Source organism: Streptomyces sp. NBC_00250 (genome assembly GCF_036192275.1).
In the GTDB taxonomy this organism is placed as follows: Bacteria; Actinomycetota; Actinomycetes; order Streptomycetales; family Streptomycetaceae; genus Streptomyces.
This window is the reverse complement of the sequence record NZ_CP108088.1, coordinates 1,768,445-1,823,734: the sequence shown is the minus strand read 5'-3', so window position 1 is coordinate 1,823,734 and position 55,290 is coordinate 1,768,445. Positions and strand designations below refer to the sequence as shown.

Below are 55,290 nucleotides of genomic sequence, written 5' to 3'. Positions count from 1 at the left end.
TCGGCGAGGGCATCGAGCCCGCCTCCGTCGAGCAGGCCGCCGCGCAGGCCGGCTACCCGGCCAAGGTCCTCTCGCTGATGGACGAACTGACCCTGACCCTCCCGCGCAAGATCCGCAACGAGACGAAGCGGGCGATCGAGGAGGCCGGCGGCACCTGGGTCAGCCACCCGGGCGAGGCCGTCATCGACCGCATGGTCGACGAGTTCGGGCGGCCCGGTCGCAGCGGCGGCGTGGGCTTCTACGAGTACGGCGAGGACGGCAGGCGCGGGAAGCTCTGGCCCGGCCTGCGCGAGCACTTCGCCAAGCCCGGACACGAGATCCCCTTCCGCGACATGCAGGAGCGGATGCTCTTCGCCGAGGCCCTGGACACCGTCCGGCTCGTGGAGGAGGGCGTCCTGACCTCGGTCGCCGACGCCAACATCGGCTCCATCATGGGCATCGGCTTCCCGGCCTGGACCGGCGGCGTGCTCCAGTACATCAACGGTTACGAGGGCGGTGTCGCCGGATTCACGGCACGCGCGCGTGAGCTGGCCGCGACGTACGGCGAGCGGTTCACCCCGCCGGCGCTCCTGGTGGAGAAGGCAGAGCGGGGCGAGGTCTTCACCGACGCCTGAGCGGTGCCGCTCGGGGAAGGGGCCGGCGTCCGTGCGGTGCGGGGGCCGGCTCCGGGGGTCGGCCGTCCGGGCGGTGCCGAGGGCCGGTCCCCGGCCGGCCCTCTCACCGAGTCCTGAACGCCGTCCTCAGCTCCTCGCTCAGTGAGCGCTGGAAGGCCGTGAGGAGGGCCTGGACCACCATCGGCTGCATGTGCGCCGAGAGCGACTTCATCGCGCTCAGGTGGTCCGGGTCCTCCCCGCTCTCCCGGTACGGGCTCCACACCTCGTCCCGGAACAGCCGGGACAGCTCCTGGGCGGCAGCGCGCGCGTGCTCCAGGAGAACGGTGCGGGAGGCGAGGATCGTCTCGTGCTCGATGGGTACGTCGAGCAGCTCGACGCCGAGCCGCAGCAGGGAGCCGTCGAGCCGGAAGGTGTCGTCCTCGGCGGTCCGGTCGAGCACCCCCATCGCGGCCAGCCGGTCCACGTCCCGCTCGGTCAGCGCCCGCCCGGCCCGCCGCTCCAGCTCGCGCCGGGTGATGGACTCGGCGGACTCCGGCGCCCAGGAGGCGACCAGGGCCCGGTGGATCGCCAGGTCCTGCGCGCTGAGGTCGGGCGGCAGCTGCTCCAGGTACCGCTCGATCGCGGCCAGCGTCATCCCCTGCCGCTGGAGCTCCTCGATGAGCGCCAGCCGGGACAGATGGCCCTGCCCGTAGTGCCCGACCCGCCGCGCCCCGATGACGGGCGGCGGAAGGAGCCCGCGGGTCCCGTAGAACCGCACGGTCCGCACCGTGACCCCGGCCCGCGCGGCCAGCTCGTCGACGGTGTAGCTGGGCCCGCCCTCCTCGTCGCTCCCGACGCCCATCCGAGGTGCCTCGCTTCCGCTGCCGTCGACCGGCCGGTCCCGGTCACTTGAACAGTATTGCTGTCTCACCAGCGCTGTAGAAGAGCGCGCGCACTGTCAGTGGTGCCCCGTAGCGTGATCGTCATGAACGCCATCACGAGCGGCATCACGTATGTGCAGGGGGACGCGACCGCGCCACGGGGCGAGGGCGTCAGGATCATCGCCCACGTCTGCAACGACATCGGTGCCTGGGGCAGGGGCTTCGTGCTGGCGATCTCACGCCGCTGGCCCGCGCCCGAGGCCGCCTTCCGGCAGTGGCACCGCGAGCGCGAGCGGAACGACCACGGGCTCGGCGCGGCCCAGTTCGTGCGGGTCGAGCCCGAACTGTGGGTGGCCAATCTGGTCGGCCAGCGGGGGATACGCACCGTGCGCGACACGGCCGTACCCGTGCGGTACGAGGCGATCGACGCCGCGCTGGGACTGCTCGCCGACAGGGCGACCGGGCTGGGGGCCTCCGTGCACATGCCGCGCATCGGCTGCGGGCTCGCGGGAGGCTCCTGGGAGCGGGTCGAGCCCCTCGTCGTGCGGCGTCTGGTGGACCGGGGGATACCGGTCACGGTGTACGACTTCGACGCGTAAGGGGCGCGGGGGCGGGGCGTCGCGGGGGCCGGCGGGGGCGGCGGCTAGAGTCTGCGGCTGTTCGAACTGGGGAACGGGAACAGGGGAGTCAGATGTACACGCAACTCAGGGAGACGGCGCAAGAGTTGGCCGGAGTCCTGTGGCGGGAGCACACCGTGTACCGGGAGCGGGGCGGCGGTGTGGTGATCCGGGGCGAGCACGTGGGCCGCTGGATAAGCCTCGGCCCGACCGGGGGTAAGGATCAGGCGCTGCTGCGTGCCGGGAGGCTCCTCGACGGGGGCACGACGGCCCCGGCCCGTACCGAGGTGGTCGTCGACCTGACGGCCGGGACGGCGGAGCTGGCGGCGGTCTGCCGGAGCCTGCTCGCCGACGTCGCCGCGGTCGCCGAGCCCGCTCCGGCAGGGGCGAGGAAGCGGGGCGGACCGGAGAGGAAGGCGAAGCCGGGCCGGCCGGAGCGTGCCGCCCGCCCCGCCCGGCCCCGTAAGGAGCGGCACACGAGCTTCGGGTCCTTCGTCGTGCTGCTCTGTGTCGCAGGGGTGCTCGGGGCCTGGCTCTACAGCCTCTTCGGCGGCGGATACGGGTACTGACGCCCCGCCTCCGCCGCCCGCCGGTCAGCTCAGAAGCCCGTGACCGGGTAGTGGTCGGAAAGGTTGGTGTACGTGTAGCTCGTGCCCCAGCTGGAGACCGTCCACGGGGCGCTCTTCTCCAGGACCACGTGGTTGGTCCAGTTCGCGGGCCGGGCGTTCCCCGAGCGGTAGAGGACGTAGTCGAGGTCCTCGCGCGGGTCGTCCGGGTAGCGCTCGGAGGCGATCGAGTTCAGGTCGGTGTCGAAGGAGTACGGGTGGCCGGTGCGGGCGTCGGCCCCGGTCAGGCCCGCGTCGGCGAGCATCGTTCCGTACTCGGGAGTGTGCGAGTCGACGTTCATGTCGCCGGCGACGATCACCTGCTCGTTCGACGGGATGCTCTTGGCGTCGAGGAAGGCGTCGATCGCCTTGAACTGCCGGCTGCGCATCTGCGCCGCCTCCCCCGCCGAGCACCCCGGGTCGGTGGACTGGGCGTGGGTGCCGACGACGTGGACCTTGCTGCCGTTGACGTCGAGCACGACGTACGCGAAGCCCTTGTTCGACCACCAGTCGGCGCCGCAGGCGTCCTTGTAGACGTGCTGCTCCTTGCGGATGATCGGCCACTTGCTGAGGATCGTCACCCCGCCGTCCTCGGGGGTGGTCGCGGAGTAGGAGCCGCCGGTGGCGTCCCAGCCGCTCTTGCTGCGGCCCACGATCGGGGTCTGGTACGGGTACTGGCCGGCGGAGTTCGTCTTGAGGGCGTCCGAGGCGCCGTTGTCGAAGGCCTCCTGGAGGACGACGACGTCCTGCCCCTGGTACCAGGGGGCCGCGGGGATCGCCTTGGCCCGGTGGTCCTGGCCCCAGTTCGGGTAGAGCGTCTTCGAGAACAGGAACGCGTTGTACGTGAGCACCTTCAGCCGCGGGGCCTCGGCGGCCGCCCCGGCGGAGGCGGCGGTCGCGCCCGGAGCGGTCGCGGCCAGGGTGGCGGCCGCGAGGGCCAGGGAAAGGGCGGCGCCGGGGGCGCGGCGGAGCGCGGCGAACGACACGGGAACTCCCTTGAGGGTGTGGGGGGTTGTGCTGGCGCGGCACATACAATCAGCCGTGGTTACCTTCCGGTAGCCTTTGGGTGCCGGGAATCTGGCCGGACTCGCACGAAAGTGACAACTCTCGCCAGGGAGCCCGAAATGTCGCTTTTTCTAGCAGGTAGAATGCGCGCATGACCCTCGCTTCGAACTCGACTGTCTTCAACATGGACCTCGGTCCGCTCAACCCTGTCTGGGCGGAGCTCATCCTCGGCCTGGTGCTGTTCGCCCTCACCTTCCTCATCATGGCGAAGGGCATCCTGCCGAAGATCCGGCGCACCCTCGACGAGCGCGAGGACGCCATCGACGGCGGCACCGGACGCGCCGACGACCTGCGCGCCGAGGCCACCCAGATCCGTGAGCAGTACGAGGCCGAGCTGGCCGAGGCCCGCCACGAGGCCGCCCGTATCCGCGCCAAGGCCGTCGAGGAGGGCTCGGTGGCCATCGCCGCCGCCCGCGCCGAGGGCAACGCCGAGCGCGAGTCGATCATCGCCGCCGGTTCCGTGAAGATCGCCGCCGAGCGTGCCGCCGCCGAGCGCGAGCTCAACGCCGATGTCGACGCCTGGGCCCACGCCCTCGCCGCCCGTATCGTCGGCGAGCCGGTCGGCGCCGACCGCGGCTGACCCGTACTCCCCGGAAGGGGCCGTCACCAGGGGCCGAAACGCCCGGGTGACGGCCCCTTCGTCGTGGGTGCAGCCTGGAGTGTGAGGAGAGAGCCCCATGGAGCATGTGACGTCAGGCGATCAGGTCCCCGTCGGCGGCGATCCGCTGCCACCGCCCGTCGGCGGCGTGCTGTGGAGCGTGGCCGGCGACATCCGGGCGCTCCTGATGCTCCCCGCCGCTCTCACGATGCAGGTCGCCCACCCCGCGATCGGCGCCGGAGTCGACGCCCACTCCGTCTTCCGCACCGACCCCTGGGGCCGGGGCGAACGCTCCCTGCGCTCGGTCCAGCTGTGGATCTACGGCGGTGAGGACGCCGCGCGGGAGGGGCGCCGCCTCCGCCGGCTGCACCGCGACATCCAGGGCACCGACGCGCACGGGCGCCGCTACCACGCCCTCACCCCCGCCTACTACTCCTGGGTGCACGCGACCGGCTTCCCCGTCTACGCCCACGGCCTCCGCCTCCTCGCCCGCCCCCTCACCGAGGCGCAGGAACGGCAGCTGTACGCCGAGTGGCTCCAGGTCGGCAGGATCCTCGGCATCCACGACCGGGACATGCCGCAGACGATCGAGGAGTTCTGGCCGTACTACCGGAAGGTCCTCGCGGACGAGCTGGAGGCGACCGTCGTCGTGCGGGAGCTGCTCGACCCCGACCAGCCCGTGCCCGCCCCCGACCGCGGTCCGCTGCCCGTCCGGCTCGTCCTCCGGCTGCTCTGGCCGGTCCTGCGCCGCCCGTTCCTGCGGCTGCGTGCCTTCCTCACCGTCGGCATGATGCCGCCGGACGCCCGGGAGGCCATTGGACTCGAATGGACGGACGCGCAGGACCGCGCGCTGCGCCGGTTCGCCCGGGTGGTCAGGGCCGTGGTCCCCGTCCTGCCGGAGCGGCTGCGCTATCTGCCACTGGCCCGGAAGGCACGCGAGGCCGCCCGCCGCGCTGCGCGCTGACGGACGGCCCCGGTGAAGGGCGGCTCCCCTGACCGTACGGTTCCGGTGGCCGTACGGCCCCGGTCACCGCTCGGCTGATCAGTGCCTGCCGTGGTGCTCCGTCTCGTGGACGGTGTTCGTCGCCGCGATCTTCTTCCAGGACTTCGGCTGGACCGGCTTCGGCTGCGCGGCCTTCGGAGCGGCCGAGCGCGCGGACGAGGTACCGGACGCGGGCGCCGCCGCCGGCGCGGACAGGCCGACCGCCGCCGCCGTCGACGCGGAGGGCTTCGACGGCTGGTACAGCCAGGTGTCGAAGAGCTCGGCCAGCGGCTTGCCGGAGACCTTCTCGGCGTACCGCACGAAGTCGGCGACCCGCGCGTTGCCGTACGCGAACTGCTGCGGCCAGCCCTTCAGGATCGCGAAGAAGTCCTCGTCGCCGATCTCGTTGCGCAGCGCCTGGAGAGCCAGCGCGCCCCGGTCGTAGACGGCGATGTGGAACTGGTTCTCGGCGCCCGGGTCACCCGGCTTCACCGTCCAGAACGGGTCCTCGGCCGTCCGGGTGGCGTACACGTAGTCCGCCAGCTCCTGGGCCGTGCCCTCGCCCTCCTTCTCCGACCACAGCCACTGGCTGTAGCGGGCGAAGCCCTCGTTGACCCAGATGTCCTTCCAGTCGCGGACGGACACGCTGTCGCCGTACCACTGGTGTGCCAGCTCGTGCACGACCACCGACACGTTCGCGCCGTTGGCGAACTGCCGCGGGCTGTAGAACGGTCGGGTCTGCGTCTCCAGGGCGAAGCCGCTGGTCACGTTCGGCACGTACCCGCCGAGGGAGTTGAACGGGTACGGCCCGAAGACCCCCTCCAGCCACTCCGCGACCTCGGTCGTGCGCTCGATCGAGGCGCGCGCGGCGCCGTCGTTGTCGCCGAGGTCCTTGCTGTACGCGTTGAGGACGGGCAGCCCGTTCGCCGTCTTGTCCGTCGTGATGTCGAACTTGCCGACGGCGAGCGTGGCCAGATACGTCGCCTGCGGCTTGTTGGAACGCCAGTTGAAGCGGGTCCAGCCGAGGCGCGAGGACTGCGACTGCAGCACGCCGTTGCTGATGGCCTGGGTGCCGTCCGGCACCGAGACGGAGACGTCGAAGGTGGCCTTGTCCAGCGGGTGGTCGTTGGACGGGAACCACCAGACGGCCGAGTCCGGCTCCTGCGCGGCGACACCGCCGTCAGGGGTGCGGGCCCAGGCCGACCAGCCGTCGATCTTCACCTCGGAGGGCTTGCCCGCGTAACGGACGACGATCGAGATCGCCTTGTCCTTCTCCAGCGGTGCGGCCGGGGTGACCTCCAGCTCGTGGGCGCCCGAAGCGGTGAACTTCGCGAGGCGGCCGTTGACCCGGACCTCGCTGACCGTCAGGCCGAGATCGAGGTTGAACCGGGAGAGGTTCTGCTTGGCGGTGGCGACGATCGTCGCCGTGCCCTCCAGCAGGTCCGTGGCGGGCTGGTACTTCAGCCGCAGGTCGTAGTGGGAGACGTCGTATCCGCCGTTGCCACTGGTGGGGTAGTAGGAGTCGCCGATGCCCGGGGCCCCAGGAGTGAAGTCGGCCGCCGATGCCGGGATCGCCAGCAGCAGGGAGGCCGCGAGGGCGCTCGGAACGATGATTCTGCGGTGCACAGGTGCTCCCCAAGTCATAAGAAACGTAAGACGCGCGGGTGGTCGTCGGTCCTTAGCCTGGACACTATTCAGAGCCCCGACGCACCGTCACGTCCAGAGGACCCGCTGTCACACGATCGCCATTTGGCCGACATGAACCCATCAGTCTCAGGCGTGACCTGAATCCGCCCTGGTCCTGGGCCCGCCCGGACCTACGGGGTGGGTGAAGGCGCGGCGCACGGACGAAGGACCATCAAGGAGTCCTCCAAGGTCGCCACCATGGCGAAGGGGAACCGGTCGAGCTCCAGACAGAGTTCGACGTCATCGGCATGGACGCCTCGGCGCACACCCGATGTCAGCTCGAAGGCGGCCCGGGACTCACCGGCGCGGCGGAGGAAGTCGGCCGGATCCGTTCCTTCTCCGGCCGCCCTCCGGGCGATGTACTGGGCGCACGCCAGGTCCTCATCGGCCCGACCGTCCTCGCCGGTGACCACGAACGTGACACGGTCGCACGCGCGTGCCCGCAAGAGCCGGGCCGTCGCCTCCGCCACCACGAAACCGGCGCACAGCACGAGCGACGCCTCCTTCACCGCGAGCGCGCCGACCGTCCCCGCCGTGGTCTTCTGCACGACGGTCCGTCCCCCGAGATCGAGGGACCGCAGCAGGCCGGGCGAGTTGACGGCGTCGAAGCCGGGCGCGGACGGGCCGTCCTTGAGCGCCACCCAGTCCGGGTGGCCGGCCTTGAGCGCCAGCGCCTCGTCCAGCGACTCGGCGAGAACGATCTTCTCCGCCCCCTGGGCGAAGGCCCAGGCGGCCACCGTGTACGCACGCATGACGTCGACCACGACCGCCACGGACGGGGCTTCGACCAGTTCGGAAATACCAAGGAATCGAGCGTCCATCGGGTCATGATCACGCATGCCCCACCCGAAGCACCCTGACAGTGACGCGCCTCACTCGGAGTGCCCGCACCCTGTCTCCGCGGCCACACAGGACACCTGCGGCACTCTTTCGCACGGGAGTTGACCGGGGTACGTTCCCGCCCATGCCGATGCGAATGCGGAGAACCCGCGGAGCCCGACTGCCGTACGGAACACTCGTCGCCGCGGCCACGGCCGCGCTGCTCGCGACCCTGGTCACACCCGCCGGCGCGCAGCCGGAACCCGCCGCGCCCGCTGCGCGCGAGTCACGTGAGTCCCGGCCCGTTCACTCGTACGCCGACGCGATCCGCGAGTCCGTCTGGGTCGACACCGGACTCGACGGCGACGGCGACGGGCGCGCGGACCGGGTCGCCGTCGACATCGTCCGCCCCCGGGAGACCGCGGCGGCAGGCCGGAAGATCCCGGTCATCATGGACGCCAGCCCCTACTACGCCTGCTGCGGACGCGGCAACGAGGGGCAGAAGAAGACCTACGACGCCGACGGAAACCCCGTCCAGTTCCCGCTCTTCTACGACAACTTCTTCGTCCCGCGCGGCTACGCCTTCGTCGCGGTCGACCTCGCCGGCACCAACCGCTCGGACGGCTGCGACGACGTCGGCGGCCGCTCCGACGTCCAGTCGGCCAAGGCCGTCGTCGACTGGCTGAACGGCCGCGCCCGCGGCTACACCACCCGTACGGGGGACTCCCGGGCCCGCGCCACCACCTGGAGCACCGGGAACGTCGGCATGATCGGCAAGAGCTGGGACGGCACCATCGCCAACGGCGTCGCCGCCACCGGCGTCGAAGGGCTGAAGACGATCGTTCCGATCGGCGCCATCTCCTCCTGGTACGACTACTTCCACTCCCAGGGAGCCCCGCTCTACAACGCCAACCCGAGCTGGCTCTCCGAGTACGTCAACAGCCCCGAGGCGCAGGCCCGCTGCGGCGCCGTCCAGGACCGGATCACCGCCGGCACCCCGTACAGCGGCGACCGGACCACCGCCTGGACCGAGCGCGACCACGTACGCAACGCGGGCAAGGTGAAGGCGAGCGTCTTCGTCGTCCACGGACAGCAGGACCTCAACGTGCGCGCCGGCCAGTTCGGCCAGTGGTGGGACGCGCTCGCCGCCCACGGCGTCGAACGGAAGATCTGGCTCTCCCAGACCGGCCACGTCGACCCCTTCGACTTCCGGCGCGCCGACTGGGTCCGCACCCTGCACCGCTGGTTCGACCACTACCTCCTCGGCTACGACAACGGCATCGACCGCGAACCGGTCGCCGACATCGAGCGCGCTCCGGACCGCTGGACCACCGACCGGCAGTGGCCGCCCCGCGCCACCGCGACCACCACCCTGCGCCCCGCCCCCGGTACGGCAGCCGGGCCCGGCGTCCTCGGCCGCGCACCCGCCGCCCCCGGCTCCACCGCGACCTTCACCGACGACCCGGGCCTCGGCGAGCTCGACTGGGCGGCCCGGATCGACGCCGCGACCCCCGAGAAGGCCGGCTTCGTCACCCGTCGCCTCTCCCGCGACCTGCGGATCTCCGGCTCCTCCAAGGTGACGGTCACCGCCACCCCGACCACCGCCACCGCACACCTCACCGCCGTCCTCGTGGACCTCGGACCCGACACGATCCGCGACTACGGGGCCCCCGGCGAGGGCATCACCACCCGCACCGACCGCAGCTGCTGGGGAGCGAGCACGCCCGGCGACAGCGCCTGCTTCAAGGAGACCGAGGCCCGCACCGCGGATGTCGGGTACACGGTCGTCAGCCGAGGCTGGGCCGACCTCGGCACCTGGGCCGACCCGGGCAAGGAGCGCCCACTGACCCCCGGCAGGGCGTACACCATGACCCTGGACCTCGCCGCCACCGACCATGTCGTGCCGGCCGGCCACCGTCTCGCCCTGATCGTCGGGGGCACCGACAAGGACCTGCTCGACCCTCCGTCGACCACGCCGACCCTGACGCTGGACCTCACCCGCACCTGGGCGAAGCTGCCGCTGGTCGGTGGCGCCGGGGCCTTCGGCCGGGCGACCTCCGGTCCGTACCCGGCCGTTCCGCCGGCCACCGCGCTCGTCCCCTCGTCGATCGCCGCCGCACCGCCGGTGGCCGTCACCGGTCCGCGACTGCCGGGATTCGGAGCCGCCCGATGAACCCTCTTACGACGCAACGGAGTTCACGCCGCACCCTCGCCCTCGTGGCGGGCGCCGCCGCCCTCGCGCTGCCGCTCGTCACCGTCCCGGCCAAGGCGGCGGACAGCGCGCCCGCGAAGCCGATCCCGCGCACCGGATTCGAGACGAGCCGGGGTGCCCGATGGACCACCGAGGCCGAGGAGGGTGACTTCCTCGCGGCCGTCGACCGGGCGAGCGCCCGGCTGTCGCTCCGGGTGATCGGCACCACCGCACAGGGGCGCCCGGTCCGGCTCGCCACCCTCGGTACGGGCCGTACCACCGTGCTGCTCGTCTGCAGCCAGCACGGCGACGAGCCCGCGGGCCGCGAGGCCTGTCTGAGCACGGTGCGCGACCTCGCCCACGCCCAGGACCGGGAGACCTCGCGCTTCCTCGCCCGGACGACCCTCCTCGTCGTCCCCACGGCCAACCCCGACGGGCGGGAGGCCGACACCCGGGGCAACGCCGACGGCATCGACGTCAACCGCGACCACATCGCCCTGCGCACCGCCGAGGCGAGGGCGGTCGCCGCCGTCATCCGCGACCGGCGGCCCGAACTCGTCTACGACCTCCACGAGTACGGTGCCACCCCCCGGTACTACGACAAGGACCTGCTCGCCCTCTGGCCGCGCAGCCTCGACGCCGACCCGCACGTCCACGACGAGTCCAGGACCCTCTCCGAGGAGTACGTCAGGCCCGCCGCCGGGCTCGCCGGCTACAGCAGCGGCATCTACGGCATCTGGACCGACCCCCTCACCGGCAAGCCGCTCAAGCAGGTCGCGGGCGACGGCCAGGAGCGGATCCTGCGGAACACGGCCGGCATCAAGCACTCCGTGGGCCTCCTCGTCGAGACCCGGGTGGACGCGCTCGACGAGGCCGAACAGAACGACCCGGCACGCAACCACCGGCGTCGGGTCGCCACCCAACACACGGCTCTGGAGGGCGCCTTCGCCTACCTGGAGGAGCGCCGCGGGCCGCTCACCGCGGCCACCACCGCCGCCCGGCGCGCCGGATACGCCGACCGGGGCCCGGTCTTCCTCGGCGGCGCCGACAACGACCCGCCGGAGCCCGCGGAGGTCCTCGCCGACCCGCCGTGCGGCTACCGCCTGGACGCCGCTCAGTACGCCGAGGTCGGCGACGAACTCGCCCTGCACGGCGTGGCCGTCCGGCGGGAGGGCGCGGGAGCGTTCGTACCGCTGGGCCAGTCGCGGCGCGCGCTCGTTCCGCTGCTTCTGGACGAGCGTGCCGCCTATCACCTCGTCAGTGGGAGTCCTGTGGAGGAGTGTTGACGATCACGTGCCGCAGCGCAGGGATGGCGTGATTCCGACATTTGCCGAGGTAAAGTTACCGACTGGTACTGACCATGCCTCGAACAGGTCCCCACGGCCTGGAAGTTGGAGAATCACCATGCGTTACATGAAGACCGCGCGTCGTGCCCTGACGGCGGCGCTCGCCACGACCCTGCTCGCCGGCGGCGTGCTGCTCGGTCAGACGGTGACCGCCGAGCCCGCGGCCGCGGCCAGGATGACCTGCAACATCACCCAGCTGAAGAACGACGCCCGCAACGAGCGCGACCGCGCCGCCCAGCTCAAGCGCCTCGGCGCCCACACGGAGGCCCGCAAGGCCCTCGCTCGCGCCGACGCCCTGGAGAAGCGCGCCCGCCAGTGCCACGACGCCGACAACAACAGCAAGCCGCCGCTCTGGAAGTAGGAGCACCCGCCGGGAAATTGATCCGGTGTGCAAACGCGGGGCGGGTGCTGTCCGAAAGGGCAGCACCCGCCCCGCGCGCGGTTCGAAGGGACAGCGCCCGCCCCGCGGCCGCGCCCGCCCCACGCCGTCCCCCCGCCCGGTCGGGTGTGACCGGCCGGGGCGGCCGGTCCCCCTTCCGCCTCAGGCCCCCTCCACCAGCTCCGCCGCCCGCTCCGCACACCCCCAGGACACCGTCACCCCCGCGCCCCCGTGCCCGTAGTGGTGCACCAGGCGCCCGCCGCCCGGCAGCGGCACCGCCTCGATCCGCACCCCGCCGACCCTCGCCGGACGCAGGCCCACCCGGTGGCCGAGCACCCGCGCCCCCGCGATCTCCGGCCGTACCCGCGCGCACCGCGCCACGATCGCCGCCGCCGTCGCCGCATCGGGCTCAAGACGCTCGTCGCCCTCCTCGGCCGTCCCGCCCAGGATCAGCCGCCCCGGCTGCGGGAAGAAGTACGTCGTCTCGCTCGACCCGGCATCCGCCGAGGTGAACCACTCCTCGATCCCCGGGTTCTCCACCAGCACCAACTGCCCCCGCACCGGCTGCAGTCCGGGATCCGGTACGAGTTCCCGCGCCGCCGAACCGGTGCAGTCGACGACCACCCGCGCCCCGGCCGCCGCCTCCTCGAAGCCGGTGACCGCACGCCGCTCGACGACCCCGCCGGCCGCCTCGAACCGGCCCCGCAGCCACGCCAGATGGACCGGCATGTCGATCAGCGGCAACCGCGCCGCCAGACCCACGTCGTACGGCCCCGGCACCTCATCGGGTGCCAGCTGCCGCAGGCCCGGCACCTCCCGCGCCCAGGGGCCGAGGCGGTCCAGAACGGTGTCCGCGTGGACGCCGGCCACCCACCGCACCCCCGTCCGCTCCGGATCGGCGGCCATCTCCCCGTACACCCGCAGCGAGACCAGTGCCCAGGCCCCGGCCTCGGCCTCCGGTTCGATCCGGTACGGCCACCACAGCGCCCCCGCCACCGCCGAGGTCGTCGCCGTCGTCTCGTCCCGCGACCAGACCCGGACCCGAAGGCCGCGTTCCGCCAGCGTCACCGCGGTCGTCAGTCCGACGACCCCGCCACCCACCACGATCACGTCGCTGTCCATGCCCGGGACCGTACCGGGACCGGGACATTTCCGGGACGGACCGGCCACGAGAGCGCGGAAGACTCGATGGCATGCGCGGCGCCTACACGACCCTCGACCTCGCCCCCGCCACCCGTGCGGACGGCGTCCTCCCCGGGAGCCCCACCGGCCCCCGGCACGACCTCGTCGACCTCGTGGTCGACGGCAGGCCCCTGCTCCGGCTGCTCGACGAGGTCGACGGCGCCGACACGGTGTCGCCCCTGGCGTCCGACGTCCCGCCCGTCCTCCGCGCCGACCACGTCGAGCGGCTCCTCGGCCGTGACCCCCGGCCCGCCCACGGACGCCGGGTGATCTACTCCTGCCCCGACTGCGAGGACCTCGGCTGCGGAGTCGTCACGGCCGTCGTCGAGCACCACGGCGAGGACGTCGTCTGGCGCGACTTCGCCTGGCAGACCGGCCCCACCGCGGACGCGGCCCGCGACGGCTATCCCGGCGTCGGCCCGTACCGCTTCCACGGCGCGGCCTACCGGTCCGTACTGCTGCGGCTCCTCGAATCCTCGGCGTGTCGTTCCGTCGCCTAGGATTCGTTCCCTGATGACTGCAACCCTCGTCGCCAAGGACCTCGCCGCCGGCCACGGCGAACGCACCCTCTTCGCCGGCCTCGACCTCGTCGTCGCCCCCGGCGACGTGATCGGCCTCGTCGGTGTCAACGGCGCCGGCAAGTCGACCCTGCTGCGGCTGCTCGCCGGCCTCGACACCCCGGAGGAGGGCGAGCTCCGGCTCTCCCCGCCCACCGCCGCCGTCGGCCACCTCCCGCAGGAGCCGGAGCGGCGCGCGGGGGAGACCGTGCGGGAGTTCCTCGCCCGGCGCACCGGTGTCGCCGCCGCCCAGATCGCGATGGACGAGGCCACCCAGGGCCTCGTCGACGGCACGCCCGGCGCGGACGACGCGTACGCGATCACCCTGGAGCGCTGGCTGAACCTCGGCGGCGCCGACCTCGACGAGCGCGCCGAGGAGGTCGCCGACTCCCTCGGCCTCACCGTCGGCCTCGACCAGCCGATGACCTCGCTCTCCGGCGGTCAGGCCGCCCGCGCCGGGCTGGCCTCGCTCCTGCTCTCCCGCTACGACGTCTTCCTGCTCGACGAGCCCACCAACGACCTCGACCTCGAAGGTCTCGAACGCCTCGAAGCCTTCGTGAAGGGGTTGCGCGCCGGGACGGTCGTCATCAGCCACGACCGCGAGTTCCTCACCCGCACCGTCACCAAGGTCCTCGAACTCGATCTCGCCCAGCAGCAGATCACGCTGTACGGCGGCGGTTACGAGGCGTACCTGGAGGAGCGGGACAGGGCCAGGCGGCACGCCCGCGAGGACTTCGAGGAGTACGCCGGCAAGAAGGCGGCCCTCGAAGCGCGCGGCCACATGCAGCGGTCCTGGATGGACAAGGGCGTGAAGAACGCCCGCCGCAAGGCCACCGACGGCGACAAGCTGGGGCGCAACGCGCGCAGCGAGGCCAGTGAGAAGCAGGCCGCGAAGGCCCGTCAGACCCAGCGCATGATCGAGCGCCTCGACGTCGTCGACGAGCCCCGCAAGGAGTGGGAGCTGCGGATGGAGATCGCGGCCGCGCCGCGCTCCGGCTCCGTCGTCGCCACCCTGCGCGAGGCCGAGGTCCGCCGGGGCGACTTCTCCTTCGGCCCCGTCACCCTGCAGATCGACTGGGCCGACCGGGTCGCCGTCACCGGGGCCAACGGCGCCGGGAAGTCGACCCTGCTCGCCGCCCTGCTCGGCCGGCTGCCGCTGGACTCCGGCGACGCGGTCCTGGGCTCGGGGGTCGTCGTCGGCGAGGTGGACCAGGCCCGGAAGCTCTTCCACGGTACGGAGTCGCTCCTGGAGGCGTTCTGCGCGGCCGTGCCCGAGACGGAGCCCGCCGAGGTCCGTACCCTGCTCGCCAAGTTCGGTCTCAAGGCCGTCCATGTGATGCGGCCCGCCACCACGCTCTCCCCGGGCGAGCGGACCCGCGCCGCCCTCGCCCTGCTCCAGGGCCGGGGCGTGAACCTGCTCGTGCTCGACGAGCCGACCAACCATCTGGACCTGCCGGCCATCGAGCAGCTGGAGTCCGCGCTCGACTCGTACACCGGCACGCTGCTGCTGGTCACCCACGACCGGCGGATGCTCGACGCGGTCCGCACCACGCGGCGTGTCGAGGTCGCCGACGGCAAGGTCACGGAACTCGGATGACGGTCCCGTGCGACCGGGGGCCGCGATGAGCGTCTCCTTCGGCTGGGGGCCCGTCGAGGCGCGGGTCCTCGCCCCCTCGGCCGCCTGTGTGGTCGTGGTGGACGTGCTGTCCTTCACCACCGCGGTGGGCGTCGCCGTCGAGGCCGGCGCGGCCGTGTACCCGTACCGGTGGCGGGACGCGACGGCCGCGGCGTACGCGAAGAGCGTCGGGGCGAGCCTCGCCGTGGGGCGCCGGGAAGCGACCCCCGAGCATCCGTGGACGCTGTCCGCGGCCGCCCTGCGCGCCGCGCCCGTGCCACCGAGGCTGGTCCTGCCCTCGCCGAACGGCTCCACCATCGCGGCCGAGGCGGGGGACGCGACCGTCGTCGCCGCCTCCCTGCGCAACCACTCGGCCGTCGTCCGCTGGCTCACGGACCGGCGGTACGGCTCCGCCGAACGCCCGCTCGCGGTCATCGCGTCCGGCGAGCGGTGGCCCGACGGTTCGCTGCGCCCGGCGCTCGAAGACCTGCTCGGCGCGGGCGCGGTCCTCGCCGGGCTGCGGGCCGCGGGCCCGCACGACCTCACCCCCGAGGCGACCGCGGCCGCCACGCTGTGGTCGGCCACGGAGGACCCGGTCGCCGCCTTGCACGGCTGCGACTCGGGCCGTGAACTGTACGAGTACGGCTTTCCGCAGGACGTGGCCGTGGCCGCCGAGACCGACAGCTCGACGACCGTCCCCGTTCTCGTGGACGGCGCATTTCAGGAGGCACCATGACCGACGACGTCATCACCCGGCTCATCGCGATGCTGGACGACCTCGACGCGGACGTCGACGCGACGATCGACCTCGCCGACGAGATCGCGGCGAGCGGAGACCGGGCGCTGCTGCCGCGCCTGACGGCCGAGCTCGACCGGGCGATCGCCGAGCGGAACGCGTACGCGCGTGAGCTGCTCGGCGGGGTCGTCGCGGGTGTCGGTGGCGCCGAGACCCTCCCGGTCCTGGTGCGGGCCTCCGCCGTCGACCTCGGTGACGACCAGGACGGACTGGCGACCGAGATCGTCGACCTGGTCCAGGCGGACCCGAAGACGGCCCGCGGCTTTCTCCAGCCCCTCACGGAGGACGCCGACCTGTCCGTCGCCAACCGCGCCGACTGGGCGATGCGCTTCCTGCCGTAGCGGCGCCCGCACGCGAAGAGGCCACAGCCCGGCGGGCTGTGGCCTCGTTCTCGTTCACGCGGGAGCCGGCGGTCTACCAGAAGTTGCTGCAGTCGATCTGCTCGGTACCGGAGTCCTTGATGCACACGCGGTAGTAGGCGGTGGGGCTGCCCAGCATGTTGGACCAGTCCGAACCCGGGTCCGGGAACGTGACCGAGAGGCTGCGCTGGAACCCGGTGCCGTAGCCCGACCACTTCTCGATGTAGCCGTACTTGGGCCACCAGGCGTTGGGGCCGGACGGGTCGGTGACGCGGACCCAGGCGGCCTGGCACGCGGGGGACCAGCGCAGCTCGGCCTTGAGGCTGCCGTCGGCGGTGGCGGTCTGCTTGGTGACGGCGTCGCCGTCGCAGCCCATGGAGACGGGACCCTTGTTGTCGCAGCCGGTGCCGGAGCAGCCGGCGGCGTACGAAGTGCCGGCGAGCGGGATGAGGGCCATGGTCATCGCGGCGGCCGTGACCGTCGCCGCCTTCGCGATCATGCGCTTCATGGACGTGCAACCTCCAGGAGCAAGGAAGATTTCAAGCCCCCCGTGGAGGCCGAAGCTGATCATGGTGGCTTGTTCTGAGCGCGTCAACGGGTAAATCGGGCGACCTTCCCGGTGTCCTTGACGCCCGTACGTGAAGAGGCCACAGCCCGGTGGGCTGTGGCCTCGTTCATGCGGACGCGGGGGTCAGGGTCTACCAGAAGGGGGTGCAGTCCACCTCGTTCGTGGCAGCGGGGTCGCTGATGCAGGCGCGGTAGTAGGCGGTGGGGCTGCCCAGCATGTTGGTCCAGTCCGCGCCCGAGCTGGGGAACGTCACCTGGAGGCTGCGCTGGAACCCGGTGCCGCGGCCCGACCACTTCTCGATGACGCCGTACCGGTCCCACCACGACTCACCGTTGGTCGTGACCCGGGCCCAGGCCGCCTGGCAGGTGGGGGACCAACGCAGCTCGACCCTGAGGTTGGAGTTGGTGCGGGACGTGGCGCTGCCCTTGGTGACCGCGTCGGCGTCGCAGCCCGTGGAGACGGGACCCTTGTTGTCACAGCCGGCGCCGTAGCAGCTGGCGGCGTACGAGGTGCCGGCGAGCGGGATGAGGGCCATGGTCATCGCGGCGGCCGAGACCGTCGCCGCCTTCGTGATCAGGTGCTTCATGGACGTGCAACCTCCAGGAACAGGAAGATAGTTGCGCCCCCCCGTGGAGGCCGAAGCTGATCATGGTCGCCTGTTCTGTGCCCGTCAATGAATTAATTCGGGCCACCTCGGGCCGTGACCGGAGGGCGCGAAACCGCCCTCGCGGCCTCCTTGGAGAGGTCGCGAGGGCGGCTTCGGCGATCCGGTCGGAATGCTCCTCCGACCTGCGCGTTCTATCGGCGCTTGCGGTCTCCCTCGCCCAGCAGGCCGGCCTTGCGCAGGGCGTCCGCCATGGCGCTGTTGCCGGGTGCGGGCGCCGCCGAACGATCTCGGCCACCTCGCTCCCCGCGGTCGTTCCGGTTCCCGCCCTCGGCCCTGCGGCCACCGCCCTGCCGCTGCTGCGGCGGCCGGCCGGAGCGCTCGCCCCGATCCCCCCGCTCGCCCCGCTCGCGCTTGGGCGCCCCGCCCTGGCCGCCCGGGCCCGGCTCGTCGTCGAGCCGCAGCGTCAGCGCGATCCGCTTGCGCGGGATGTCCACGTCGAGGACCTTCACCTTGACCACGTCGCCGGGCTTCACCACATCGCGCGGGTCCTTGACGAAGGTCTTCGACAGCGCCGAGACGTGCACCAGGCCGTCCTGGTGCACACCGATGTCCACGAACGCCCCGAAGGCGGCCACGTTGGTGACGACCCCCTCCAGGATCATGCCGGACGCCAGGTCGCCGATCTTCTCGACGCCCTCCTTGAAGGTGGCGGTCTTGAACGCCGGACGCGGGTCACGGCCCGGCTTTTCCAGCTCGCGCAGGATGTCCGTCACCGTCGGCAGACCGAAGGTCTCGTCGACGAAGTCGTCCGCCCGCAGCGAGCGCAGGGCCCCCGTGTCGCCGATGAGCGCCGCGACCTCGCCGCCCGTCGCCTTCACCATCCGGCGCACCACCGGGTACGCCTCCGGGTGCACCGACGAGGAGTCGAGCGGGTCGTCGCCGCCCCGGATGCGAAGGAAGCCCGCGCACTGTTCGTACGCCTTCGGGCCGAGGCGGGCCACGTCCTTCAGCGCCCGGCGGGAGCGGAAGGGGCCGTTGGCGTCCCGGTGCGCGACGATGTTCTCCGCGAGGCCGGAGCTGATGCCCGAGACCCGCGAAAGCAGCGGGGTGGAGGCGGTGTTGACGTCGACGCCGACGCCGTTCACGCAGTCCTCGACGACCGCGTCGAGCGAGCGCGAGAGCTTCACCTCGGCCAGGTCGTGCTGGTACTGGCCGACGCCGATGGACTTCGGGTCGATCTTCACCAGCTCCGCGAGCGGGTCCTGGAGCCGCCGGGCGATGGAGACCGCGCCGCGCAACGACACGTCGAGGCCCGGGAGTTCCTGCGAGGCGAAGGCGGAAGCCGAGTAGACCGAGGCGCCCGCCTCCGAGACCATCACCTTGGTCAGCTTCAACTCGGGGTGCTTGGCCAGGAGTTCGGCCGCCAGCTTGTCGGTCTCACGAGAGGCCGTGCCGTTGCCGATCGCGACCAGCTCGACCGCGTGCTCCTTGGCGAGGCGCGCGAGCTTCTGCAGCGCCTGGTCCCACTTGTTGGCCGGGACGTGCGGGTAGATCGTGTCGGTGGCCACGACCTTGCCGGTCGCGTCGACCACGGCGACCTTCACACCCGTACGGAAGCCGGGGTCGAGGCCGAGCGTCGCCCGGGTACCCGCCGGCGCGGCGAGCAGCAGATCGCGCAGGTTCGCCGCGAAGACCCGGACCGCCTCGTCCTCGGCGGCCGTCCGCAGCCGCAGCCGCAGGTCGATCCCCAAGTGGACGAGGATGCGGGTCCGCCAGGCCCAGCGGACCGTGTCCTGAAGCCACTTGTCACCGGGGCGCCCCCGGTCGGCGACCCCGAAGCGTCCCGCGACGATCCCCTCGTACGAGGAGGGCCCGGGGGTCTCGGAGGGCTCCTCCGGCTCCAGGTCCAGGCTGAGCACGTCCTCCTTCTCGCCGCGCAGCATGGCGAGCACCCGGTGCGAGGGCAGAGCAGTGAAGGGCTCGGTGAAGTCGAAGTAGTCGGCGAACTTCGACCCCGCCTCCTCCTGGCCGTCCCGCACCTTCGCCACCAGCCGGCCGCGGCCCCACATGCGCTCGCGCAGCTCGCCGATCAGGTCGGCGTCCTCGGAGAACTTCTCGGCGAGGATCGCCCGCGCCCCCTCCAGGGCCGCGGCGGCGTCCCCGACGCCCTTGTCCGCGTCCACGAAGGCCGCGGCGGCGGCCGCCGGCTCCACCGACGGATCGGCGAGCAGCCCCTCCGCCAGCGGCTCCAGACCGGCCTCACGGGCGATCTGGGCCTTCGTCCGGCGCTTCGGCTTGAAGGGCAGGTAGATGTCCTCCAGGCGTGCCTTGGTGTCGGCGGCCCGGATCCGGGCCTCCAGCTCCTCCGTCAGCTTGCCCTGCTCGCGTACCGAGTCGAGGATCGCCGACCGGCGGTCCTCCAGCTCGCGCAGATAGCGCAGCCGCTCCTCCAGGGTGCGGAGCTGCGCGTCGTCGAGCATCTCCGTCGCTTCCTTGCGGTAGCGCGCGATGAACGGCACGGTCGAACCGCCGTCGAGCAGCTCGACGGCTGCCTTCACCTGTCGCTCGCGTACGCCGAGTTCCTCGGCGATCCTTGCTTCGATGGACGTCGTCACGGTGTCCCGACTCGCCTTCTCGTGCCTCAAGCTTGCGAGTGCATTGTGCCGGGTCGGTCACCCGTACGCGGTAACCGACCCGTCCCGCGCGCGTCCCCGGCGCGCACGGGCCCGCCCCGGACGTGCGCGGCGGACCTCCCCGCGCCCTTGGTCAGTACTTGCCGACGAGGTCCGCGGGGAAGGCGCCCGCACCGGCCGCCGTGACCAGGAAGCCGCGCCCCAGCTCGGTGAGCCGCTCGACCCCGGCCGCGCCGAGGTGCTCGTACGGGGCCTCGTCGAGCCGGTCGGTGTGCTCCTCCAGTTCGGCACGCAGGGCCGTACCCGCCTCGGTCAGCTCGCCCTCGGCGTCGAGCAGCCCGCGACCGCGCAGCCGCTCCGCCGCGGCGTCCCAGTCGGCGCGCCGCCAGCCCCGGGAGCCGAGCGCCCAGCGCGGGGCCATGCCCTTGCCGGTGGCGGTGTGGGACACGAGGGCCTCGACGGGGTCGAGCCCGGCGGACAGCAGGGCAGCGAGGTGCCCGTCGCCCCGGTGCTCGCGCAGCAGGGTGGCGGCATGCCAGTAGGCGAGGTGGGGCTCCTCGGGCACCGGCAGGTCCGCGTTGGCCGAGTACAGCGGCCGGGCGTGCCGGGTGCAGGCCTCGGTGGCACGCAGGGCGAGCCCCGCCGCCTCCGCCATCTCCGGCGAGGCGACGGTCTCCTCGCCGAGCAGCCGGCGCAGGGTCGCGTCGACCGTGCGCAGCCGGGCGTCCAGGACGTCGGTGGGGGAGGCGGTCTCCCAGACCGCCGGGAGGTGCCGGGCGAGCAGCTCGTGGTTGTAGTTGTAGAAGGTCGCGGCGACCGTGCCCGCGCCGGCGGCGCCGAGGGCGGCGCTGCGCGCGGCGAGCCGCATCGCGGTCTGGTCGGTGAACCCGAGGGCGCCGAACTCGCGGTCCAGGTCGGGCGAGAAGTACAGCGTGGAGTGCATCGGGTTGAGGGCGTTGTGGCAGCGGCGTCCCGCGCGCGGCGGCAGAGCAGTCGTCGTCATGACCCGAACGTTACCGACTGGTCGGTACGACGGGAACAGTCGGAGCCGCTTCGTCCGCGGGTGCGCGGACCCATGGCAGGAAAGGTGGGATCGGCGTCATTGCGGCCGTCCCGGGCTCCTCCCAGGATGGAGGCATGACGCAGCGACCCGTTCTCGTCGTCCTCTTCGACGGCGTGCAGAGCCTCGACGTCACCGGCCCCTACGAGGTGTTCGCCGGTGCCGGCCGCGCCGCCGGCCATCCGGACACCTATGCGATCCGCACCGCCTCCCTGGACGGCGGACCCGTCCGCACCCACAGCGGACTGCGTCTGCTCCCCGACACCACCCTCGACGAGGCGGTCGCCGACGGCGCCCCGCACACCCTCGTCGTCCCCGGCGGCGAGGGCACCCGGGAGCCCGATCCGGCCTTGATCGACTGGCTGCGCACCCACGCCCCGGCCGCCGGGCGTCTGGTCTCCGTCTGCACGGGAGCCCTGCTCCTCGCCGAGGCGGGCCTGCTCGACGGGCACCGGGCGACCACCCACTGGGTGGCCTGCGACCACATGGCCCGCTGCTACCCCGAGGTCGAGGTGGACCCGGACCCCATCTTCGTCCGGGACGGACGGCTCTCCACCTCCGCGGGGGTCACCGCCGGCATCGACCTCGCCCTCGCCCTGGTCGAGGAGGACCTCGGCCGGGACGTCGCCCTCACCGTCGCCCGTCACCTGGTCGTCTTTCTGCGCCGCCCCGGCAACCAGGCCCAGTTCAGCGTCCAGCTCGCCGCCCAGACCGCCCGCCGGGAGCCGCTGCGCGACCTCCAGCAGTGGATCGCCGAGCACCCCGACGGCGACCTCTCGGTGGAGGCCCTCGCCGCCCGCGCCCGGCTCTCGCCCCGCCACTTCGCCCGTGCCTTCCAGGCCGAGACGGGCGCCACCCCCGGGCGCTACGTCGACCGGGTACGCCTCGAACACGCCCGCCGTCTCCTGGAGGAGACCTCCCGCGGGGTCGAGGAGGTCGCCCGCGCCTCGGGCTACGGCACCCCCGAGGCGATGCGCCGCGCCTTCACCAAGGCCCTCGGCACCCCGCCCGCCGACTACCGCCGCCGCTTCCACTCACCCGTCAACTGAAAGGCAGCAGCATGCAGATCGCCGTCCTGCTCTACCAGGGCTTCACCACGCTCGACGCCGTCGGCCCGTACGAGCTCCTCGCCCGCATCCCCGGGGCCGAGACCGTCTTCGTGGCGAAGGAGACCGGACCCGTCCGCAACGACCAGGGCAGCCTCGCCCTCGTCGCCGACAAGACCCTCGCCGACGTCCCGCGCCCTGACATCGTGCTCGTCCCCGGCGGACCCGACTCCCGCGCGGCCATGGGCGACCCGGAGATCCAGGCCTGGCTCCGTACCGCCGACGAGACCAGCACCTGGACGACCTCCGTCTGCACCGGCTCCCTGCTCCTGGCCGCCGCCGGCGTCCTCGACGGCCGCCGCGCCACCACCCACTGGCTCGCCTTCGAGGAGCTCAGGGCGCTGGGCGTCGAGCCCACCGGCGAGCGGGTCGTCTTCGACGGCAAGTACGTCACCGCCGCCGGCGTCTCCTCCGGCATCGACATGGCGCTGCACCTGATCGGCCGGATCGCCGGGGACGAGACGGCCCAGACCATCCAGCTCCTCACCGAGTACGACCCTCAGCCGCCGTACGACGCGGGTTCGCCGGAGAAGGCCCCGGCCGAGATCGTCGCGCGGTGGCGGGGCGTGAAGGCGGAGGACCTCCCCCAGGGTCGCTGAGCGACGGCCGTCCGGGCCTCGGCTCCCGTACGTGGATCCGGGCCTCGGCTTCTGTACGTGGATCCGGGCCTCGGCTTCTGTACGTGGATCCGGGCCTCGGGTTCCGTACGTGGATCCCGGCCTCGATTCCCGTACGTGGATCCGGACCTCAGCTCCCGTACGTGAAACGGGGCGCCCGGCGCTCCAGGAAGGCGGCGACACCCTCCGCGGTGTCGCCGCTGCCGCGTGCCTGCTCCGCCCAGTGGTCGTCCCGGTCCAGCCGCCCGTCGGCGAACTCCTTGGCCGCCGACTGGGTCAGCAGCGAGCGCGAGGCGAGGACCCGGGCGAACTCGGCGACCCGCTTGTCCAGCTCGCCCACCGGGTGCAGCTCGTCCACGAACCCGGTCCGCAGAGCCCGCTCGGCGTCGATCAACTCACCGGAGAACAGGAGGTACTTGGCGGTCGAAGGGCCCACCAGGGCGGCGAGCCGCCGGGTCGAGGAGGACGGGTAGACGATGCCGAGCTTCGACGGGGTGATCCCGAAGCGGGCGCCCTCCTCGGCGAACCGCAGATCGCAGGCGGCGGCGAGCTGACTGCCGCCCCCGACGCAGAAGCCCCGGACGGCCGCCAGGGTCGGCCGGGGGAAGGCGGCGAGCGCCTCCTCGGCCCGTACCGCCAGCGTCTGCTGCTCGTCCCCGGGCCCCCGGAGCGCCGAGATGTCGGCCCCGGCGCAGAAGGTGTCGCCCTCGCCCGTCAGGACAAGGACCCGGACGGCGGGGTCGGCGGCGAGCCGGTCCAGTACGTCCGGCAGCGCGCGCCACATGCCGGCGCTCATCGCGTTGCGCTTGGCGGGGTTGGCGATGACGACGGTGGCGATCCCGTCCGTGACGCTGTCCTTCAGCTGCGGCTCCATGGGCCGGATGCTATCCGCCGTACCCGAACGTACGATCAGGAAGGGGTCTGCGCCGAGGAGGCACGGCATGGCCGAGGACGCCCACGAGACGCACGGGGAGCCGGATCCGGTCCGGGACATGGCGCGCGAGGGGAAGCGGCTCAACCGGAGCTTCAGCTGGCTGGCCGTGCTCGGCGTCCTGCTCGTCCTCGGAGGGCTCGTCGGCCTGGTCTACACGGGCCTCGCCACCCTGACCTCGATGCTGCTCTTCGGCTGGCTGCTGCTGATCGGCGGGGTCGTGGGGCTGCTCCAGGCGATCCAGTCGCGGGGCACCGACTACTTCTGGCTCGCCGTGGTGGTGGCCGCCCTGAACATCGCCGCGGTGTGGTCGTGATCCGTCACCCCCACGGTTCGGCGGAGGCGCTGACGATGTTCGCCGCCCTGCTGTTCCTGACCGGCGGTCTCTTCCGGCTGGTCGGCAGCGTGGTGGTGCGGGGGCCACAGTTCGGCTGGACGCTGCTCCAGGGGGCCTTCGGCCTGTTGCTCGGTCTGCTCGTCCTGTTCGACTGGCCGGACAGCAGCCGGTACGTTCTCGGGGTCTTCTTCTCGTCGCGCTGCTCTTCGACGGCCTCGGTCTGATCGCGATCGGAGTGGGCGGGCGACGGATCGTCAGTATGGTGACGCCGGCACCGGTGGCCGGCCCGCCCCCGGAGCCGTCAGAAAGCGCACCCGATCAGTCGAACAACTGACATCGGCATACTCACCCGATCGGAAAGCGGCCGATAAGTGTCGACTTCTGGTCAGTAGGCCGGTCCACCCGCGCGCATTGCCAAGACTCGATCCGTGGCGAGAATCGAGCACGAGGGTGGGAACCGTACCGTGGAGAACCACGGGGGTGGCCCCGCCCGGCAACCGTCCTACGAAGGAGTCTGGCGCTTCACCGCTGCCGCGGTCGACGTCTCCGTCCCGCAGGCCCGGCACGCCGTACGCGACCTGCTGGTCCGCCAGGGCGTCCCCCTCCATGAGGAGATCATGGACGGCCTGCTGCTGATCGTCTCCGAGCTGGTGACCAACGCCGTGCGGCACGCGGCGCTGCTGTCCCCGGAGATAGCGGTGGAGGTGGCCATCGGGCCCGAGTGGATCCGGGTGTCCGTCGAGGACAACCACCCGTACCGCCCCAAGGCCCTGGAGGCGGACTACGGGCAGACCGGCGGCCGCGGGCTGCTCCTGGTCCGCGAGATCGCGCAGGAGGCCGGCGGCGCGTGCGACGTCGAACACACCGCGAGCGGCGGCAAGATCATCTGGGCGGCGCTGCCCCTGGCCCCGATGGCACCGGGGCCGGGAGCCGCCCTTCACCAGCCGGTGGTCACCAGCCCCCGGACGGACCCGTCAGTTCCCTGACGGCCGGACGCGCCGCGTCGAGCACCGTCATGAACCAGGCGGAGAAGGGCGCGGCGGCATGGCGCTCGGCCAGCTCGGCGGCGGTGACGAAGACGGTGTCCTCGATCTCCTCCGGGTCCGGCCGGGGCTCGGCCTGCACCAGGCCGACGAACAGGTGGTTGAACTCCTGCTCCACCAGGCCGGAGGCCGGGTCCGGGTGGTTGTAGCGGACGGTGCCCGCCTCCGCGAGGAGCGTGGGCGAGACGCCGAGCTCCTCGAAGGTCCGCCGGGCGGCGGCGGCGAACGGCGCCTCGCCCGGGTAGGGGTGGCCGCAGCAGGTGTTCGACCAGACACCGGGGGAGTGGTACTTGCCGAGCGCACGGCGCTGGAGCAGCAGCCGGCCCGACTCGTCGAAGAGGAAGACGGAGAAGGCGCGGTGCAGCAGGCCGGGCGCCTGGTGGGCGGCGAGCTTCTCCGCCGTACCGATGGTCGTCCCGTCCTCGTCGACCAGTTCGAGCATGATCGGCGCCGGGGCTCCGGACGGCTGGACACCGTTCGACATGATCTCCGGCGAGATCTGAGCCGCGGTGGCTGGTGTGGTCGGCATACCCATCCTTCGCTTCGGTCCTCGCCCCGGTGGGGCCACCTCAGTCTGCCGTACAAAAGCGGCTTGTCCGTACTTCGGAGGCCGGACGTGGCCGCTCCCACCACACCGGAGTACAACCGGCGCGGCGGGAGCGGAAGGGCGGTTTCGGGGCGACTAGACCCCGAAAGCCGCCGGATAGACGAGCGTGCCCGGCGGAACGGGGACGGTCCCGTCCAGGACGAGCGCCATCATCGCCTCGTCAGGGGCCTCGAAACCTGGCTTGATTCCATACTCAGACGCACGTACGAACCCGAACCTCGGGTAGTACTCCGGATGGCCCAGGACGAGCACGAGCGGCTCACCCCGCAGCCGTGCCGCGTCGAGCACCGCCCGGACGACGGCCTGCCCGGCCCCCGTCCGCTGGTACGCGGGCGCCACCGAGACCGGGGCGAGTGCCGCCGCGGGGGCGTCACCGACCCGGCAGCGGGTGATCAGGGCGTGCGCCGCGATCGAGCCGTCCGGGGCCTCGGCCACGTACGACAGGCCCGGGAGCCAGGCATCGGGGTCCCGCCGGAGCGCGTCGACCAGATCGGCCTCCGTCTCCGAGACGTCGGCCTCCGACCCGAAGGCGGTGGCCACGACCCGCCAGATCGCCGAGGCGTCCTCGGCGGTCTCCGGACGGGTGCGCCAGCGCTGATCGGCGGGCCGCAGGACGAATCCCGCGTACCCGTAGTCGGAGCCGTGCTCGCGCCGCAGCGTGATCTCGGCGCGGGCCCCCGCCACCGCCTCGGCCATGCCGGGCACGGTGGTGTCCGCCGCGTCGGCGTGCGCGGCGAGCGGACCGTAGTACTCGTCCCAGTCGCTCTCGGGCTGCGGGACGGTCCCCAGGACCTGGTAGCCGGCCCCGACCGCCGCCGCCGCGTTCCCGGCGACGGTGCGGAGCGTGTAGTGCTCCTCCCAGAAGGCGCGGGCCACCGGGCCCGGCTCCTGGGTGGTCCAGACGCACTCGGTCAGCACCAGGGTGCCTCCCGGCGCGAGCAGCCTGCGCCACTCGGCGAGCGCCCGGTCGAAGCCGAGGACGAAGACCGAGCTCTCGGCCCAGATCAGGTCGAAGGAGCCGTCGGGGAACGGCAGTGCGCCCATGTCGGCGCGGAGGGTGCGGATCGAGCCGTCGAGCCCGCGGGCGGCGGCGGACCGCCGCAGCTCCGCGAGGAACGGCTCGTGGGTGTCGACGCCGGTCACCTCGGCACCCGCCTCGGCTGCCAGGAGCAGCGCGGAACGGCCGGGGCCGCAGCCCAGGTCGAGCACGCGCGGACGCTCGGGCAGCTTCCCGGAGAGCGCGAGGAGCCGACGCGTGGTGGCGTCGGAGCCGGGGCCCTGCCGCGGAAGACCGTGGTGCAGGGCGAAGAAGGAGTCGTGCAGAGCGTTGTCGGACAACGTGGGAAACCCTTTGTGAGAGGGCCCCGGCCGACGACGTGACGGACCGGTGGAAACCGGGATCAGGTCAGCCGGAGACCCGGAAGCTGAGGAAGGACCGGGTGCTGCCGCTGGGGGCAGCCTCCATCGCGACGGTCATCAACCTCAGCTCCTCTCTCCACGCGTTCGTACGAAAAGACTAGCAGGGGGCGGTTCTCACAGGCAGAGCTTCGCCTCGTGCTCCGCGTGCCCGACCGGCTCCAGCTGGAAGGTGCAGTGCTCCACGTCGAAGTGCGAGCCCAGGCATCCCTGGAGGGAGTGGAGCATCTTCTCGTGCCCGACCGAGTCCAGCGCCCCCTGGTCCACGACCACGTGCGCCGAGAGCACCGGCATCCCCGAGGTGATCGTCCAGGCGTGCAGGTCGTGGACGTCCTCGACGCCCGGCAGGGCCAGGATGTGGGCCCGTACCTCCATCATGTCGACGCCCTTGGGGGCCGCCTCCAGAAGGACGTCCAGCGTCTCGCGCAGCAGCTTGACCGTACGGGGGACGATCATCAGGCCGATCAGGATGGAGGCGATCGGGTCCGCGTACTGCCAGCCCGTCACCAGGATGATGCCGGCCGCGACGATCACGGTGACCGAGCCCAGGGCGTCCGCGAGCACCTCCAGGTACGCGCCGCGCACGTTGAGGCTGTCCTTCTGGCCCCGCATGAGCAGCGACAGCGAGATCACGTTGGCGACCAGGCCGATCGCCGCGACCGCGATCGTCAGACCGCCCTTGGTCTCGGCCGGCTCGAAGAACCGCTGGATCGCCTCGTACAGCACGTAGCCGCCGACGACGAGGAGCAGCAGACAGTTGGCGAGCGCCGCCAGGATCTCGGCCCGGGCGAACCCGAAGGTGCGGTTCCCCGAGGGGGGCCGGTTGGCGAAGTGGATCGCGAGCAGCGCCATCGCGAGGCCCACCGCGTCGGTCGCCATGTGCGCCGCGTCGGCGATCAGCGCGAGCGAGTCGGAGAGCACGCCGCCGATGATTTCGATCACCATCACGGAGAGCGTGATGCCGAGCGCGATGCGCAACCGGTTCTTGTACGCGGCCCCGGCCGTCCCCGTCGGCGCCGGTCCGCCGTGACTGTGCCCGTGGTCGTGTCCAGCCCCCATGACATGGCCTCCAGATCGTCTGTTCGCACGTGCCCCGACTCGCAAGTGAACTACGGGTGGGGGGTATGTGCAACACGGTACTGAACACCGTTGTCATATGCTCTGACCTGCGGCGATGTATTCAGGACCGGCCGTGGCGGGAAGGTGCCGCCCGGAGCCCTCGCGAACGGATCCGACCGTCGTCCGTGAGGCGGGCCACCGATCGCCCATGATGATCTCCATCGGATCGGGCGCACCCGTGAGGACGCGGGTGGGCCCGGGGGAGTCCGGCCCGCGAAGCCTCGGTGAACTCATGCTCTGTTTCATCCGATAGCCTCAGCCGACGTGTCGCCGCCCCGTGCCGGGCCGCACCGCCGCGCCCGGGGCCGCCAGGGTCCCGCCGGCCCCTCCGTCAGCTCCAAGGAGTGAGTTCGTCTGTCGACCGCCATCCTCACCGGCCCGCCGGCACCCGGATCCTCGCTCGACGGAGATCTGCGGTCGCTCGGCTTCGACGTCAAGGCAGCCTCCGGCGCCGATGAGACGGGCGTCCTGCTGGCCGCCGTCCCGGCGGGCGAGCGCGTCGCACTCGTCGACCCCCGGTTCGTCGGCCATGTGCACGCCCTGCGCCTCGCCCTCACCGACCCCCGGTTCCCCGCGGCCGCCGCACCCGGCGCGCTCACCGTGCAGAACGGGGCCCGCCCCGCGCTCGCCCGCGCCCTGACCGGCGCCGACCCCTCCGGCACCGACGACCTCACCGGCACGCTCGCCGACGCCCTCGACGCCGACGGCGTCGCCGTGCACCGGCCCCAGCTCGGCACGCTCGTCGCCACCGTGCCCACCGACGCCGAGGCCCGCCACGAGGCCCGCGCCGCCGTGGACGCCGTCGACGACGAGGCCGTACGCCTCCGCTCCGCCGTGAAGGCCCACGACGGCTTCTTCACCACCTTCTTCATCAGCCCGTACTCGCGCTACATCGCCCGCTGGTGCGCGCGCCGCGGCCTGACCCCCAACCAGGTCACCACCGCCTCGCTGCTCACCGCGCTGATCGCGGCCGGCTGCGCGGCGACCGGCGAGCGCGGCGGTTACATCGCCGCCGGCGTCCTGCTCCTGGTCTCCTTCGTCCTCGACTGCACCGACGGGCAGCTCGCCCGGTACGCGCTGAAGTACTCGACGATGGGCGCCTGGCTCGACGCCACCTTCGACCGCGCGAAGGAGTACGCCTTCTACGCGGGCCTCGCCCTCGGCGCGGCCCGCAACGGCGACGACGTCTGGGCGCTCGCCCTCGGCGCGATGATCCTCATGACCTGCCGGCACGTCGTGGACTTCTCGTTCAACGAGGCCAACCACGACGCCACGGCCAACACCAGCCCCACCGCGGCCCTCTCCGACCGGCTCGACAGCCTCGGCTGGACCGTCTGGGCCCGCCGCATGATCATCCTGCCGATCGGCGAGCGCTGGGCGATGATCGCCGTGCTCACCGCCGTCACCAACCCCCGGATCGTCTTCTGGGCGCTGATCATCGGCTGCGCCTTCGGCGCCTGCTACACCACGGCCGGGCGCGTCCTGCGCTCCCTGACCCGCAAGGCGAAGCGCACCGACCGGGCCGCGCAGGCCCTGGCGGACCTCGCGGACTCCGGCCCGCTCGCCGGGATCGCGGGCCGGATCCTCGGCCGCACCGGAATCCTCATGCTTCCCCCGCTGGTCCTCGCGGTGATCGCCACGGGCGCGCTGCTCGCGGCGGTCCTCGGCCGCCCCTTCGGGTCCCAGCAGACGATCGTCGCGGCCGCCCTCTACGTGGTGTTCTCCGGCGCGGCCGTCGCCCGCCCCCTCAAGGGCCCCCTCGACTGGCTGCTGCCGCCGCTCTTCCGCGCCGCCGAGTACACCACCGTCCTCGTGCTGGCCGCCCGCTCCGACTCCCCGCAGGCCCTCCCGGCGGCGTTCGGGCTGGTCGCGGCCGTCGCCTACCATCACTACGACACGGTGTACCGCATTCGCGGAGGCACCGGCGCGCCGCCGGCCTGGCTGGTGCGCGTCACCGGCGGACACGAGGGGCGCACGCTCCTGGTGACCGTCCTCGCCGCCCTGCTGGCGGACCGCGGCGACGACTTCACCCTGGCCCTGACCGCTCTCGCGGTGGCCGTCGCACTCGTGGTGCTCGTGGAGTCCGTTCGCTTCTGGGTCTCCTCCGGAGCACCCGCAGTTCACGACGAAGGAGAAACAGCATGATCGGCCTCGTACTCGCAGCCGGTGCCGGACGGCGTCTGCGCCCCTACACCGACACCCTTCCGAAGGCCCTCGTGCCGGTCGACGGCGAGACCACGATTCTCGACGGGACGCTGAAGAACTTCGCCGAGATCGGCCTCACCGAGGTCGCGATCGTCGTCGGCTACCGCAAGGAGGCCGTCTACGACCGCAAGGACGCCCTGGAGGCCAAGTACGGCCTCAAGATCACCCTCGTCGACAACGACAAGGCCGAGGAGTGGAACAACGCCTACTCCCTGTGGTGCGCCCGTGAGGTCCTCAAGCGCGGTGTGATCCTCGCCAACGGCGACACCGTCCACCCGGTCTCCGTCGAGAAGACCCTGCTCGCCGCCCGCGGCGACGGCAAGAAGATCATCCTCGCCCTCGACACGGTGAAGAACCTCGCCGACGAGGAGATGAAGGTCATCACCGCCGAGGGCAAGGGCGTCCAGCGCATCACCAAGCTGATGGACCCGGCCACCGCCACCGGCGAGTACATCGGTGTCACCCTCATCGAGGCCGAGGCCGCCGAGGAGCTCGCCGACGCCCTCAAGGCCACCTTCGAGCGCGACCCCGACCTGTACTACGAGGACGGCTACCAGGAGCTCGTCAACCGCGGCTTCACCGTCGACGTCGAGCCCATCGGTGACGTCAAGTGGGTCGAGATCGACAACCACGACGACCTCGCGAAGGGCCGTGAGATCGCGTGCCAGTACTGACCCGACTGATCCCCTCACCGGTCGTCGTCGACATCCGCAGGGGAGCGCTGGACGACCTGTCCGCGCTCCTCGCGGACCAGCGGATCTCCAGCAACGGCAAGATCGCCGTCGCGATCAGCAGCGGCTCGGGCCTGAAGCTGCGTGACCACTTCGCGCCCGAGCTGCCCGGCGCCGACTGGTACCCGGTCTCCGGCGGCACCATCGACGAGGCCGTGAAGCTCGCCGACGCCATGCGCGGCAAGCGGTACGACGCCGTGGTCGCCCTCGGCGGCGGCAAGATCATCGACGTGACGAAGTACGCGGCGGCCCGGGTCGGGCTGCCGCTGGTGGCCATCGCCACCAATCTCTCGCACGACGGGATCTGCTCCCCGATCTCGACCCTGGACAACGACAACGGCCGGGGTTCGTACGGTGTGCCCACCCCGATCGCGCTGGTCATCGACCTGGACGTGATCAGGGACGCGCCGGTCCGCTTCGTGCGGTCCGGCATCGGCGACGCGATCTCCAACCTCTCCGCCATCGCCGACTGGGAGCTCTCCCACCAGGTGACCGGCGAGCCCGTCGACGGTCTCGCGGCCGCCATGGCCCGCAGCGCCGGAGAGGCCGTGCTCCGCCACCCCGGCGGCGTCGGCGACGACGACTTCCTCGTCACCCTCTCCGAGGGCCTGGTGATGTCCGGCATCGCGATGTCGATCAGCGGGGACAGCCGCCCCTCCTCGGGCGCCTGCCACGAGATCAGCCACGCCTTCGACCTGCTCTTCCCGACCCGCGCCGCCAGCCACGGCGAGCAGTGCGGTCTCGGAGCGGCCTTCGCCATGCATCTGCGCGGCGCCCACGACGGGTCGGGCCAGATGGTCGAGACGCTCCGCCGGCACGGACTTCCCGTCACGCCGGAGGAGATGGGCTTCAGCGTGGACGAGTTCGTCCAGGCGGTGTCCTTCGCCCCGCAGACCCGGCCGGGCCGCTTCACCATCCTCGAACACCTCGACCTGTCCGACGACCAGATCAGGGACGCGTACGCCGACTATGCCAAAGCCATCGGTAGCTGAGCTCCGCCCGGTCGTTCACCCCCCGGGTGTGAAGGACCGGCGCAGCGGGGAGCACTGGGGCGGCCGCCTGTACATGCGGGAGATCTCGCTCAGGATCACCCGGCAGCTCGTCGGCACGAAGATCACGCCGAACCAGCTCACGTACGTCATGACGCTCGCGGGCGTCCTCGCGGCACCGGCCCTGCTGGTGCCCGGGATCCCCGGGGCGCTGCTCGGCGCGCTCATGGTCCAGCTCTACCTGCTGCTCGACTGCGTCGACGGCGAGGTGGCCCGCTGGAAGAAGCAGTTCTCCCTGGCCGGTGTGTATCTCGACCGGGTCGGCGCCTACCTGTGCGACGCGGCCGTGCTCGTCGGCTTCGGCCTGCGCGCGGCCGACCTGTGGGGCTCCGGCCGGATCGACTGGCTGTGGGCCTTCCTCGGCACGCTCGCCGCACTCGGCGCCATCCTGATCAAGGCCGAGACCGACCTCGTCGGTGTCGCCCGGCACCAGGGCGGTCTGCCGCCGGTCAAGGAGTCGGCCTCCGAGCCGCGCTCCTCGGGCATGGCGCTGGCCCGCAGGGCGGCCGGGGCGCTGAAGTTCCACCGGCTCGTCCTCGGCATCGAGGCCTCGCTGCTGATCGTCGTCCTGGCGATCGCGGACCAGATCAGGGGCGATCTCTTCTTCACCCGTCTCGGTGTCGCGGTCCTCGCCGGCATCGCGCTGCTCCAGACCGTGCTGCACCTGGTGTCGATCATGGTCTCCAGCAGGCTGAAGTGAGGCCGGCCGTCAGTACGCCGCTCAAGGTGGGAGCCGTCGTCATCACGATGGGCAACCGCCCCGACGACCTGCTCGCGCTCATCGACTCGGTCGCCAAGCAGGAGGGCGACCGGATCGAGGTCGTCGTCGTCGGACAGGGCACCCCGGTCACCGGGGTGCCCGACTGGGTGCGGACCGTCGATCTGCCGGAGAACGTCGGCATCCCCGCCGGCCGGAACGTCGGCATCGAGGCCTTCGGCCCCGGCGGCACCGACGTCGACGTCCTGCTCTTCCTCGACGACGACGGGCTGCTCGCCCACACGGACACCGCCGAACTGGTCCGGCAGGCCTTCACGGCCGACCCGCGGCTCGGCATCATCACCTTCCGGATCGCCGATCCGGAGACTGGGATCACCCAGCGTCGGCACGTCCCGAGGCTCCGCGCCTCCGACCCGATGCGCTCCTCCCGGGTGACGACCTTCCTCGGCGGCGCCAACGCCGTCCGCACCAAGGTCTTCGCCGAAGTGGGCGATCTGCCGGGCGAGTTCTTCTACGCGCACGAGGAGACCGACCTCGCCTGGCGCGCGCTCGACGCCGACTGGATGATCGACTACCGTTCGGACATGGTGCTGTTGCACCCCACCACAGCGCCCTCCCGGCACGCCTCGTACCACTTCAACGTGGCCCGCAACCGAGTCTGGCTGGCACGCCGCAATCTGCCCGCGCCCCTGGTGCCGGTGTATCTCGGCGTCTGGCTCCTGCTCACCCTGGCCCGTCGGCCCTCGCTCTCCGCCCTGAAGGCATGGTTCGGCGGATTCCGCGAAGGCTGGAAGACCCCCTGCGGACCGCGCCGCCCCATGAGGTGGCGTACGGTGTGGCGGCTGACCCGGCTGGGTCGCCCCCCGGTCGTCTGACATCGTGGTACCGACGTGCCGCGCATTGAACACGAAAGTTTCGACTTGTGAGTGACACACAGCAGGGCGGGGCGGTCGCGACGAGCGCGCCCCCGTCCGTCGACCAGGGCCTGACGCCGGCTGCGCTGGCCGCCAAGTACGGCCTCTCGGTCAGCGGCGCCAGGCCCGGACTGTTCGAGTACGTCCGTGACCTGTGGAGCCGGCGCCACTTCATCATGGCCTTCTCCTCGGCGAAGCTGACCGCCCAGTACAGCCAGGCCAAGCTCGGCCAGGTGTGGCAGGTGGCGACCCCGCTGCTGAACGCCCTGGTCTACTACCTGATCTTCGGGCTCATCCTGGGCGCGAGTCAGGGAATGAGCAAGGACGTCTACATCCCGTTCCTTGTCACCGGCATCTTCGTGTTCACCTTCACCCAGAGCTCGGTCATGGCCGGCGTCCGGGCGATCTCCGGGAACCTGGGCCTGGTCCGGGCCCTGCACTTCCCCCGGGCCTCGCTGCCGGTCTCCTTCTCGCTCCAGCAGCTCCAGCAGTTGCTGTACTCGATGATCGTGCTCGTGGCGATCGTGGTCTCGTTCGGCAGCTACCCCTCCCTCCGGTGGCTGCTGGTGATCCCGGGACTGTTCCTCCAGTTCGTGTTCAACGTCGGACTGGCCATGATCATGGCCAGGATGGGCTCCAAGACCCCCGACCTGGCCCAGCTGATGCCGTTCGTGATGCGCACCTGGATGTACGCGTCCGGCGTGATGTTCTCGCTCCGCACGATGCTGGCCGACAAGCCCGCGTGGATCGCCGACATCCTCATGTACAACCCGGCGGCCATCTACATGGACCTCATCCGCTTCGCCCTCATCGACGGCTACGGCTCCGAGAACCTGCCCGCGCACGTCTGGATGACCGCGCTCGCCTGGGCCCTGGTCTTCGGCATCGGCGGCTTCGTCTACTTCTGGAAGGCCGAGGAGAAGTACGGCCGTGGCTGACACGAACGTGAACACGAACGCGAACACGAACCGGTCCGAGGTTCCCACCGTCATCTGCGACGACGTCCACATCGTCTACCGGGTCAACACCGGTGGCGGCGGCAAGGGCAGCGCCACCGCGGCGCTCAGCCGGATCGTCGGCCGCGGCAAGGCCGAGGTCAACCGGGGCGTCCGCAAGGTCCACGCGGTCCGCGGCGTCACCTTCACCGCCTACCGCGGCGAGGCCATCGGCCTCATCGGCTCCAACGGCTCCGGCAAGTCCACGCTGCTGCGCGCCGTCGCCGGGCTGCTCCCCACCGAGAGCGGCAAGGTCTACACGGACGGCCAGCCCTCGCTCCTGGGCGTCAACGCGGCCCTCATGAACGACCTCACCGGTGAGCGCAACGTGATCCTGGGCGGCCTCGCCATGGGCATGAGCCGCGAGGAGGTCCGCGAGCGCTACGAGGGCATCGTCGACTTCTCCGGGATCAACGAGAAGGGCGACTTCATCAGCCTGCCCATGCGCACGTACTCCTCCGGCATGGGCGCCCGGCTCCGCTTCGCCATCGCGGCCGCCAAGAACCACGACGTCCTCCTCATCGACGAGGCGCTGGCGACCGGTGACCGCAAGTTCCAGATCCGCTCCGAGGAGCGCATCCGCGAGCTCCGCAAGGAGGCCGGCACGGTCTTCCTGGTGAGCCACAGCAACAAGTCCATCCGGGACACCTGCGACCGGGTGCTCTGGCTGGAGAAGGGGCAGCTCCTGATGGACGGCCCCACGGACGAGGTCCTCAAGGCGTACGAGCGGGAGACCGCCCGCTGATCTCCGCCCCGTCACCTCGTGCCGCCCCCGCCGATTCCGGTGGGGGCGGTTTCGTTGCCCACCACCACCCTGCTCGACGGTGCTGCGCACCGCCCCCTTCTTTCCGCGCGTCGCGCCCCCACCTGGAATGTTCATGCTGGCAACATCGGGCAGGATGAGCCCATGCCAGCGATCTCGGGGGGAAAGACCTACCACCACGGCGATCTGCGCAACGCGCTGATCTGTGCCGCCGTCGACCTGGCCACCGAGGGCGGCCCCGAACGGGTCGTCCTGCGCGAGGCGGCCCGCCGGGTCGGCGTCTCGCCCACTGCCGCCTACCGGCACTTCGACGGCCGGGGCGAACTCCTCCGTACCGTCAGGAGCCACGCCCAGTGCGTGCTCGCCGACGCCATGGAGCGGGCCGCGGGCCGCGAGCCCGGCGCCGACGACCCGGCCCTCGCGGCGGAGCGCCGGCTCGCCGCCCTCTGCCGGGGGTACGTCGGCTTCGCCGTCGACCAGCCCGGCCTCTACCGGGCCGCCTTCTGCGTGCCCCGCCCGGCGGAGGCGGACGCGCCGATGCCGGGGCGGCAGGCGCCCGAGCCCGAGATCCGCGCGTTCACCCTGCTCCGGGAAGCCCTTGAGGCCCTCGCCCGCGTCGGCACCGCGCGCCCGGCCGTCCGACCCTCCGCCGGTGCCGCGGCGTGGTCGGCCGTACACGGACTGTCACTCCTGTTGCTCGACGGGCCTCTTCGGCGCCTTCCCGCGCAGCGAAGGAACGCCGTCGTCGAGACCACCCTCGCCATGGTCGTCTCCGGAACGCGTGCTCTCTGAGCTCCTGTGGAGCCGAACTTCCTTGCGGTGCAGGAGGGTTGACGACCCGTACGAGTGAGGTCCGGGGTGCCCGGCACCCCGGAATGGCGACGGCCGTCGTACAACGTAAGCTGGACCGGTCTGTTTCGCGGCAAGTAGGGCGATACCCCACGGCCATCGGGCCTCCGGCGGCGGCTCTACGGGCAGGGGTCGGCGGCGTGTCCGAAATAGGATGGATTGACTCGGCAGTGTAGAACGGGAGACGTGACGGCCATGACGCAGAATCTCCAGCTCCACGAGGGTCTCGCCGTCCCTCCGTCGGGCAGTGACCTGTGACGGAAACCCGGCAGGCGCGCACCGACGCCTCCTCGCGCGCCACCCTCGGCAAGGCCGCGGACGAGAACTTCCCCGTGGCCCCCTTCTTCCTGCCCCGGGCCTGGCGCGACGACCTGATGGCCGTCTACGGCTTCGCCCGCCTCGTCGACGACATCGGAGACGGCGACCTCGCCCCCGGCGGCGCCGACGCCCGCCACCTCGGGCTCGACCCCGAGACGGCGCGGGACCGGCTCGCCTTCCTCGACGCCTTCGAGGCTGACCTCCGCCGCGTCTTCGACGGGACCCCCCGCCACCCGCTCCTCCAGGCCCTCCGGCCGACCGTGCTGCGGTGCGGGCTCACCCCCGAGCCCTTCCTGGGCCTGATCGCCGCCAACCGCCAGGACCAGCAGGTCAGCCGCTACGAGACGTACGACGACCTCCTCGCGTACTGCGAGCTCTCCGCCAACCCCGTCGGCCGGCTCGTCCTCGGGATCACCGGCACCGACACCCCCGAGCGGATCCGGCGCTCCGACGAGATCTGCACCGCCCTCCAGATCGTCGAGCACCTCCAGGACGTCGCCGAGGACCTCGGCAACGACCGGATCTACCTTCCCGCCGAGGACCTCAAGCGGTTCCACGTCACCGAGAGCGACCTCGCCCGGCCCACCGCCGGCGCCTCCGTCCGCGCCCTGATCGCCTTCGAGGCCGAGCGGGCCCGCGACCTGCTCCACGCGGGCGCCCCGCTCGTCGGCAGCGTCCACGGCCGGCTCCGGCTGCTCCTGGCGGGCTTCACCGGTGGCGGACACGCGGCACTCGACGCGATCACCGACGCCGGATACGACGTACTGACCGGACCACCGAAGTCCACCAAGCCGAGCCTGATGCGCCAAGCGGGAGCGGTTCTGCTCCGGGCGCGGAGAGAGGGGTGAGCGCGACCGTGGAGGCACAGCCCCAGCCGTCCGCACCGGTCCAGGCCGCCTACAGCTACTGCGAGGCGGTCACCGGACAGCAGGCACGGAACTTCGCCTACGGAATCCGACTGCTGCCGACCGAGAAGCGCCAGGCGATGTCCGCGCTGTACGCGTTCTCCCGGCGCGTCGACGACATCGGCGACGGCACCCTCGCGCCCGAGGCCAAGCGGGAGCGCCTGGAGGCCACCCGCGCCCTGCTCGACCGGATCCGCTCCGGCGGGATCGACGAGGACGACACGGACCCGGTCGCCGTCGCCCTCGCCGACTCGGCCCGCCGCTTCCCGATCCCGCTCGACGGCCTCGACGAACTCATCGACGGCGTCCTCATGGACGTCCACGGCGCGACCTACGAGACCTGGGACGACCTCAAGGTCTACTGCCGCTGCGTCGCCGGCGCGATCGGCCGGCTCTCCCTGGGCGTCTTCGGCACCCAGCCCGGCGCCCCGGGCGCCGACCGCGCCCCCGAGTACGCCGACACCCTGGGCCTCGCGCTCCAACTCACCAACATCCTCAGGGACGTACGCGAGGACGCCGCGAACGGGCGGACCTATCTGCCCGCCGACGACCTCGCGAAGTTCGGCTGCGGCGAGGGCTTCGGCAGCGAGACCCCGCCCGCCGGTGCCGACTTCGCCGGGCTCGTCCACTTCGAAGTGCGGCGCGCCCGCGCCCTGTTCGCCGAGGGCTACCGGCTGCTGCCCATGCTCGACCGGCGCAGCGGCGCCTGCGTCGCCGCCATGGCGGGCATCTACCGCCGCCTCCTCGACCGGATCGAACGCGACCCCGAGGCCGTGCTGCGCGGCCGCGTCTCGCTGCCGGGCCGGGAGAAGGCGTACGTCGCGGTGCGCGGCCTCTCCGGCCTCGACACCCGCCACATCGCCCGGCGCGCCGTCAGGGGGCGTGCCTGATGAGCCCGTACGCCCCCGCCCGCCGGGCAACCTCGGGCACCGTACCGGCGTCCCTGCCGTCGGCGGCTCCGGCCGCCGCGCTCCCGACCCCGACCATGGCGAGCCGGCCCGCGCCGGCGCTGCCCGCGACGACCCGAACGGAGGCCGCGTGACCCAGGAAGGAACCGGGGAGCACACCCGGCAGCCCCACGCCGTCGTCATCGGCGGCGGGCTCGCCGGGATCACCGCCGCGCTCCAGCTCGCCGACGCCGGCGTCGGCGTCACCCTCCTCGAAGGCCGGCCCCGGCTCGGCGGCCTCGCCTTCTCCTTCCGCCGGGGCGACCTCACCGTCGACAACGGCCAGCACGTCTACCTGCGCTGCTGCACCGCCTACCGCTGGTTCCTCGACCGGGTCGACGCCGCCCGGCTCGCCCCGCTCCAGGACCGCCTCGACGTTCCCGTCCTCGACGTCGGGCACCCCCGCGGCCCCCGGCTCGGCCGGATCCGCCGCGACAACCTCCCCGTACCGCTGCACCTGGCGCGCAGCCTCGCCACGTACCCGCACCTCTCCCTCGCCGAGCGGGCCTCCGTCGGCCGGGCCGCGCTCGCCCTGAAGAAGCTCGACCCCGCCGACCCGGCCCTCGACGGCATCGACTTCGGGACGTGGCTCGGCAGGCACGGCCAGTCCCCGCGGACCGTCGACGCCCTCTGGGACCTCGTCGGCATCCCCACCCTCAACGCCCCCGCACCGCAGGCCTCCATGGGCCTCGCCGCGATGGTCTTCAAGACCGGCCTCCTCTCCGAGCCCGGCGCCGCCGACATCGGCTGGGCCCACGTCCCGCTCGGCGAACTCCACGACACCCGGGCCGCCAAGGAACTCGACGCCCTCGGGGTGCGCACCGCCCTCCGTACCAAGGCCGAGCGGATCTCCCGTACCGACGACGGACGTTGGGCCGTCGACGTACCCGGCGAGACGATCACGGCCGACGCCGTCGTCCTCGCCGTCCCGCAGGAGGAGACGCACGGCCTGCTGCCCGAGGGCGCCCTCGACGACCCCGACCGGCTCCTCGACATCGCCACCGCGCCCATCCTCAACCTGCACGTGGTCTACGACCGCAAGGTGCTGAAGCGGCCCTTCTTCACCGCCCTCGGCTCCCCGGTCCAGTGGGTCTTCGACCGCACCGACTCCTCCGGGCTCACCGGCGGCGGCCAGTACCTGGCCGTCTCCCAGTCCGCCGCCCAGGACGAGATCGACGAACCCGTCGCCGCCCTGCGCGCCAAGTACCTCCCCGAGCTGGAGCGGCTGCTGCCCGCCGCCCGCGGCGCCGGGATCCGCGACTTCTTCGTCACCAGGGAGCGGACGGCCACGTTCGCCCCCACCCCGGGCGTCGGCCGGCTCCGCCCCGGCGCCCGCACCCAGGCACCGGGGATCTATCTGGCCGGGGCCTGGACCGCCACCGGCTGGCCCGCGACCATGGAGGGTGCCGTCCGCAGTGGTTTCAGCGCCGCGGGCGCAGCGCTCTCCGCCCTCGGCCGCCGCCATGACCATCCGCTGCAGGAGGCGGCATGAGTGTGAGTACCGGAACAAGAGGAGAGACCGTGCCGACTGTGCCGCCGGGTAATCCGGCCGTCGACACCGCGGACGTGTCCGCACTGCTGGAGCGGGGGCGGACCCTGTCCACCCCCGTACTGCGGGCGGCCGTCGACCGCCTCGCGCCGCCCATGGACACCGTGGCCGCCTACCACTTCGGCTGGATCGACGCGCAGGGCAACCCCACGGAGGGGGACAGCGGCAAGGCCGTCCGCCCCGCGCTCGCCCTGCTGTCGGCCGAGGCCGCGGGCGTCGCCCCCGAGGTCGGGGTCCCCGGCGCCGTCGCCGTGGAGCTCGTCCACAACTTCTCGCTGCTGCACGACGACCTGATGGACGGGGACGAGCAGCGCCGCCACCGCGACACCGTGTGGAAGGTGCACGGCCCCGCGCAGGCCATCCTGGTCGGCGACGCCCTGTTCGCCCTGGCCAACGAGATCCTGCTGGAGCTCGGCACGGTGGAGGCCGGCCGGGCGACCCGCAGGCTCACCACCGCCAGCCGCAAGCTCATCGACGGGCAGGCGCAGGACATCTCCTACGAGCACCGCGAGCGGGTCACCGTCGAGGAGTGCCTGGAGATGGAGGGCAACAAGACCGGCGCCCTGCTCGCCTGCGCCGTCTCCATCGGTGCGGTCCTCGGCGGTGCCGACGACCGCACCGCCGACAAGCTGGAGGAGTACGGGTACCACCTCGGGCTCGCCTTCCAGGCCGTCGACGACCTGCTCGGCATCTGGGGAGACCCGGAGGCCACCGGCAAGCAGACCTGGAGCGACCTGCGCCAGCGCAAGAAGTCCCTGCCGGTCGTCGCCGCCCTCGCCGCCGGCGGCGAGGCCTCCGAGCGGCTCGGCGAACTGCTCGCCGCGGACGCCAAGTCCAACGACTTCGACACCTTCTCCGAGGAGGAGTTCGCCACCCGCGCGGCCCTCATCGAGGAGGCCGGAGGACGCGAGTGGACCTCCCAGGAGGCCCGCCGTCAGCACGCGATCGCGATCGAGGCCCTGGACGAGGTGGACATGCCCGCCCGCGTGCGGGCGCAGCTCACCGCGCTGGCCGACTTCGTGGTCGTACGGAAGAGATGATCACCATCACCCTGATATGAGTTCGCGGTCGCCGGCCGGTGCCACCCGGCGCCGGCCGACGGCAGACCCGTAGAAGCAGAAGTAACCGACTGCGCAAAGGGGAAGCCATGACAGCGACGACCGACGGAAGCGCCGGGGCCGTGGGCCCCCGGGCAGCCGCGGCCAGCAACACGAACGACACCGACGCGTCCGCGTCGGGGCTCGGCGGGACCGCCGCGCCCGGCCTCGACGGGGCCGCCGCGCGGGCGGCGGAACGGGCCGTCGGGCACCTCCTCGCCCGACAGGACCCGGAGGGCTGGTGGAAGGGCGACCTGGAGACCAACGTCACCATGGACGCCGAGGACCTCCTCCTCCGCCAGTTCCTGGGCATCCTCGACGCCGACACCACCCGCGCCGCGGCCCTCCACATCCGCCGGCAGCAACGCGAGGACGGCGCCTGGGCCACCTTCTACGGCGGACCCGGCGAGCTCTCCGCCACCATCGAGGCCTATGTCGCCCTGCGCCTCGCCGGAGACCTGCCCGAGGCCCCGCACATGGCCCGCGCCGCCGCCTGGGTCCGCGCCGGGGGCGGGATCGCCGCCGCCCGGGTCTTCACCCGGATCTGGCTCTCCCTCTTCGGCTGGTGGCGCTGGGAGGACCTGCCCGAGCTGCCCCCTGAGCTGATCTTCCTGCCCAAGTGGTTCCCGCTCAACATCTACGACTTCGGCTGCTGGGCCCGGCAGACCATCGTGCCGCTCACCGTGGTCTCCGCGAAGCGCCCGGTCCGCCCCGCGCCCTTCCCGCTCGACGAGCTGCACACCGACCCGGCCCTGCCCAACCCGCCCCGGCCGCTCGCCCCGGCCACCGGCTGGGACGGGCTCTTCCAGCGCCTCGACAAGGTGCTGCACGGCTACCGCCGGGTGGCGCCGCGAGCCCTGCGCAGGACGGCGATGAACCAGGCCGCGCGCTGGATCATCGAGCGCCAGGAGAACGACGGCTGCTGGGGCGGCATCCAGCCCCCCGCCGTCTACTCGGTCATCGCCCTCCACCTCCTCGGCTACGACCTCCAGCACCCCGTCATGCGGGCCGGACTCGAATCGCTCGACCGGTTCGCCGTGTGGCGCGAGGACGGCTCGCGGATGATCGAGGCGTGCCAGTCGCCCGTCTGGGACACCTGTCTCGCCACCATCGCGCTCGCCGACGCGGGGCTCGAACCCGACCACCCGGCCCTGGTGAAGGCCGTCGACTGGATGCTCGACGAGGAGATCACCCGGACCGGGGACTGGGCCGTACGGCGGCCCGGACTGCCCCCGGGAGGCTGGGCGTTCGAGTTCCACAACGACAACTACCCCGACATCGACGACACCGCCGAGGTCCTCCTCGCCCTCCGCAGGGTCAGGCACCCCGACCCCGCCCGGCTGGAGGCGGCCGTCGTCCGGGGCGCGCGGTGGACGCTCGGCATGCAGTCCAAGGGCGGCGCCTGGGGCGCCTTCGACGCCGACAACACCAGTGCCCTCCCCAACAAGCTGCCGTTCTGCGACTTCGGCGAGGTGATCGACCCGCCCTCCGTCGACGTCACCGCCCATGTGGTGGAGATGCTCGCCTTCGAGGGACTGGCCCAGGATCCCCGTACCCGCAGGGGAATCGACTGGCTGCTCGCCGAACAGGAGCCGAACGGCGCCTGGTTCGGCCGCTGGGGCGTCAACCACGTGTACGGCACGGGGTCCGTGCTCCCCGCGCTCACCGCGGCCGGGCTGCCCGTCTCCCATCCGGCGATCCGCCGGGCGGTCCGCTGGCTCGGGTCCGTCCAGAACGAGGACGGCGGCTGGGGCGAGGACCTCCGCTCGTACCACGACGAGGCGTGGATCGGGCGCGGCGCCTCCACCGCCTCCCAGACCGGCTGGGCGCTGATCGCGCTCCTCGCGGCCGGCGAGCGGGACTCCGAACCCGTCCGGCGGGGCGTCGCCTGGCTGGCCGAGACCCAGCGCGAGGACGGCTCCTGGGACGAGCCGTACTTCACGGGCACCGGCTTCCCCTGGGACTTCTCGATCAACTACCACCTCTACCGTCAGGTCTTCCCGCTCACGGCGCTCGGACGCTACCTGTACGGGGAGCCCTCGCCCGGCAAGGCCCGCTGATGGGGCGCGAGCCGGGCCCCTGCGCCCCACCGCCGCTGCTGATCGCCTGCGCCCTCGGCATCGAGCAGCTCGCCCTGCGCACGGGGGACCGCGCCGGCGCCCCCGGGCCCGTCACCGTGCTCCGTACGGGCATGGGGCCGGACAAGGCCCGCCGGGCCGTCTCCCGGGCCCTCGGCGAGCACGGATGGCGGGACGCCGCCGTCATCGCCTCCGGCTTCTGCGCCGGACTCGCCCCCGGCATGCACCCGGGGGACCTGATCGTCGCCGACGAGACCCGCGGTCCCGACGGCACGATCTCCTGCACCGGGACCGAGCTCCTGGTGAAGGCCCTGGTCAGGGCCGTGCCCGGGCGGGCCGTCCACACCGGGCCGCTGACCGGCTCCGACCATGTGGTGCGCGGCCCCGAGCGGGCCGCGCTGCGGGCCACCGGCGCCATCGCCGTCGACATGGAGTCCGCGGCGACGCTCGGCACCGCTCGCCGCGGTACCGGACCGGACGGCGAGCCGGACGCCCGCCCGGTTGCGGCCGTCCGAGTGGTCGTGGACGCTCCAGAACATGAACTGGTCCGGATCGGCACGGTACGCGGGGGAATATCGGCCTTCCGTGTTCTTCGTGCCGTCCTTCCCGCATTCTTCGAATGGCACCGTTCTTTGCTGCTCCCCAGGAGGTGAGCGAGTTATGGCCATGCCGCTCCGTCAGTCCATCCGGGTCGGGACCTACCTCTTCGAACAGAAGCTCCGCAAGCGTGAGAAGTTCCCGCTGATCGTCGAGCTCGAGCCGCTGTTCGCCTGCAACCTCAAGTGCGAGGGCTGCGGAAAGATCCAGCACCCGGCAGGTGTCCTCAAGCAGCGCATGCCGGTCGCCCAGGCGGTCGGCGCGGTCCTGGAATCCGGCGCCCCCATGGTGTCCATCGCGGGCGGCGAGCCCCTGATGCACCCTCAGATCGACGAGATCGTGCGCCAGCTGGTGGCCAAGAGGAAGTACGTCTTCCTCTGCACCAACGCGATGCTGCTGCGCAAGAAGCTGGAGAACTTCACGCCCTCGCCGTACTTCGCGTTCGCCGTGCACATCGACGGCCTGCGTGAGCGGCACGACGAATCCGTCGCCAAGGAAGGCGTGTTCGACGAGGCGGTGGCGGCCATCAAGGAGGCCAAGCGCCGCGGTTTCCGCGTCACCACCAATTCGACCTTCTTCAACACCGACACCCCGCAGACCATCATCGAGGTGCTCAATTACCTCAACGACGACCTCCAGGTCGACGAGATGATGATCTCGCCCGCGTACGCGTACGAGAAGGCCCCCGACCAGGAGCACTTCCTCGGCGTGGAGCAGACCCGCGAACTCTTCAAGAAGGCCTTCGCCGGCGGAAACCGGCGCCGCTGGCGGCTCAACCACTCGCCGCTCTTCCTGGACTTCCTGGAAGGAAAGGCGGACTTCCCCTGCACCGCCTGGGCCATTCCGAACTACTCGCTCTTCGGCTGGCAGCGACCCTGCTATCTCATGAGCGACGGATACGTCCCCACGTACCGGGAACTCATCGAGGACACCGACTGGGACAAGTACGGCCGCGGCAAGGACCCGCGCTGCGCCAACTGCATGGCGCACTGCGGCTACGAGCCCACCGCCGTCCTCGCCACCATGGGCTCCCTCAAGGAGTCCCTGCGCGCGGTCAGGGAGACCGTCTCCGGGAACAACGGGTGAGGACGGAGGGGCGATGAGCGGCGAGTTCGACCTGCGGGCGCTGCTCGCCGAGCGCGGCGGCGAGCGGTACGAGCTGCACGCCCGCTACCTCAACCACCAGCTGCCGCGCATGCTCCACACCATCGGCTTCGACAAGGTGTACGAGCGGGCCGAGGGCGCCCACTTCTGGGACGCCGACGGCGTCGACCACCTCGACATGCTCGCCGGCTTCGGCGTGATGGGCCTCGGACGGCACCACCCCGTCGTCCGCAAGGCCCTCCACGACGTGCTGGACGCCCAGCTCGCCGACCTCACCCGCTTCGACTGCCAGCCGCTGCCCGGACTCCTCGCCGAGCGGCTGCTCACCCACAGCCCGCACCTCGACCGGGTCTTCTTCGGCAACAGCGGCACGGAGGCCGTGGAGACCGCCCTCAAGTTCGCCCGGTACGCCACCGGGCGACCCAGGGTCGTCTACTGCACCCACGCCTTCCACGGGCTCACCACCGGCTCCCTCTCCGTCAACGGCGAGAACGGTTTCCGGGACGGCTTCGCGCCGCTGCTGCCCGACACGGCGATCGGGCTCGGCGACCTCGACGCCCTGGAGCGGGAGCTGCGCAAGGGCGACGTGGCCGCCTTCGTCGTCGAACCCATTCAGGGCAAGGGCGTCCACGCGGCCCCGCCGGGCTTTCTGCGCGCCGCCCAGGAGCTGCTCCACCGGCACGGCGCGCTGCTCATCGCCGACGAGGTGCAGACCGGCCTCGGCAGGACCGGCGACTTCTACGCGTACCAGCACGAGGAAGGGGTCGAACCGGATCTCGTCTGTGTCGCCAAGGCGCTCTCCGGCGGCTACGTGCCGGTCGGCGCCACCCTCGGCAAGGACTGGATCTTCAAGAAGGTGTATTCGTCGATGGACCGGGTCCTGGTCCACTCGGCGAGCTTCGGATCCAACGCGCAGGCCATGGCGGCCGGGCTCGCCGTCCTCTCGGTCATGGAGGACGAGGGGACGGTCGCGCACGCCCGCCGGATCGGCGACCTGCTCTCCGGGCGTCTCAGGGAGCTCGTGCCCCGGTACGAGCTGCTCCACGAGATCCGCGGGCGCGGGCTGATGATCGGGATCGAGTTCGGCCGGCCGTCCTCGCTGGGGCTGCGCGGGCGCTGGACGATGCTCCAGGCGGCCCGCAAGGGCCTCTTCGCCCAGATGGTCGTCGTCCCGCTGCTCCAGCGGCACCGGATCCTCACCCAGGTCTCCGGGGACCATCTGGAGGTGATCAAGCTGATCCCGCCGCTGGTCATCGACGAGGCCGACGTGGACCGGTTCGTCACCGCCTTCACGGCGGTCATGGACGAGGCCCACGGTGGTGGCGGGCTGATGTGGGACTTCGGGAAGACCCTGGTCAAGCAGGCGGTCGCGCAGCGCTGACCGGGCCGGAGCCGAACTTTTGCCTCTGAGGCAAGAAACTTGCCTCAGAGGCATGTTCCTGGCGGAATGGACGCATGGACCACGTCCCCGGGGAAGCCTCCCCGGACCCCGCCACCCCGGGCGTCCCGCCCGACCTCGCGACCTCCGACGCCCTGCCCGACGTCGCCCCGCAGCTGCGGGCCCTGCGCCGCCGCAGGGGGCTCACCCTGGAGGCCGCCGCCCAGCGGGCCGGCCTCTCGCCGGCCCACCTCTCGCGTCTGGAGACGGGGAACCGGCAGCCTTCGCTTCCGATGCTGCTCGCTCTCGCCCGCATCTACGGTACGACGGTCTCCGAGCTCCTCGGCGAGACGCTGTCCGAGCGCGACCCCGTCGTCCGGGCCGGCCGCTCCGAACCCGTCGAGGCCGACGGCTGGATCTACCGCCAGGTGGGCGGCGCCGGACGCGCCCTGCAGTGCCTGCGGGTCCACGTGCCGTACGCCACCCGGGCCGACATCGTGCGCGTCCACCCGGGCGAGGAGTGGATCCACGTCCTGGAGGGCCGGGTGCGGCTCTCGCTCGGCGAGGCCGTCCATGTCCTCGACCCCGGGGACAGTGCGCACTTCGACTCGCTCACCCCGCACCGGATCGGGGCCGCGACCCCCGGTGGGGCCGAGCTCCTCTTCGTCCACACCCTGATGCAGAGTCCCGTCGCCGAGCTGTGCCTCGGCGACGGGACCCCGCACCGGCGCTGACCCTGCCCGCCTCTTCCAGGAAAGAGACCGAGATGTCCGAGAAGTCACGAACCGTCACTGGCGAGGAGCGCGGGGAAGGCAAGTTCCCCAAGGGTCTCGTCCTCCGCCTCTTCGCCTATCTGGTCGCCGGCCACCTCTTCGCCGGCTTCCTCTACCTGCTCTTCATGCTGGGCGGGCAGAACCAGTAGATCCCGCTCACGCCTCGGTGAGGAGACGCTCCCGCAGGCGCTCGCGGGTCTCCGGAGAGAGCTTCAGGCCCTCCGTGAGGTAGGCGTCCACCGAGCCCCAGGTCGCCTCGATCGTCTCGAAGGCGCCCCGCAGGTACTCCACCCGCGCGTCGAACAGCGGGCTCAGCAGCTCCATCACCTCGGGCGACATCGCGTCCGGGTCGGTGGAGCTGCGGCGCACCTTGTAGCGGCGGTGCGGGGCGTTCGACTTCACGTAGTCGGCCTCGATCGCCTCCCGCTCGACCCCGAGGGCGAGCAGGGTGATCGCGATGGACAGCCCGGCGCGGTCCTTGCCGGCCGCGCAGTGCATCAGGGCGGGGAGGCTGTCCTCCGCCATGGAGTGCAGGACCCGGCTGTGCTCCTCGGTCCGCTCGACAATCATCTTCCGGTACGAGTCGGACATTCGGGTCGCGGCCTTGCCGTCGCCGAGGAGCTCCCGCAGCTGCTCGATGTCGCCCTCGCGGACCAGCTTCCAGAACTCCTTGCCCGCGGCCGGATCGCTGAGCGGTATGTTCACGTTCCGCACGCCGGGGAGGTCCACGTCCTGGCCCTCGACCTTCCGGTCGACCAGGTTCCGGAAGTCGAAGACGGTGTGCAGTCCGAGCGAGTCGAGGAAGACGACGTCCTCCTCGGTGGCGTGGGCGAGGTGGCCGCTGCGGAAGAGGCGGCCGGGGTGCACGGCGCGCCCGTCCGTCGTCGGCAGGCCGCCCACGTCCCGGAAGTTGCGGACCTCGGCCAGCTCGGGTTCGTTCGCTTCGATGGGCGGGACCTGCGGCAGCTGCTGCGTCACGGATGCTCCTGATGGTCGACGTTCGGATGACCGATGCGCGATCGGTTCCACGGGCAATCATCCAGGTGGGGCCGCGATGGCGCACCCCCCTGGACGGGAATGGGGGATCTGTCCGAATTGAGGCGTTGTGTATAACGCGCCCTGTTTACGGGCGAGATGGGCCCGAGCGCGTGAGCAGGGTCATAGAAGTGACGGATCGTGGCCGTCGGCCCTGAGCAATTGCCGTACGGAAAAAGGAAATCGAGGGCCCGTCATCCACGGAGGGTGACCGGAATTCCGGGTGAAAGGCCGCACGGGGAAAGCCGTTGGAAATCATTGGCTTGTTCGCGCAGACCCCGCTCGTCTAGCGTCACCGTCAATCCGGTCGGACCGCCGAATCCTGCCACCGTCCGGAATTCCACTCATCCCATGCGTGGCAGGAGCGGGGGACCCAGGAAGTACGCCGGTCCCGCGACGCAGGACGGCTTGGGGTGAAGCCGCGTGAGAACGCGGCCGGGCATCTCCAGTCCGAACCCGACAGCTCACCTCGCAGGCGCCGGAGAGGAATTCGCCATGCCCGCGAAGGGTAAGCACCGCCGCATCAAGTCCAACCGCCTCACCCGCGGAATCGCCGCCGCCGGTACAGGAGGCGCCGTCGTCGCCCTCCCGCTCCTCGGTGCCACCGGCGCCCACGCCGCCGCCCCGGCCACCGCTCCCGGCCAGGCCGTCACCGCCGCCGCCCAGGTGAAGGCCCCCGCCTCCGCCAAGGCCGCGCCCGCCACCACGAAGGCCGCGCCGAAGACGTACTCCGTCGTGCGGGGCGACTACCTGTCGAAGATCGCCGCCGAGCACCACCTCACCGGTGGCTGGCAGAAGCTGTACGCGGACAACCGCCAGGTCGTCGGCGAGAACCCCTCGCTCATCCTGCCGGGCATGAAGCTCACCCTCGGCGCCAAGAGCACCGCCAAGGCCGCCGCGCCGAAGAGCACCGCCAAGGCCGCCGCCCCCAAGAGCACCGCGAAGGCCTCCACGAAGAGCTCCGCGAAGAACGGCGACACCGCGCGCGCCTCCCGGAGCAGCGAGCGCGCCGCCGCCCCGGCCGCGAGCACCCAGTCGTCCGGCTCCTCCTCGGCCGGCGCGACCTCCGCCTCCGGCTGGTTCGCCCCCGTCAGCGGCGGCATGTCCACCCCGTACCGCGCCGCGGGCTCGATGTGGTCCTCCGGCTACCACACCGGTGTCGACTTCATGGCCTCCACCGGCACCACGATCGTCGCGGTCGGCCCCGGCACCGTCTACTCCGCCGGCGACGGCGGCGCGTACGGCAACCAGGTCGTCATCCAGCACGCCGACGGCACCTTCTCGCAGTACGCCCACCTCTCCTCGATCTCCGTCTCCGCCGGCCAGACCGTGAGCGGCGGAGAGCAGATCGGTCTCTCCGGCGCGACCGGCAACGTCACCGGACCGCACCTGCACTTCGAGATGCGCACCGGGCCGGAGTACGGCTCCGACATCGACCCGATCTCCGCCCTGCGTTCGCACGGCGTGAGCATCTGACGCCCCGTCGTCACTCGGAGGCCCGGCACGCACGCGTGCCGGGCCTCCGGCGTGTTCCCGCTCTATTCCGGCTTGGCAAATTCTTTATCGGTGGCATATGTCACCCAGCGTCAACCCCTCCTTACGGTCGCGTAGGTCACATCCGAAAGGGAAAGATGTGCTCCCGTGGCAGACGATTCGAGATCAAGAGACAAGAACGCATTCGGGTCGTACGCGGCGATCGGTGACAGCTTCACCGAGGGTGTCGGAGACCCCGGGCCCGACGGGACGTACGTCGGCTGGGCGGACCGCTTCGCGGTGCTGCTCGCCGACCAGCTGCCGGAGCACGACGGCTTCCGCTACGCCAACCTGGCCGTACGCGGACGCCTCCTCGACCAGATCGTGGCGGAACAGGTCCCCCGGGCGAAGGAACTCGCCCCCGACCTGGTGACCTTCTGCGCCGGCGGAAACGACATCATCCGCCCCGGCACGGACCCCGACGACGTCGCCGAGCGCTTCGAGCGCGCCGTCGCCGACCTGACCTCCGCCGTCGGCACCGTCATGGTGACCACCGGCTTCGACACCCGCGACGTGATCCTCCTCAAGCACCTGCGCGGCAAGATCGCCACCTACAACGGCCACGTCCGGGCCATCGCCGACCGCTACGGGTGCCCCGTGCTCGACCTGTGGTCGCTGAAGTCCGTCCAGGACCGGCGCGCCTGGGACGACGACCGGCTGCACCTCTCGCCCGAGGGCCACACCCGGGTCGCGCTGCGCGCTGCCCAGGTCCTCGGCATGCCGGTCCCCGCCGACCCCGACCAGGAATGGCCGCCGGTCCCCCCGCGCGGCCCGCTGGAGGTGCGGCGCGACGACATCCACTGGGCGAAGGAGTACCTCGTGCCGTGGATCGGGCGCCGACTGCGGGGCGAGAGCTCCGGCGACCACGTCGAGGCGAAGCGCCCCGACCTCATGCCCCTGTAGTTCCGGGGCCGGCCGGCGCGTGTACGACGGCGGGGATCCGCTCCAGGACCCCGCCGGCGAACACGTCGTACAGCGGCAGCGTCTCCAGATGGACGTAGCCGATGTGGCAGTCGCAGAGGGCGAGGGGGCAGGCGCGGGGGCGCAGGGCGGAGCGGTACGAGCCGTCGTACAGGTTCCCCAGCTCGGCCTTGACGAAGTGGCAGCGCCGCACCGTCCCCTCGCCGTCCACCGAGATCACCGACTCCCCGGTCCGGCAGGGCAGCCCCGCCGAGCGGTGCGGATGACGGCTGTACGGGAAGAGCGGGTCGATCCCCGTCCACTCCGCGGCCTCCGCGTCGGTGTACGCGTGCCCCTCCGCCGCGTTCACCCAGAGGTAGACGTGCGGCGGCAGTTCGGCCCTCAGCCGCCGGGCGTGCTCCGCGTGCTCGGCAAGCCCGACGACGCCGACACTGAAGCGGACGCCCCGCTCGGTCAGCTCCCCGCACTTGGCGAGGAAGCGCTCGTACGGCGTCTGCCCGGGGTGGTACGTGCACCAGAGCGCCACGCTCTCCGGGTCCGCTTCCGCCAGCCAGTCGGTGCGGCAGCTCAGATTGGTCTGGATCGCGACCCGCTCGACGTGCGGGAGGCGGGACAGCTCGACGAGCGCCCGCCGGTACCAGGAGCGGACCAGCCCCTCGCCCCACGGGGTGAAGAGGATCCGCAGCCGGTCCCCGGTCTGCGCGGCGGCCCACCCGGTGAACCGTTCGAGCGCGGCCCGGTCGGCGCGCAGCTGCTCCCCGCTGTCCCGGCGCTTGGCGAAGGGACAGTAGGGACAGTCGAAATCGCAGGAGGAGAGCGGCCCGCGGTAGAGGAGCGTCAGGTCCATGTGCGCCCTCTACTTCGGCTCGTACGCGGCCATCGCGGCCCGCACCGAGGGGGAGAAGAGCTCGGGGCCGAGGCCGTCCGAGTGGGCGAGCCCCTCCGGCGACAGCCGTAGGAGCCCTTCCGGCGCCCCTTCGTCCAGCCAGCCGAACGCCTCGAACCGGCCCAGTTCCGTCGGGAAGTCCGCGAACGGAGAGGTGCCGAACCGCTCCTCGTAACCGGTGACCGGCATGCCCTCCGCCTGGAGCAGCGACTGGAGCAGATGGCGGCGCCGGGCCTCTCCGGCGTCGACCCACCGGCCGACCTCGGCCCGTGAGAAGTCCGCGGCCTCCGTGTAGGCGTCGATGATCGTGCGTATCTCCCGCATGTCGACCGCGTAGTCGAAGGAGTAGTGGAGGGCCGAGGTGTACGAGCGGGCCCCACAGCCCAGGCCGATCATCCCGTCCGTCTGACAGGCGTAGTCGTCGGGGCCGAGCGGTGCGGCGTCCGTCCGCCGGAACATCCGCATCGACACCTGCTCGTAGCCGTGCGCGAGGAGGTGGTCCCGGCCGCCCCGGTAGAGGCGCAGCCGCTGCTCGTCCCACTCCCGGTCCGCGGCGGGGGAGATCCGGCCGAGACCGGTGAGCGGCCGGACGTACAGCGGATAGAGGTACAGCTCCTCCGGGCGCCAGGCGAGGGCGGCGTCGAGCGAGGAGCGCCAGGACTCCTCGGTCTGGCCGTCGATGCCGTAGATCAGGTCGATGTTGAGGACCGGGACGCCGGTGTCCCGGATCCGGCCGAGCGCCGATTCGACGTCGGCGCGGCGCTGTGGACGGACGGCCGCCCGCGCCTCGGCCTCCACGAAGCTCTGCACCCCGATGCTGAGCCGGGTCGCGCCCCGATCGGCGAGCAGGGCGAGGCGGTCGGCGGTCGCCGTCGCGGGCGAGGTCTCCACGGAGAGCGGCACCGCCCGCAGATCCACCCCCATCCGCTTCTCGGCGATGTCGCAGAGCCGCTCCAGCTCGCCGGCGGTGAGGAAGGTGGGCGTGCCGCCGCCGAACGCGGCCGTCGCGAACCGCACCGGAGCCTCGTCGCCGAGGGCCTCGCGGACGGTCGTGGCCTGGCGGTCCAGGGCGTCGAGGTAGCGCGTGGTCAGCTCGTCGGGGGCGCCGATCCGGGTGAAGAGGTTGCAGAAGCCGCAGCGGACCTCGCAGAACGGGATGTGCGCGTAGAGGGAGAGCGCGTCCTTCGGCTCGTCCCGCCAGAGCGCGGCGAGGGAGGGCGCAGGGTCGGGGAGCGGCCGGTACGCCGTCTTGTGCGGATAGGCGTAGACGTAGCTCCGGTACGGACGCGGGATGGTGCCGTCGCTCATGCCACGGCCTCCCGCTTCGGGCCCGCGAGCTCGAACTGCGCGTACGGGACGGTCCACACGACCTCGTGGCCGAGCCGGTGCCCGGTGTGGCCGTCCTCCCCGTACGCGGTGCCGTGGTCGGAGCAGACGATCGCGAAGCACGGGCGGCGGCTGCTCATCGCGGCGAAGAGCCGACCGATGTGCCGGTCGACGTATTCGAGGGCGGCCGCGTGGGTGGCCCGGGAGTCGCCGGCCTCGCGGGTGGCGTCCGGCAGGTGGAACCAGTTGGGCTGGTGCAGGGCGGACACGTTGACGAAGAGGAAGAGCCGCCGCTCGTGCGGGAGACCGGCGACGACCTCCTCGGCGCGGGCGACCTGGGACTCGAAGGAGGTCGGGGAGGCGACACCGAACGCGGGCTCCCAGTGGCTCTCCTGGAAGAGGCCGGGGAGCACGGAACCGAGCGGCGGCTGCTTGTTGAAGAAGCCGACGCCGCCGACGCAGACCGTCCGGTAGCCCTCGGCCGCGAGAGCGGACACGAGGTCCGGGGTGTCGTGGACGTAGGTGCCGTCGGCGGTCGACTCGCTGCCCGCGAAGCGCGCCGCGAACAGGCGCGGGTGCGGGCCCGGAGTGGCCGGGGTCGGCAGGAAACCGGCGAAGATCGCCTGGTGGGAGGCGTAGGTGAAGCTGCCGGGCGCGTGCCGCCGCTCCCAGACGCCGCCGGGCAGCTGGCGGGCCAGGTTCGGGATGCGGCCCTCGGCCGCGAGCTCGACCGCCACGTCGTACCGCAGCGTGTCGAGGGTGACCAGGAGCAGATCGTGGCTCCCGACGATCGTGTTCATGTCGGGCTGGATCACGCGGTGCTCGTTCCTGTGGTGCGGGTGATGCGGGTGGTGGTGTGCGGGGTACGGCTGTCCGGGAACTGGGCGGCGACCTGGGCCGCGTACGTGTCGAGGCCCTCGGCGCCGCTGCCGGGCAGGCCCGTGAGGCCCGGCAGCAGATCGCCGAAGGCGTTGACCTCGCCCACGGCGAAGCGGCGCCAGCCCGTGGCGGGCAGCAGGTCGACGCCGACGCACCGGGTGCCGGGGAAGACGGCGGCGGCCCGCTCGCACACGTCGAGCGCGTCCGACCACCGGGCGCCGGCCCCGGCGATCGCGGCCCGGGCCGCGTCGAGGTCGCCCCGGGTGCCGCCCAGATGCAGATTGGTCATGGGGGAGCGGCTGGTGCGCAGCACGGCGTGGGTGGCCCGGCCGTCGATCACCACCACCCGCAGGTCGGCCGCCCGGCCGCCCTGGGCGGCCTTGGGCAGCCACCGCTCGACGTGCAGACCGTCCGGGGCGAGGGCGTCCACGATCGCGGCGACCTCGTGCTCGCTCGTGTAGCGCCGGACCCGAAGGGAGTTGAAGAGAGGCCCGTCCGGCCCGCGCTCCACCGATGTGGTGGCGTGGACCCGGCCCGCGGCGTTCGTCTCGACCGCGAGCACTCCCGAAGCGGAGGAGCCGTGCGCGAGCTTCACGAAGAACCGGCGCAGACCGGACTCGGCGGTCAGGGACTTGACGTCCTCCCAGCCGCGCACGGCCGGGGCGGAGGGGCCGGAGGTCGGCGACTCGGGCACCGGCACCCCGGCCGCGTGGAGCAGGCCGTGGCTCAGCCGCTTGTCGAACAGGGCCGCGAGCTCGGCGGGGTCGTCCACGAGAACGGCGCCCGCCCCGGTGACGGACCGGGCGAGATCCGCCGTGGCGGCGACGAACCGCTCGTACCAGCGGCCGGTGCCCTCGACCCGGGCCGGATCGTCGACCTCCCGAAGGAGCCGGTCGGCCTCCGGATCCTCCCCGGGCGAGTCCAGGCGTACGGTCTCGCCCTCCGAGAACCGCGCCGCACCGCGCAGCACCTCGGGCCAGGACACCACCCGCGCCCCGGGCAGCCCGGCGGTCCGCAGCGCGTCCTGGAAGAACGCGACGCGGCGGCCCGCCGGATCACCGACGACCACGAGGCGCGGGCGGGCGGTCATTCGGCGACCGCGACGTACCGCCAGACGCGGCCGTCCTCCTCGTCGTCCGCCTCCTGCGGGTCGTCGAGGTCGACGACCACGCCGTGCGGGGCCAGCGCGGCGAGCACGCGCGTGCGCATGTCCTCCGACAGGTAGTGGTGGGAGAGGTCGAGGTGGCTGAGGTGGGTCAGCGGCTGTCCGTCGAGCAGGGCCGCCGCGCCCTCGTCGGTGAGGACGCCCATCGACAGGTCGAGCCGCTCGATCCGGGCGAGGACGGGGGCGCCCGCCACCGCGGCGGCCACGGCGTCCTGGATCACGCTGTTGCGCAGCCCGAGCGAGCGAAGGGCGGGGAACGC

54 protein-coding genes, 2 pseudogenes and 1 riboswitch (2 of these 57 only partly in view) are annotated in these 55,290 nt (G+C 72.2%); of the genes and pseudogenes, 37 read left to right on the top strand and 19 right to left on the bottom strand.

Features of this window, described 5'->3' with window-relative positions; genetic code table 11:
- Positions 1-614, top strand: partial view of a 3-hydroxyacyl-CoA dehydrogenase NAD-binding domain-containing protein gene (locus OG259_RS08185; protein ID WP_328941638.1) — the final stretch only. 1,561 nt of this gene lie to the left of the window's left edge; the window shows 614 of its 2,175 coding nt (coding positions 1,562-2,175); the start codon falls outside the window, past its left edge; it ends in the stop codon at positions 612-614.
- Positions 615-717: 103 nt separating this feature from the next.
- Here the strand turns inward: OG259_RS08185 and OG259_RS08180 are convergent, their stop codons facing one another.
- Positions 718-1,455, bottom strand: a complete 738-nt coding sequence (locus OG259_RS08180) for a MerR family transcriptional regulator (protein ID WP_328941637.1) — start codon at positions 1,453-1,455, stop codon at positions 718-720.
- Between the two features lie 123 nt (positions 1,456-1,578).
- On the opposite strand from OG259_RS08180, the gene OG259_RS08175 reads away from it, so the two are divergent.
- Positions 1,579-2,073: a macro domain-containing protein gene (locus OG259_RS08175; RefSeq protein ID WP_328941636.1), complete on the top strand. Its 495-nt coding sequence runs from the start codon at positions 1,579-1,581 to the stop codon at positions 2,071-2,073.
- A gap of 92 nt (positions 2,074-2,165) precedes the next feature.
- Positions 2,166-2,660, top strand: a complete 495-nt coding sequence (locus OG259_RS08170; RefSeq protein WP_328941635.1) for a hypothetical protein — start codon at positions 2,166-2,168, stop codon at positions 2,658-2,660.
- Between the two features lie 29 nt (positions 2,661-2,689).
- On the opposite strand, the gene sph is transcribed toward OG259_RS08170, so the two are convergent.
- Positions 2,690-3,727, bottom strand: coding sequence for a sphingomyelin phosphodiesterase (gene sph, locus OG259_RS08165; protein ID WP_328941634.1), 1,038 nt, complete (start codon positions 3,725-3,727; stop codon positions 2,690-2,692).
- A gap of 125 nt (positions 3,728-3,852) precedes the next feature.
- Between sph and OG259_RS08160 the strand changes: the two genes are divergently transcribed.
- A complete protein-coding gene (locus OG259_RS08160) occupies positions 3,853-4,341 on the top strand; it encodes a F0F1 ATP synthase subunit B family protein (protein ID WP_328941633.1) in 489 nt (162 codons plus the stop codon).
- Between the two features lie 97 nt (positions 4,342-4,438).
- Entirely contained in the window at positions 4,439-5,323 is an 885-nt protein-coding gene (locus OG259_RS08155) for an oxygenase MpaB family protein (protein WP_328941632.1), read from the top strand.
- Between the two features lie 78 nt (positions 5,324-5,401).
- On the opposite strand, the gene OG259_RS08150 is transcribed toward OG259_RS08155, so the two are convergent.
- Both OG259_RS08150 and OG259_RS08145 read right to left on the bottom strand, forming a co-directional pair.
- Positions 5,402-6,967: a M1 family metallopeptidase gene (locus OG259_RS08150; protein ID WP_328941631.1), complete on the bottom strand. Its 1,566-nt coding sequence runs from the start codon at positions 6,965-6,967 to the stop codon at positions 5,402-5,404.
- Between the two features lie 191 nt (positions 6,968-7,158).
- A complete protein-coding gene (locus OG259_RS08145; RefSeq protein ID WP_328941630.1) occupies positions 7,159-7,848 on the bottom strand; it encodes a 2-phosphosulfolactate phosphatase in 690 nt (229 codons plus the stop codon).
- A 143-nt stretch (positions 7,849-7,991) separates the two neighbouring features.
- Here OG259_RS08145 and OG259_RS08140 point away from each other — a divergent pair, with 143 nt between their 5' ends.
- From OG259_RS08140 to OG259_RS08130, 3 genes are all read left to right on the top strand, one after another.
- Positions 7,992-10,019: a Xaa-Pro dipeptidyl-peptidase gene (locus tag OG259_RS08140; protein WP_328941629.1), complete on the top strand. Its 2,028-nt coding sequence runs from the start codon at positions 7,992-7,994 to the stop codon at positions 10,017-10,019.
- Positions 10,016-11,323 carry a M14 family metallopeptidase gene (locus tag OG259_RS08135; RefSeq protein ID WP_328941628.1) on the top strand — a complete coding sequence of 436 codons (1,308 nt, stop codon included), beginning with the start codon at positions 10,016-10,018 and terminating at the stop codon, positions 11,321-11,323. Before OG259_RS08140 ends, OG259_RS08135 begins: the two co-directional genes overlap by 4 nt.
- Positions 11,324-11,450: 127 nt before the next feature.
- Positions 11,451-11,744 (top strand): hypothetical protein, encoded by a 294-nt coding sequence (locus OG259_RS08130; protein WP_328941627.1) that lies wholly within the window; start codon positions 11,451-11,453, stop codon positions 11,742-11,744.
- Positions 11,745-11,924: 180 nt separating this feature from the next.
- Here OG259_RS08130 and OG259_RS08125 read toward each other — a convergent pair whose 3' ends face one another.
- A complete protein-coding gene (locus OG259_RS08125) occupies positions 11,925-12,884 on the bottom strand; it encodes an FAD-dependent oxidoreductase (protein ID WP_328941626.1) in 960 nt (319 codons plus the stop codon).
- 71 nt (positions 12,885-12,955) lie between these two features.
- Here OG259_RS08125 and OG259_RS08120 point away from each other — a divergent pair, with 71 nt between their 5' ends.
- Genes OG259_RS08120 through OG259_RS08105 form a run of 4 tightly spaced genes read left to right on the top strand, consistent with a single transcriptional unit; the run spans position 12,956 to position 16,253 of the window.
- Positions 12,956-13,444 carry a hypothetical protein gene (locus OG259_RS08120; protein ID WP_328941625.1) on the top strand — a complete coding sequence of 163 codons (489 nt, stop codon included), beginning with the start codon at positions 12,956-12,958 and terminating at the stop codon, positions 13,442-13,444.
- Positions 13,445-13,457: 13 nt separating this feature from the next.
- Positions 13,458-15,098, top strand: a complete 1,641-nt coding sequence (locus tag OG259_RS08115) for an ABC-F family ATP-binding cassette domain-containing protein (protein ID WP_328941624.1) — start codon at positions 13,458-13,460, stop codon at positions 15,096-15,098.
- Positions 15,099-15,123: 25 nt separating this feature from the next.
- Positions 15,124-15,852, top strand: a complete 729-nt coding sequence (locus OG259_RS08110; RefSeq protein WP_328941623.1) for a 2-phosphosulfolactate phosphatase — start codon at positions 15,124-15,126, stop codon at positions 15,850-15,852.
- Positions 15,849-16,253: a hypothetical protein gene (locus OG259_RS08105; RefSeq protein WP_328941622.1), complete on the top strand. Its 405-nt coding sequence runs from the start codon at positions 15,849-15,851 to the stop codon at positions 16,251-16,253. Before OG259_RS08110 ends, OG259_RS08105 begins: the two co-directional genes overlap by 4 nt.
- A 73-nt stretch (positions 16,254-16,326) precedes the next feature.
- Here OG259_RS08105 and OG259_RS08100 read toward each other — a convergent pair whose 3' ends face one another.
- The 4 genes from OG259_RS08100 to OG259_RS08085 all read right to left on the bottom strand — a co-directional run bounded on the left by OG259_RS08100 (position 16,327) and on the right by OG259_RS08085 (position 21,082).
- A complete protein-coding gene (locus OG259_RS08100) occupies positions 16,327-16,779 on the bottom strand; it encodes a DUF2690 domain-containing protein (RefSeq protein WP_328941621.1) in 453 nt (150 codons plus the stop codon).
- A gap of 190 nt (positions 16,780-16,969) precedes the next feature.
- Positions 16,970-17,425, bottom strand: coding sequence for a DUF2690 domain-containing protein (locus OG259_RS08095; RefSeq protein ID WP_328941620.1), 456 nt, complete (start codon positions 17,423-17,425; stop codon positions 16,970-16,972).
- Between the two features lie 212 nt (positions 17,426-17,637).
- Positions 17,638-20,061 carry a Tex family protein gene (locus tag OG259_RS08090; RefSeq protein ID WP_328941619.1) on the bottom strand — a complete coding sequence of 808 codons (2,424 nt, stop codon included), beginning with the start codon at positions 20,059-20,061 and terminating at the stop codon, positions 17,638-17,640.
- Between the two features lie 151 nt (positions 20,062-20,212).
- The gene (locus OG259_RS08085; protein ID WP_328941618.1) at positions 20,213-21,082 is read right to left on the bottom strand and encodes an SCO6745 family protein; all 870 of its coding nucleotides are present in this window, start codon (positions 21,080-21,082) and stop codon (positions 20,213-20,215) included.
- 134 nt (positions 21,083-21,216) lie between these two features.
- On the opposite strand from OG259_RS08085, the gene OG259_RS08080 reads away from it, so the two are divergent.
- Both OG259_RS08080 and OG259_RS08075 read left to right on the top strand, forming a co-directional pair.
- On the top strand, positions 21,217-22,188 hold the full coding sequence (locus OG259_RS08080; protein ID WP_328941617.1) for a GlxA family transcriptional regulator: 972 nt from the start codon (positions 21,217-21,219) through the stop codon (positions 22,186-22,188).
- Between the two features lie 11 nt (positions 22,189-22,199).
- A complete protein-coding gene (locus OG259_RS08075) occupies positions 22,200-22,844 on the top strand; it encodes a DJ-1/PfpI family protein (protein WP_328941616.1) in 645 nt (214 codons plus the stop codon).
- A gap of 148 nt (positions 22,845-22,992) precedes the next feature.
- Here the strand turns inward: OG259_RS08075 and OG259_RS08070 are convergent, their stop codons facing one another.
- On the bottom strand, positions 22,993-23,736 hold the full coding sequence (locus OG259_RS08070) for an enoyl-CoA hydratase/isomerase family protein (protein WP_328941615.1): 744 nt from the start codon (positions 23,734-23,736) through the stop codon (positions 22,993-22,995).
- A 118-nt stretch (positions 23,737-23,854) separates the two neighbouring features.
- Here OG259_RS08070 and OG259_RS08065 point away from each other — a divergent pair.
- Together OG259_RS08065 and OG259_RS08060 are read left to right on the top strand one after the other, a co-directional pair.
- Positions 23,855-24,464: pseudogene (locus OG259_RS08065) on the top strand (HdeD family acid-resistance protein).
- Positions 24,465-24,558: 94 nt separating this feature from the next.
- Entirely contained in the window at positions 24,559-25,116 is a 558-nt protein-coding gene (locus OG259_RS08060) for an ATP-binding protein (RefSeq protein ID WP_443051932.1), read from the top strand.
- Here the strand turns inward: OG259_RS08060 and idi are convergent.
- The 3 genes from idi to OG259_RS08045 form a co-directional block, all read right to left on the bottom strand.
- Positions 25,082-25,702 (bottom strand): isopentenyl-diphosphate Delta-isomerase, encoded by a 621-nt coding sequence (gene idi / locus OG259_RS08055; protein ID WP_266898861.1) that lies wholly within the window; start codon positions 25,700-25,702, stop codon positions 25,082-25,084. The two genes, OG259_RS08060 and idi, sit on opposite strands and share 35 nt — an antisense overlap.
- Before the next feature lie 153 nt (positions 25,703-25,855).
- Positions 25,856-27,118 carry a bifunctional class I SAM-dependent methyltransferase/N-acetyltransferase gene (locus tag OG259_RS08050; RefSeq protein WP_328941614.1) on the bottom strand — a complete coding sequence of 421 codons (1,263 nt, stop codon included), beginning with the start codon at positions 27,116-27,118 and terminating at the stop codon, positions 25,856-25,858.
- A 195-nt stretch (positions 27,119-27,313) separates the two neighbouring features.
- Positions 27,314-28,255, bottom strand: coding sequence for a cation diffusion facilitator family transporter (locus tag OG259_RS08045; RefSeq protein ID WP_328941613.1), 942 nt, complete (start codon positions 28,253-28,255; stop codon positions 27,314-27,316).
- 414 nt (positions 28,256-28,669) lie between these two features.
- Here OG259_RS08045 and OG259_RS08040 point away from each other — a divergent pair, with 414 nt between their 5' ends.
- From OG259_RS08040 to OG259_RS07950, 19 genes are all read left to right on the top strand, one after another.
- Entirely contained in the window at positions 28,670-30,460 is a 1,791-nt protein-coding gene (locus OG259_RS08040; RefSeq protein WP_328947024.1) for a DUF5941 domain-containing protein, read from the top strand.
- A complete protein-coding gene (locus OG259_RS08035) occupies positions 30,457-31,194 on the top strand; it encodes a phosphocholine cytidylyltransferase family protein (RefSeq protein WP_328941612.1) in 738 nt (245 codons plus the stop codon). The genes OG259_RS08040 and OG259_RS08035 overlap by 4 nt, the downstream gene beginning before the upstream one ends.
- Entirely contained in the window at positions 31,182-32,243 is a 1,062-nt protein-coding gene (locus tag OG259_RS08030; protein WP_266898869.1) for an iron-containing alcohol dehydrogenase family protein, read from the top strand. The genes OG259_RS08035 and OG259_RS08030 overlap by 13 nt, the downstream gene beginning before the upstream one ends.
- Entirely contained in the window at positions 32,221-33,000 is a 780-nt protein-coding gene (locus tag OG259_RS08025) for a CDP-alcohol phosphatidyltransferase family protein (protein ID WP_328941611.1), read from the top strand. Before OG259_RS08030 ends, OG259_RS08025 begins: the two co-directional genes overlap by 23 nt.
- 47 nt (positions 33,001-33,047) lie before the next feature.
- Positions 33,048-33,893, top strand: a complete 846-nt coding sequence (locus tag OG259_RS08020; protein ID WP_328947023.1) for a glycosyltransferase family 2 protein — start codon at positions 33,048-33,050, stop codon at positions 33,891-33,893.
- Between the two features lie 47 nt (positions 33,894-33,940).
- Positions 33,941-34,870: an ABC transporter permease gene (locus OG259_RS08015; RefSeq protein ID WP_328941610.1), complete on the top strand. Its 930-nt coding sequence runs from the start codon at positions 33,941-33,943 to the stop codon at positions 34,868-34,870.
- A complete protein-coding gene (locus tag OG259_RS08010) occupies positions 34,863-35,672 on the top strand; it encodes an ABC transporter ATP-binding protein (RefSeq protein ID WP_328941609.1) in 810 nt (269 codons plus the stop codon). The genes OG259_RS08015 and OG259_RS08010 overlap by 8 nt, the downstream gene beginning before the upstream one ends.
- 162 nt (positions 35,673-35,834) lie before the next feature.
- Positions 35,835-36,482, top strand: a complete 648-nt coding sequence (locus tag OG259_RS08005; RefSeq protein ID WP_328941608.1) for a TetR/AcrR family transcriptional regulator — start codon at positions 35,835-35,837, stop codon at positions 36,480-36,482.
- Positions 36,483-36,793: 311 nt separating this feature from the next.
- Entirely contained in the window at positions 36,794-37,705 is a 912-nt protein-coding gene (gene hpnC / locus OG259_RS08000) for a squalene synthase HpnC (protein WP_328941607.1), read from the top strand.
- Complete coding sequence (gene hpnD, locus OG259_RS07995) at positions 37,702-38,652, top strand: presqualene diphosphate synthase HpnD (RefSeq protein WP_328941606.1); 951 nt, start codon at positions 37,702-37,704, stop codon at positions 38,650-38,652. Before hpnC ends, hpnD begins: the two co-directional genes overlap by 4 nt.
- Positions 38,652-38,804, top strand: coding sequence for a hypothetical protein (locus OG259_RS07990; RefSeq protein WP_328941605.1), 153 nt, complete (start codon positions 38,652-38,654; stop codon positions 38,802-38,804). Before hpnD ends, OG259_RS07990 begins: the two co-directional genes overlap by 1 nt.
- Positions 38,801-40,201, top strand: coding sequence for a hydroxysqualene dehydroxylase HpnE (gene hpnE / locus OG259_RS07985; protein WP_328941604.1), 1,401 nt, complete (start codon positions 38,801-38,803; stop codon positions 40,199-40,201). Before OG259_RS07990 ends, hpnE begins: the two co-directional genes overlap by 4 nt.
- Positions 40,198-41,298 (top strand): polyprenyl synthetase family protein, encoded by a 1,101-nt coding sequence (locus OG259_RS07980; RefSeq protein ID WP_266898883.1) that lies wholly within the window; start codon positions 40,198-40,200, stop codon positions 41,296-41,298. The genes hpnE and OG259_RS07980 overlap by 4 nt, the downstream gene beginning before the upstream one ends.
- Positions 41,299-41,405: 107 nt before the next feature.
- The gene (gene shc, locus OG259_RS07975) at positions 41,406-43,415 is read left to right on the top strand and encodes a squalene--hopene cyclase (RefSeq protein ID WP_328941603.1); all 2,010 of its coding nucleotides are present in this window, start codon (positions 41,406-41,408) and stop codon (positions 43,413-43,415) included.
- The gene (locus OG259_RS07970) at positions 43,415-44,086 is read left to right on the top strand and encodes a phosphorylase family protein (protein WP_328941602.1); all 672 of its coding nucleotides are present in this window, start codon (positions 43,415-43,417) and stop codon (positions 44,084-44,086) included. The genes shc and OG259_RS07970 overlap by 1 nt, the downstream gene beginning before the upstream one ends.
- A 7-nt stretch (positions 44,087-44,093) precedes the next feature.
- Entirely contained in the window at positions 44,094-45,116 is a 1,023-nt protein-coding gene (gene hpnH / locus OG259_RS07965) for an adenosyl-hopene transferase HpnH (protein WP_030313699.1), read from the top strand.
- A gap of 13 nt (positions 45,117-45,129) precedes the next feature.
- Positions 45,130-46,515, top strand: coding sequence for an aspartate aminotransferase family protein (locus OG259_RS07960; protein ID WP_328941601.1), 1,386 nt, complete (start codon positions 45,130-45,132; stop codon positions 46,513-46,515).
- Between the two features lie 74 nt (positions 46,516-46,589).
- Complete coding sequence (locus OG259_RS07955) at positions 46,590-47,246, top strand: helix-turn-helix domain-containing protein (RefSeq protein ID WP_328941600.1); 657 nt, start codon at positions 46,590-46,592, stop codon at positions 47,244-47,246.
- A 32-nt stretch (positions 47,247-47,278) separates the two neighbouring features.
- Positions 47,279-47,434: a DUF6126 family protein gene (locus tag OG259_RS07950; RefSeq protein ID WP_328941599.1), complete on the top strand. Its 156-nt coding sequence runs from the start codon at positions 47,279-47,281 to the stop codon at positions 47,432-47,434.
- A 7-nt stretch (positions 47,435-47,441) separates the two neighbouring features.
- Here OG259_RS07950 and OG259_RS07945 read toward each other — a convergent pair whose 3' ends face one another.
- Positions 47,442-48,263, bottom strand: a complete 822-nt coding sequence (locus tag OG259_RS07945) for a tyrosine-protein phosphatase (protein WP_266898895.1) — start codon at positions 48,261-48,263, stop codon at positions 47,442-47,444.
- A 388-nt stretch (positions 48,264-48,651) separates the two neighbouring features.
- A riboswitch (cyclic di-AMP (ydaO/yuaA leader) is annotated at positions 48,652-48,811 on the top strand.
- A 4-nt stretch (positions 48,812-48,815) separates the two neighbouring features.
- On the opposite strand from OG259_RS07945, the gene OG259_RS07940 reads away from it, so the two are divergent.
- Positions 48,816-49,796 (top strand): LysM peptidoglycan-binding domain-containing M23 family metallopeptidase, encoded by a 981-nt coding sequence (locus OG259_RS07940; protein ID WP_328941598.1) that lies wholly within the window; start codon positions 48,816-48,818, stop codon positions 49,794-49,796.
- A gap of 165 nt (positions 49,797-49,961) precedes the next feature.
- Positions 49,962-50,756, top strand: coding sequence for an SGNH/GDSL hydrolase family protein (locus OG259_RS07935; RefSeq protein ID WP_328941597.1), 795 nt, complete (start codon positions 49,962-49,964; stop codon positions 50,754-50,756).
- Here the strand turns inward: OG259_RS07935 and OG259_RS07930 are convergent.
- The 5 genes and pseudogenes from OG259_RS07930 to OG259_RS07910 form a co-directional block, all read right to left on the bottom strand.
- Positions 50,743-51,621 carry an STM4011 family radical SAM protein gene (locus OG259_RS07930; RefSeq protein WP_328941596.1) on the bottom strand — a complete coding sequence of 293 codons (879 nt, stop codon included), beginning with the start codon at positions 51,619-51,621 and terminating at the stop codon, positions 50,743-50,745. The genes OG259_RS07935 and OG259_RS07930 overlap by 14 nt on opposite strands.
- A gap of 9 nt (positions 51,622-51,630) precedes the next feature.
- On the bottom strand, positions 51,631-52,968 hold the full coding sequence (locus OG259_RS07925; RefSeq protein WP_328941595.1) for an STM4012 family radical SAM protein: 1,338 nt from the start codon (positions 52,966-52,968) through the stop codon (positions 51,631-51,633).
- Positions 52,965-53,786, bottom strand: coding sequence for an STM4013/SEN3800 family hydrolase (locus OG259_RS07920; RefSeq protein WP_328947022.1), 822 nt, complete (start codon positions 53,784-53,786; stop codon positions 52,965-52,967). The genes OG259_RS07925 and OG259_RS07920 overlap by 4 nt, the downstream gene beginning before the upstream one ends.
- 11 nt (positions 53,787-53,797) lie before the next feature.
- Positions 53,798-54,955 (bottom strand): STM4014 family protein, encoded by a 1,158-nt coding sequence (locus OG259_RS07915; RefSeq protein ID WP_328941594.1) that lies wholly within the window; start codon positions 54,953-54,955, stop codon positions 53,798-53,800.
- Positions 54,952-55,290 (bottom strand): annotated as a pseudogene (locus OG259_RS07910) (STM4015 family protein) (its annotated part continues 288 nt past the right edge of the window); the annotation flags it as partial. The pseudogene OG259_RS07910 and the gene OG259_RS07915, both read right to left, overlap by 4 nt.

What these genes read in the sequence shown, in the direction of transcription:
- OG259_RS08035 (WP_328941612.1), top strand. Translation starts at nt 30,457, where the DNA reads ATGATCGGCCTCGTACTCGCAGCCGGTGCCGGACGGCGTCTGCGCCCC.
- OG259_RS08170 (WP_328941635.1), top strand. Translation starts at nt 2,166, where the DNA reads ATGTACACGCAACTCAGGGAGACGGCGCAAGAGTTGGCCGGAGTCCTG.
- OG259_RS08005 (WP_328941608.1), top strand. Translation starts at nt 35,835, where the DNA reads ATGCCAGCGATCTCGGGGGGAAAGACCTACCACCACGGCGATCTGCGC.
- OG259_RS08100 (WP_328941621.1), bottom strand. Translation starts at nt 16,779, where the DNA reads ATGAAGCGCATGATCGCGAAGGCGGCGACGGTCACGGCCGCCGCGATG.
- OG259_RS08135 (WP_328941628.1), top strand. Translation starts at nt 10,016, where the DNA reads ATGAACCCTCTTACGACGCAACGGAGTTCACGCCGCACCCTCGCCCTC.
- OG259_RS08045 (WP_328941613.1), bottom strand. Translation starts at nt 28,255, where the DNA reads ATGGGGGCTGGACACGACCACGGGCACAGTCACGGCGGACCGGCGCCG.
- OG259_RS07955 (WP_328941600.1), top strand. Translation starts at nt 46,590, where the DNA reads ATGGACCACGTCCCCGGGGAAGCCTCCCCGGACCCCGCCACCCCGGGC.
- idi (WP_266898861.1), bottom strand. Translation starts at nt 25,702, where the DNA reads ATGCCGACCACACCAGCCACCGCGGCTCAGATCTCGCCGGAGATCATG.
- OG259_RS08110 (WP_328941623.1), top strand. Translation starts at nt 15,124, where the DNA reads ATGAGCGTCTCCTTCGGCTGGGGGCCCGTCGAGGCGCGGGTCCTCGCC.
- OG259_RS08075 (WP_328941616.1), top strand. Translation starts at nt 22,200, where the DNA reads ATGCAGATCGCCGTCCTGCTCTACCAGGGCTTCACCACGCTCGACGCC.
- OG259_RS07960 (WP_328941601.1), top strand. Translation starts at nt 45,130, where the DNA reads ATGAGCGGCGAGTTCGACCTGCGGGCGCTGCTCGCCGAGCGCGGCGGC.
- sph (WP_328941634.1), bottom strand. Translation starts at nt 3,727, where the DNA reads ATGTGCCGCGCCAGCACAACCCCCCACACCCTCAAGGGAGTTCCCGTG.
- OG259_RS08180 (WP_328941637.1), bottom strand. Translation starts at nt 1,455, where the DNA reads ATGGGCGTCGGGAGCGACGAGGAGGGCGGGCCCAGCTACACCGTCGAC.
- OG259_RS08125 (WP_328941626.1), bottom strand. Translation starts at nt 12,884, where the DNA reads ATGGACAGCGACGTGATCGTGGTGGGTGGCGGGGTCGTCGGACTGACG.
- OG259_RS08070 (WP_328941615.1), bottom strand. Translation starts at nt 23,736, where the DNA reads ATGGAGCCGCAGCTGAAGGACAGCGTCACGGACGGGATCGCCACCGTC.
- OG259_RS08020 (WP_328947023.1), top strand. Translation starts at nt 33,048, where the DNA reads ATGGGCAACCGCCCCGACGACCTGCTCGCGCTCATCGACTCGGTCGCC.
- OG259_RS07925 (WP_328941595.1), bottom strand. Translation starts at nt 52,968, where the DNA reads ATGAGCGACGGCACCATCCCGCGTCCGTACCGGAGCTACGTCTACGCC.
- OG259_RS08080 (WP_328941617.1), top strand. Translation starts at nt 21,217, where the DNA reads ATGACGCAGCGACCCGTTCTCGTCGTCCTCTTCGACGGCGTGCAGAGC.
- OG259_RS07990 (WP_328941605.1), top strand. Translation starts at nt 38,652, where the DNA reads ATGAGCCCGTACGCCCCCGCCCGCCGGGCAACCTCGGGCACCGTACCG.
- OG259_RS07915 (WP_328941594.1), bottom strand. Translation starts at nt 54,955, where the DNA reads ATGACCGCCCGCCCGCGCCTCGTGGTCGTCGGTGATCCGGCGGGCCGC.
- OG259_RS08140 (WP_328941629.1), top strand. Translation starts at nt 7,992, where the DNA reads ATGCCGATGCGAATGCGGAGAACCCGCGGAGCCCGACTGCCGTACGGA.
- OG259_RS08175 (WP_328941636.1), top strand. Translation starts at nt 1,579, where the DNA reads ATGAACGCCATCACGAGCGGCATCACGTATGTGCAGGGGGACGCGACC.
- OG259_RS08025 (WP_328941611.1), top strand. Translation starts at nt 32,221, where the DNA reads ATGCCAAAGCCATCGGTAGCTGAGCTCCGCCCGGTCGTTCACCCCCCG.
- OG259_RS08130 (WP_328941627.1), top strand. Translation starts at nt 11,451, where the DNA reads ATGAAGACCGCGCGTCGTGCCCTGACGGCGGCGCTCGCCACGACCCTG.
- OG259_RS08145 (WP_328941630.1), bottom strand. Translation starts at nt 7,848, where the DNA reads ATGGACGCTCGATTCCTTGGTATTTCCGAACTGGTCGAAGCCCCGTCC.
- shc (WP_328941603.1), top strand. Translation starts at nt 41,406, where the DNA reads ATGACAGCGACGACCGACGGAAGCGCCGGGGCCGTGGGCCCCCGGGCA.
- OG259_RS07930 (WP_328941596.1), bottom strand. Translation starts at nt 51,621, where the DNA reads ATGGACCTGACGCTCCTCTACCGCGGGCCGCTCTCCTCCTGCGATTTC.
- OG259_RS08160 (WP_328941633.1), top strand. Translation starts at nt 3,853, where the DNA reads ATGACCCTCGCTTCGAACTCGACTGTCTTCAACATGGACCTCGGTCCG.
- OG259_RS07980 (WP_266898883.1), top strand. Translation starts at nt 40,198, where the DNA reads ATGAGTGTGAGTACCGGAACAAGAGGAGAGACCGTGCCGACTGTGCCG.
- OG259_RS08095 (WP_328941620.1), bottom strand. Translation starts at nt 17,425, where the DNA reads ATGAAGCACCTGATCACGAAGGCGGCGACGGTCTCGGCCGCCGCGATG.
- OG259_RS07970 (WP_328941602.1), top strand. Translation starts at nt 43,415, where the DNA reads ATGGGGCGCGAGCCGGGCCCCTGCGCCCCACCGCCGCTGCTGATCGCC.
- OG259_RS07950 (WP_328941599.1), top strand. Translation starts at nt 47,279, where the DNA reads ATGTCCGAGAAGTCACGAACCGTCACTGGCGAGGAGCGCGGGGAAGGC.
- OG259_RS08085 (WP_328941618.1), bottom strand. Translation starts at nt 21,082, where the DNA reads ATGACGACGACTGCTCTGCCGCCGCGCGCGGGACGCCGCTGCCACAAC.
- OG259_RS08120 (WP_328941625.1), top strand. Translation starts at nt 12,956, where the DNA reads ATGCGCGGCGCCTACACGACCCTCGACCTCGCCCCCGCCACCCGTGCG.
- OG259_RS08105 (WP_328941622.1), top strand. Translation starts at nt 15,849, where the DNA reads ATGACCGACGACGTCATCACCCGGCTCATCGCGATGCTGGACGACCTC.
- OG259_RS08155 (WP_328941632.1), top strand. Translation starts at nt 4,439, where the DNA reads ATGGAGCATGTGACGTCAGGCGATCAGGTCCCCGTCGGCGGCGATCCG.
- OG259_RS07920 (WP_328947022.1), bottom strand. Translation starts at nt 53,786, where the DNA reads ATGAACACGATCGTCGGGAGCCACGATCTGCTCCTGGTCACCCTCGAC.
- hpnH (WP_030313699.1), top strand. Translation starts at nt 44,094, where the DNA reads ATGGCCATGCCGCTCCGTCAGTCCATCCGGGTCGGGACCTACCTCTTC.
- OG259_RS08115 (WP_328941624.1), top strand. Translation starts at nt 13,458, where the DNA reads ATGACTGCAACCCTCGTCGCCAAGGACCTCGCCGCCGGCCACGGCGAA.
- OG259_RS07940 (WP_328941598.1), top strand. Translation starts at nt 48,816, where the DNA reads ATGCCCGCGAAGGGTAAGCACCGCCGCATCAAGTCCAACCGCCTCACC.